Source organism: Arhodomonas sp. KWT (assembly GCF_010993615.1).
Genome location: NZ_WNXE01000001.1, coordinates 56288 through 96857, shown reverse-complemented (window position 1 = coordinate 96857; position 40570 = coordinate 56288). Strand labels below are relative to the sequence as shown.

At 69.7% G+C, this 40570-nt stretch carries 41 protein-coding genes; 16 read left to right on the top strand and 25 right to left on the bottom strand.

The genetic code is table 11. From position 1 onward, the window contains the following. From G7A99_RS00495 to G7A99_RS00460, 8 genes are all read right to left on the bottom strand, one after another. The coding region (locus tag G7A99_RS00495; protein ID WP_205599684.1) for a hypothetical protein at nt 1-222 on the bottom strand (222 nt) is incomplete at its 3' end. Next, nucleotides 219-710, bottom strand: a complete 492-nt coding sequence (locus G7A99_RS00490; protein WP_163138612.1) for a cytochrome c — start codon at nt 708-710, stop codon at nt 219-221. The genes G7A99_RS00495 and G7A99_RS00490, both read right to left, overlap by 4 nt. Continuing rightward, complete coding sequence (locus tag G7A99_RS00485; RefSeq protein WP_163138611.1) at nt 703-1227, bottom strand: methylamine dehydrogenase light chain; 525 nt, start codon at nt 1225-1227, stop codon at nt 703-705. The genes G7A99_RS00490 and G7A99_RS00485 overlap by 8 nt, the downstream gene beginning before the upstream one ends. Nucleotides 1228-1241: 14 nt before the next feature. After that, nucleotides 1242-1889 (bottom strand): methylamine dehydrogenase accessory protein MauD, encoded by a 648-nt coding sequence (mauD, locus tag G7A99_RS00480; RefSeq protein WP_163138610.1) that lies wholly within the window; start codon nt 1887-1889, stop codon nt 1242-1244. Next, the gene (locus tag G7A99_RS00475; RefSeq protein WP_163138609.1) at nt 1882-2427 is read right to left on the bottom strand and encodes a MauE/DoxX family redox-associated membrane protein; all 546 of its coding nucleotides are present in this window, start codon (nt 2425-2427) and stop codon (nt 1882-1884) included. The genes mauD and G7A99_RS00475 overlap by 8 nt, the downstream gene beginning before the upstream one ends. 6 nt (nt 2428-2433) lie before the next feature. After that, nucleotides 2434-3582 (bottom strand): amine dehydrogenase large subunit, encoded by a 1149-nt coding sequence (locus tag G7A99_RS00470; protein ID WP_163138608.1) that lies wholly within the window; start codon nt 3580-3582, stop codon nt 2434-2436. A 65-nt stretch (nt 3583-3647) separates the two neighbouring features. Further along, nucleotides 3648-5162, bottom strand: a complete 1515-nt coding sequence (locus G7A99_RS00465; RefSeq protein WP_163138607.1) for an aldehyde dehydrogenase — start codon at nt 5160-5162, stop codon at nt 3648-3650. A gap of 22 nt (nt 5163-5184) precedes the next feature. Continuing rightward, on the bottom strand, nt 5185-6540 hold the full coding sequence (locus G7A99_RS00460) for an alginate export family protein (protein ID WP_163138606.1): 1356 nt from the start codon (nt 6538-6540) through the stop codon (nt 5185-5187). A 242-nt stretch (nt 6541-6782) separates the two neighbouring features. On the opposite strand from G7A99_RS00460, the gene G7A99_RS00455 reads away from it, so the two are divergent. Both G7A99_RS00455 and G7A99_RS00450 read left to right on the top strand, forming a co-directional pair. After that, nucleotides 6783-7961: an FIST N-terminal domain-containing protein gene (locus G7A99_RS00455; protein ID WP_163138605.1), complete on the top strand. Its 1179-nt coding sequence runs from the start codon at nt 6783-6785 to the stop codon at nt 7959-7961. Next, nucleotides 7954-9315 (top strand): hybrid sensor histidine kinase/response regulator, encoded by a 1362-nt coding sequence (locus G7A99_RS00450; RefSeq protein ID WP_163138604.1) that lies wholly within the window; start codon nt 7954-7956, stop codon nt 9313-9315. Before G7A99_RS00455 ends, G7A99_RS00450 begins: the two co-directional genes overlap by 8 nt. A 14-nt stretch (nt 9316-9329) precedes the next feature. Here G7A99_RS00450 and G7A99_RS00445 read toward each other — a convergent pair whose 3' ends face one another. After that, on the bottom strand, nt 9330-9950 hold the full coding sequence (locus G7A99_RS00445; RefSeq protein ID WP_163138603.1) for a LuxR C-terminal-related transcriptional regulator: 621 nt from the start codon (nt 9948-9950) through the stop codon (nt 9330-9332). Nucleotides 9951-10037: 87 nt separating this feature from the next. Beyond that, complete coding sequence (locus G7A99_RS00440; RefSeq protein ID WP_163138602.1) at nt 10038-10304, bottom strand: hypothetical protein; 267 nt, start codon at nt 10302-10304, stop codon at nt 10038-10040. Between the two features lie 105 nt (nt 10305-10409). Between G7A99_RS00440 and G7A99_RS00435 the strand changes: the two genes are divergently transcribed. The 4 genes from G7A99_RS00435 (at nt 10410) to G7A99_RS00420 (ending at nt 13903) form a co-directional block, all read left to right on the top strand. Continuing rightward, the gene (locus tag G7A99_RS00435; RefSeq protein ID WP_205599683.1) at nt 10410-10946 is read left to right on the top strand and encodes a MarR family winged helix-turn-helix transcriptional regulator; all 537 of its coding nucleotides are present in this window, start codon (nt 10410-10412) and stop codon (nt 10944-10946) included. 81 nt (nt 10947-11027) lie between these two features. Continuing rightward, entirely contained in the window at nt 11028-12074 is a 1047-nt protein-coding gene (locus G7A99_RS00430) for a TRAP transporter substrate-binding protein (protein WP_163138601.1), read from the top strand. After that, on the top strand, nt 12058-12582 hold the full coding sequence (locus tag G7A99_RS00425) for a TRAP transporter small permease (protein WP_163138600.1): 525 nt from the start codon (nt 12058-12060) through the stop codon (nt 12580-12582). The genes G7A99_RS00430 and G7A99_RS00425 overlap by 17 nt, the downstream gene beginning before the upstream one ends. Nucleotides 12583-12595: 13 nt before the next feature. Beyond that, nucleotides 12596-13903 carry a TRAP transporter large permease gene (locus tag G7A99_RS00420; protein ID WP_163138599.1) on the top strand — a complete coding sequence of 436 codons (1308 nt, stop codon included), beginning with the start codon at nt 12596-12598 and terminating at the stop codon, nt 13901-13903. 1104 nt (nt 13904-15007) lie between these two features. Here G7A99_RS00420 and G7A99_RS00415 read toward each other — a convergent pair. Then, nucleotides 15008-15526, bottom strand: a complete 519-nt coding sequence (locus tag G7A99_RS00415) for a class I SAM-dependent methyltransferase (protein ID WP_018717410.1) — start codon at nt 15524-15526, stop codon at nt 15008-15010. A 376-nt stretch (nt 15527-15902) separates the two neighbouring features. Between G7A99_RS00415 and G7A99_RS00410 the strand changes: the two genes are divergently transcribed. Further along, nucleotides 15903-16373, top strand: coding sequence for a potassium channel family protein (locus G7A99_RS00410; protein WP_018717409.1), 471 nt, complete (start codon nt 15903-15905; stop codon nt 16371-16373). A 42-nt stretch (nt 16374-16415) separates the two neighbouring features. On the opposite strand, the gene leuA is transcribed toward G7A99_RS00410, so the two are convergent. From leuA to G7A99_RS00390, 4 genes are all read right to left on the bottom strand, one after another. After that, nucleotides 16416-18125, bottom strand: coding sequence for a 2-isopropylmalate synthase (gene leuA / locus G7A99_RS00405; protein WP_018717408.1), 1710 nt, complete (start codon nt 18123-18125; stop codon nt 16416-16418). Between the two features lie 385 nt (nt 18126-18510). After that, on the bottom strand, nt 18511-20538 hold the full coding sequence (locus tag G7A99_RS00400) for an ATP-dependent helicase (protein WP_163138598.1): 2028 nt from the start codon (nt 20536-20538) through the stop codon (nt 18511-18513). A 70-nt stretch (nt 20539-20608) separates the two neighbouring features. Next, nucleotides 20609-21244, bottom strand: coding sequence for a maleylacetoacetate isomerase (gene maiA, locus G7A99_RS00395; RefSeq protein ID WP_018717407.1), 636 nt, complete (start codon nt 21242-21244; stop codon nt 20609-20611). After that, complete coding sequence (locus tag G7A99_RS00390; RefSeq protein WP_163138597.1) at nt 21244-22227, bottom strand: fumarylacetoacetate hydrolase family protein; 984 nt, start codon at nt 22225-22227, stop codon at nt 21244-21246. The genes maiA and G7A99_RS00390 overlap by 1 nt, the downstream gene beginning before the upstream one ends. 134 nt (nt 22228-22361) lie before the next feature. On the opposite strand from G7A99_RS00390, the gene G7A99_RS00385 reads away from it, so the two are divergent. From G7A99_RS00385 to G7A99_RS00355, 7 genes are all read left to right on the top strand, one after another. Next, nucleotides 22362-22814 (top strand): MarR family winged helix-turn-helix transcriptional regulator, encoded by a 453-nt coding sequence (locus tag G7A99_RS00385; protein WP_163138596.1) that lies wholly within the window; start codon nt 22362-22364, stop codon nt 22812-22814. Nucleotides 22815-22893: 79 nt separating this feature from the next. Further along, on the top strand, nt 22894-24192 hold the full coding sequence (gene hmgA, locus G7A99_RS00380) for a homogentisate 1,2-dioxygenase (protein WP_163138595.1): 1299 nt from the start codon (nt 22894-22896) through the stop codon (nt 24190-24192). A 136-nt stretch (nt 24193-24328) separates the two neighbouring features. Next, nucleotides 24329-25306 (top strand): ABC transporter substrate-binding protein, encoded by a 978-nt coding sequence (locus tag G7A99_RS00375; protein WP_163138594.1) that lies wholly within the window; start codon nt 24329-24331, stop codon nt 25304-25306. Further along, complete coding sequence (locus G7A99_RS00370; protein ID WP_163138593.1) at nt 25303-27348, top strand: diguanylate cyclase; 2046 nt, start codon at nt 25303-25305, stop codon at nt 27346-27348. Before G7A99_RS00375 ends, G7A99_RS00370 begins: the two co-directional genes overlap by 4 nt. Before the next feature lie 147 nt (nt 27349-27495). Beyond that, entirely contained in the window at nt 27496-28317 is an 822-nt protein-coding gene (locus tag G7A99_RS00365) for a metallophosphoesterase (RefSeq protein ID WP_163138592.1), read from the top strand. A gap of 157 nt (nt 28318-28474) precedes the next feature. Then, nucleotides 28475-28756 (top strand): hypothetical protein, encoded by a 282-nt coding sequence (locus G7A99_RS00360; RefSeq protein WP_163138591.1) that lies wholly within the window; start codon nt 28475-28477, stop codon nt 28754-28756. 71 nt (nt 28757-28827) lie between these two features. Then, the gene (locus tag G7A99_RS00355) at nt 28828-29823 is read left to right on the top strand and encodes a L,D-transpeptidase family protein (protein ID WP_163138590.1); all 996 of its coding nucleotides are present in this window, start codon (nt 28828-28830) and stop codon (nt 29821-29823) included. 181 nt (nt 29824-30004) lie between these two features. Here the strand turns inward: G7A99_RS00355 and G7A99_RS00350 are convergent, their stop codons facing one another. The 7 genes from G7A99_RS00350 to G7A99_RS00320 form a co-directional block, all read right to left on the bottom strand. Then, a complete protein-coding gene (locus tag G7A99_RS00350) occupies nt 30005-30856 on the bottom strand; it encodes a fumarylacetoacetate hydrolase family protein (RefSeq protein WP_163138589.1) in 852 nt (283 codons plus the stop codon). Nucleotides 30857-31318: 462 nt separating this feature from the next. Continuing rightward, a complete protein-coding gene (locus G7A99_RS00345; RefSeq protein WP_163138588.1) occupies nt 31319-32935 on the bottom strand; it encodes a glycosyltransferase family 39 protein in 1617 nt (538 codons plus the stop codon). Next, nucleotides 32932-33222: a lipid-A-disaccharide synthase N-terminal domain-containing protein gene (locus tag G7A99_RS00340; protein WP_163138587.1), complete on the bottom strand. Its 291-nt coding sequence runs from the start codon at nt 33220-33222 to the stop codon at nt 32932-32934. Before G7A99_RS00340 ends, G7A99_RS00345 begins: the two co-directional genes overlap by 4 nt. Beyond that, the gene (locus tag G7A99_RS00335) at nt 33219-33932 is read right to left on the bottom strand and encodes a glycosyltransferase family 2 protein (RefSeq protein ID WP_205599682.1); all 714 of its coding nucleotides are present in this window, start codon (nt 33930-33932) and stop codon (nt 33219-33221) included. The genes G7A99_RS00340 and G7A99_RS00335 overlap by 4 nt, the downstream gene beginning before the upstream one ends. Nucleotides 33933-34121: 189 nt before the next feature. After that, on the bottom strand, nt 34122-35429 hold the full coding sequence (locus G7A99_RS00330) for a HAMP domain-containing sensor histidine kinase (RefSeq protein WP_163138585.1): 1308 nt from the start codon (nt 35427-35429) through the stop codon (nt 34122-34124). Next, nucleotides 35416-36105 (bottom strand): response regulator transcription factor, encoded by a 690-nt coding sequence (locus G7A99_RS00325; RefSeq protein WP_163138584.1) that lies wholly within the window; start codon nt 36103-36105, stop codon nt 35416-35418. Before G7A99_RS00325 ends, G7A99_RS00330 begins: the two co-directional genes overlap by 14 nt. A 112-nt stretch (nt 36106-36217) precedes the next feature. Next, nucleotides 36218-37147, bottom strand: a complete 930-nt coding sequence (locus tag G7A99_RS00320) for a GGDEF domain-containing protein (RefSeq protein ID WP_163138583.1) — start codon at nt 37145-37147, stop codon at nt 36218-36220. A gap of 160 nt (nt 37148-37307) precedes the next feature. Between G7A99_RS00320 and G7A99_RS00315 the strand changes: the two genes are divergently transcribed. Further along, nucleotides 37308-38420, top strand: coding sequence for a flagellar hook-length control protein FliK (locus G7A99_RS00315; RefSeq protein ID WP_163138582.1), 1113 nt, complete (start codon nt 37308-37310; stop codon nt 38418-38420). Then, nucleotides 38407-38721: an EscU/YscU/HrcU family type III secretion system export apparatus switch protein gene (locus G7A99_RS00310; protein WP_163138581.1), complete on the top strand. Its 315-nt coding sequence runs from the start codon at nt 38407-38409 to the stop codon at nt 38719-38721. The genes G7A99_RS00315 and G7A99_RS00310 overlap by 14 nt, the downstream gene beginning before the upstream one ends. A gap of 77 nt (nt 38722-38798) precedes the next feature. Here G7A99_RS00310 and G7A99_RS00305 read toward each other — a convergent pair whose 3' ends face one another. The 3 genes from G7A99_RS00305 to G7A99_RS00295 are packed head-to-tail and all read right to left on the bottom strand — an operon-like array spanning nt 38799 to nt 40463. Further along, entirely contained in the window at nt 38799-39194 is a 396-nt protein-coding gene (locus G7A99_RS00305) for a DUF2802 domain-containing protein (RefSeq protein WP_240466045.1), read from the bottom strand. Between the two features lie 31 nt (nt 39195-39225). Further along, on the bottom strand, nt 39226-39711 hold the full coding sequence (locus G7A99_RS00300; RefSeq protein WP_163138579.1) for a chemotaxis protein CheW: 486 nt from the start codon (nt 39709-39711) through the stop codon (nt 39226-39228). A gap of 2 nt (nt 39712-39713) precedes the next feature. After that, nucleotides 39714-40463 (bottom strand): chemotaxis protein CheW, encoded by a 750-nt coding sequence (locus tag G7A99_RS00295; protein ID WP_163138578.1) that lies wholly within the window; start codon nt 40461-40463, stop codon nt 39714-39716. Nucleotides 40464-40570 lie beyond the last annotated feature (107 nt).

Sequence of the window (40570 nt, the reverse complement as noted above, 5' to 3'; positions counted from 1 at the left end):
CGCCGCGCCCGGCACCCGGCCCAGGTAGGCCCGTCCCTCGGGAAGCTGCACCATCCGGCCGATGATGCCGCGCATGTCCGGCACCTTCGGCGCCATGCCGGAGCCATCCTGGAGGTGGCAGCCGGCACACTCCAGCATGTAGTCGCCACGCGGCCCGGCATGGCCGGCCGTGGCGGCAAGGGTAAGCGCCAGCGCGGCACCGGCGAGCGCAGAGCCCTTCATCGCTTCAGTCCCTCCTCCCCGAGCCGCCCGATGAGCTCGCCTCGCCGGGCGTGCATGTCATTGGCGGTGAGGTCCTCGTCCGCGAGTGCGGCGACCCGTTCGGCGGTCAGCGTGCGGTACTCCTCCGGCAGGCTGTCGGCGTTGAAGTGGCGCAGCACGTAGTCGAGCACCGCAGCGATCTCCCCGTGGGAAAGCTGGCCCGCGAACGATGGCATGTTGCTGTCGTAGGTTCCGCCGCTGACACTGATCCGGCCCACCAGGCCGTTGGTGAGCACATTCGCCAGGTAATACTCCCCGCCGGACACATGGAGGTAATTACCCAGGGTATCCGCCAGCGGCGGGATGAATCCGGGGGCGCCCCGGGCGTTCGCCTGGTGACAGACAACGCAGTTGTCCTGGAACACCGCCTGACCGTCCGCCGCCGGGGCGGGCGCGGAAGCGCCCACCCCGATGGCTGCGACGGCGGCCGCAAGCCAGCCTCTACTCATCGGCCAGCCCCACGACCACGGCGGTGGAGCAGTGGTAGGACATGCTCTTCGCCGCCAGGCACCAGTTGGTGTCGTTGTCCCGACGGATGTCGTAGGTCGGGGTCTCGCGCTCGTTGCGGGTACACGCACAGCGGTTGCAGCTGCCCTGCCCGCAGCAGTCGTTGTAGGAGATGATGTAGCTGCGCCCGTCCGACGGGTTCCGGCAAGTGCCGACCCAGGTAATCGGCGACGGCTCCGAGCCCGGCGGGCAGGTGCTCGCCGAGCCGCCGCAGCAGGCGCACAGGAAGCCGTCCACGCCACAGTAGCGCCAGTAGTCGCAGGACGTCGGGTCCCCGGGATCACCGGTCTTGCCGTCGCCGTCGCCGCCGGTCGCCGCGGCCACCCGGTCCACCGGCAGCAGCGGCAGGGCCGAGGCACCGACGACGACCGTGCCCATGCGGCGCAGGAAGCTGCGGCGCGAGCCCCGGTTCACGGAGCTTCGGGCGTACTTCTCGATGAAACTGTCCATCCACTTCATGCTGTTTCCCCTCCTCAGGCCTTGTGCAGACGCACGCCGCCGTTGTCCTGATTGTCCGCCTCCGCCTGCTTCTGGCGCTCGAGCCAGGCCTGGATCGAGGGCAGGCGCAGCTCGCTGGCGTGGAACAGGCTCTCGATGTGCTCGCGGGAGTTCACCAGGCCCTTGGCGCTGATGCGCCCCTCGCTGTCGAGGATCACCGCGTAGGGCAGCTTGCCGATCTGGTAGCTCATGCCAAGCTCCGTCGAGACCAGGTACGGAAAGCCGCCCAGCCCCTGGGCCTCGGCGAATGCCCGGTGATCCGACTCGTCGCCGTCACTGGCGAAGACCAGGCGCAGCCAGTCCGCCTCCTGCTCGGCCACGGACTTGAGCATCGGCAGCAGACTCTTGCAGACCGGACAGTTCGGCGCCAGGAAAAACACCAGCGTGCTGCGCTGGTCCGCCTGGATGCCACCGATCTTGACCGGCTCGCCGGCCAGGTCGCGGGACTCGTGGATCGGTGCGGCCTCGCCGACCTTCGGCCCCTTGTCGATCATCAGCGCCCCGGCCGGGCCGAGCCGCTCGTGGAGCACCCCGATCTGGCGCACCAGCGCCATGAGGAGCACGCCCAGGGCCAGAACCGCCAGCCAGAGCGCCACGTTGGATACGATGAGCGCGTTAGTCATGTTTCCTCCTGAGGGCGGCCGCCTGCGGGGCCAGCCCGATCACCACGTTCGAGACGATGAACACCAGCACGAAGGCGACGACGCCCGCGGCGAGAGTGAAGTAATCCAGCCCGCCGAGGGCGCGGCCGGTCGGCGGCAGGGCCGCCACGCCGGCGAGCGCCACCAGCACCACGTTGCGCGGTAGCAGCCACCCGCTGAGCTGCTGGCCCTGGGAGGGGCCGAAGCAGCCGCAGTCGATGTCGCGCCGGCCCCGCGCGAGGTTCACGCCGATCGCCAGGGTGAACACCGCGAACAGCACCGCCGCCAGCGTCGCCCCGGCGACCCGGGTGGGCTCGAAGACCACCGCCGCGGCGGCGGCCACCTCCGCGAGGGGAATGACCCACGCGAGCGGCCGGACCAGGGCCTCATTGACCAGGGCATAGTCCCGGATCGAGCGCCGGAAGCCGGCGGTGTCCCGCAGCTTGTAGACCGCGGCGGCGAGCAGCAGCACGGCGACCACGCCCCTGGCGATCCCGCTGATTACCGGATCGATCATCATGGCCTCCTACGGCCGCCGCATAAGGAACGGCGTGTCCGCAAAGCCGTCATAGCCGTGCAGGTACTCCCCCGACTGAGCGTCGTAGACGTCCATGCCCGAGAAGTCGGCACGCAGGGCGAACAGCAGCGGCTCGTCGTCGGCGGTGGTCTGGATCGACACGGCGGCGTTCTTGAGCTCGATACGCTGGCTGCGGTCGCCGGAGCCGGTGTCGTATACCCACACCTCGGTACCCGGATCCTTGTGGGTGTTCTCGCCGCCCTTGTGCATGAGCACGTAAAGACTGTCACTGCCGGAGTGCCCGGCCTCCATCTGCCAGCCGCCGGGCAGCCAGCCGGCCTTGCGCTCGCTGTCGCTCGCGAGCTGCCAGGTATCGCCGAACTCGGGCATCTTGCCACTCCAGTTCACCGGGTGGACGGTGCCCTCGTGGGAGACGAAGTACAGCGTGTCGTCGACGTACACCGGCTTCTCGAAGAGATGGCTGGTGCCCGCGTCGAAGAGCTGCATGCGGTTGCGGTCGGTCTCCTTGCCGTCGCCGTCGTAGTCCACCACCACGAATGAGCCGTCGGCGCAGAGGCTGCCGAAGCGCCGGCCCTCGGGCGCCGGGTACATGAACGCGCAGCCCGGCAGCGGGATCTCGTTGAGGTACTTACGGTCCTCCAGGCTGACCACGCTCACGCTGGTCGCGGGGGTGACGTTGAACACCAGCAGGTCGCTGCCGCCGTTGGCCGTGACCAGGCCATAGGGCTGGAGCAGCGAGAAATGGCGTTTCTCCGGGATGTCGATCTCGCCGACGGGCTTGAGCGTGTGCGTGTCGAAGATCGTGACGATGTCCTCACGATCGCCGCGGGTGCCCCGGGAATAGTAGGTCTCCGCGGAATAGAGCTCGGAGCCGTCCGGCGCCACCTCGATGGCCGGGTTGTAGCCCGTGGACATCATCCCGAGGTACGCCTCGTTGGTCGTCTCGGCGTCGCCGTTCAGGAGCACGACCTTGGAATCGGGCATGTGGAAGAAGCTGACGTCCCCCACGAATACCCAGTGGGGACTGGCATCGGGCAGCTCCTCGACGGAGAGCTGCTCGGGCTCGAGCTGCGCGTTCGCCAGGCCGGCGGTCAGCACGCCGGCCATGAGCAGCGCCAGGCGGGTTCGCGATTTCATGGATCTTCTCCCCCTTCGCTTCGCGACGTTGTGGCGGCGGCACCGGCCGCCGCCGGAATCACGGTCTAGATACTCATCATTACCGTCTTGGTCTCGGTGTACAGGTCCACCACCTCGCGTCCGAGCTCCCGGCCGATGCCGGACTGCTTGAACCCGCCCAGCGGCAGCGCCGGGTCCAGCACGTTGTGGCAGTTCACCCACACGGTGCCGGCGCGGATCTTCGGGATCAGGCGGTGCACCCGGGAGAGGTCATTCGACCAGATGCTCGCGCCGAGCCCGTACGGGGTATCGTTGGCCAGACGCGCGACTTCGTCCAGGTCGTCATAGGGCATGACGGTGAGCACCGGGCCGAAGATCTCCTCACGCACCACCCGCATATCGTGGTTGGTATCCGCGAGGATGGTGGGCTCGACGAAGTAACCGCCCTCGCGGGTGTGACCGCCGGCGGCCACCCGCGCGCCCTGCTCGCGGCCGCTGTCGATGTAGCCGCTCACCCGCTGCTGCTGCTCGCGGGAGACCAGCGGCCCCATCTGGGCCTCGGGGTCACGTCCGGACCCCAGGCGCATGCCGCCGGCAATATCGGCGAGACCGTCGACCACCGCATCGTACTGGCGACTGTGGACGTATAGCCGCGAGCCGGCGGTGCAGACCTGGCCGTGGTTGAGGAAGATCGACTGTGCCGCGCCCTGGGCGGCGGCGGCCGGGTCCATGTCGTCGAGCACGACCACCGGCGACTTGCCCCCGAGCTCCAGGGACACGCGGGTCATGTTGTCCATGGCGGCCTTGCCGATGAGCTTGCCGACCTCGGTGGAGCCGGTGAACGCGACCTTGTCGATCCCCGGATGGCCGGATAGCGCCGCACCCGCGGTATGCCCCTCGCCGGTGACCACGTTGATCACCCCGGCCGGCACCCCTACGGACTCGGCCAGCTCGGCGAGGCGCAGCGCGGACAGCGGCGTCTCCTCGGCGGGCTTGAGCACCGCGGTGCAGCCGGTGGCGACCGCCGGGGCGAGCTTCCACACGGCCATCAGGATCGGGAAGTTCCAGGGCACGATCGCCCCCACCACGCCCACCGGCTCCTTGCGGGTCCAGCCGGTGAAGCGCTGATCCGGGAGGTAGGGCACCGAGGGCTCGACACTTCGTCCGTCGATCTTGGTGGCCCAGCCCGCCATGTAGCGCACGAAGTCCACGGCCATGGTCAGGTCCAGGTTACGGGCCATCCCCACGGCCTTGCCCTGGTCCAGGCTCTCGATCTCCGCGAGCTCGTCGGCGTGCACCTCGATGGCGTCCGCCAGCCGGAACAGGAGGCGTTCCCGGTCCACCGGCCGCATACGCGACCATTCGGCGTCCTCGAAGGCGCGCCGCGCCGCGTTGACGGCGCGGTCAACATCGGCTCCCTGGCCGCCGGCGACGTGGGTCATGACGGCCCCCGTCGCCGGGTCGTGCACCGGCAGGCGCTCGCCGCCGGAGGCGCCGACCCATTCGCCGCCGATGTAGTGTCCGTGCTCGCGCTCGACGAACGCCCGGGCCGCCGCGGAGACCCCGGCGAATACGGATTGCTGCTCTGCCGCTTGCGTCATTGCCTGCCTCTCGTCCTCTGGCTCAGAAGTTCCAGATCGCGATGACCTGGAAGTAATTGTTGGTCTCGTCGGGGCCGGAGAAGCCATCCCCCGGGTTGAAGCGCGAGTACACCGGCGAGATGAACAGCCGCTCTGTGGCCGCGTACTCCATGAACACGTCCAGCTCCTGGGCGTAGTCGTCGCTCATCCCCGGCGCGGTCTCGCGGGTGTTGAAGTCGAAATACAGCGCACCGAGGCGCACACGCTCGTGCGGGTGGAGATACAGCCCCACATGCTGCACGTCGGTGTTGGAGTTGAACGGCCCCGTGTAGTTGCCCGCGACCTCACCCTGGAACCACGTCCCGTAACCGCGGCTGAAGCCGTAGAACAGCGGGTCGAAGGCCTCGTTGTCGGCGGTGTCCGGGTCGTCGCCGGAGAAGCTGCTGAAGCGGTAGGTCAGCTTGGGGGCGAGCCACACGTCCGCGAACTGGTAGCTGCCCTCGACATACCATGCGTGGGCCTTCACGTCGGCCGCGTTCGCGGGGCTGCCCCGCTGCAGGGTGGCCTCGAAGCGGAAGTCCGCGTTCTCGATGCCGAGGCTGCTGTTGCCGCGCAGGCTGACGGTATTCAGTCCGTCGCGGGAGGCGTAGGCGCCGCCGAGGTCGTCCTCGTCGACGTCAAGCACATGCAGATAGGTGGCCCCGAGCGTGCCCCAGCCCTCGTCGTTGTATTCGACATTGAGGCCGGCGAGCTCGGTGTCGCCCTGGGCGTCGTTGTCCGAGCCCAGATAGAAGGCATCGCCGCGCCAGGGCGTGCCCGTCTCGAAGCGGGCGATGGCGGTGCGGCGGAAGGCATGGCGCGGTGCGAGCCAGTAGGCGCCGCCGCGGCTCAGGGAGTCGCCGAAGCCCTCGCCGAAATTGAGCGCATCGCCATTGATCAGCCAGCCGTCGCCGACCGTGAACGACTGGCTGCCGACGGACAGGTCCACCGCATCGTCCACGCCGCCGATGAGCGAGCCGGAACGCCAGCCGACGTAGGCGTCCTCGACGTCGAACTCGCTCTCGTCACCGGTGCTGAAGCCGCCGGCGTCGCCGTCGCCGTCGGTGGTCGAGGCAAGCCCGTTGAGCGCACCGTAGACGCTCGCCCCGTTACCGAGCACCCGCTCGCCGGATACGCCCGCCTTGAAATAGCCCTCGGTCCAGTTGACCTCATCCCGGCCCTGTCCCGAGTAGTCCTGCTGGCTGGAGAAATAGCCGACGCCGAGCTCGGCGTCGAGGCTCAGGCTGGACCCGTCCTCACCGCTGTAGACCTCGTAGGCGGCGGCGTTCGCCGACGCCAGCGCAAGCGCGGCAGCCGTGCACAGGGCAAACGGCGCCTGGGGGGTAATTCGACGCGGCATGACCTCCCTCCTCGGTATTTCGTTGATCGTTGTCATTGCGCGTTAACAAATCCTAGGAGGGTACCGGGAGCTTCTGTATTGCCCCCTCGCAGCATTTTTCACCCCGCCCCATAGCCCGAAAGTGTTAGGAACCGCCGGAATACGGCGGGCGTCGCGTCATCCCCCGGGCGAGCACGGTGCGCCGGTGTATGCTGCTACGATCCCCGGGTAAGGGACCCGGATGGCGGCGGGGAGGAGAGCAGATGCAGCAACCACGCCGGTTGTCAGCGACACCGGGCCGGCACGGCGCCGCGATTCGCCGCGTGGACAGCACCCTCGACGATCCCGGACGCGCTGCCGCGGAGATCGACCGCGGCCTCGGCGCCGAGACGCGTTCGCTGATCCTGCTCTGGTGCTCCGGCGACTACCCGCTGGAGGCGGTGAGCGAGCGGCTGGCGGGCCACCGCCCGGGGGCACGGGTGCTGGGGACCGTGGGCTCCGCGGTGCTTGGACCGTCGGGCTATCGGCGCCACGGCATCAGCGCCGCGGCATTCCCTTCGGAAACCGAGGTAGTCACGGCAACGCTGGAGGACGTCGACCGGATGGACTTCTCCCGCGGCTTCCAGGCGGCGAACTGGCTGAAGAGCGAGATGCACCGCCTCACCGGCGAACCGCCGGGCCCGGAGGACACCTTTGCGCTGCTGCTGGTGGACGGGATGGCCCAGTGCGAGGAACGCCTGGTGGCGTCCATCGCACAGGGGCTGGGCAATCTGCGGCTGGTCGGGGGGTCCGCCGGAGACCACTTCCGCGAGCGCTCCGGGCGCATCTGGCACGAGGGCCGTGGCCGCGACAACGCCGCGGTGCTCGTCCTCCTGCGCCCCCGCCGGGCTTTCCGCGCGTTCTCCACGCACCACTTCACCCCCGGTCCGCAGCGGCTGCTGGTCACCCGTGCCGACCCGGACCGGCGGGTGGTGCTGGAGCTCAACGGTCGTCCCGCAGCGCACGAATACGCCCGCGCCATCGGCACCGCGCCGGAGCTGCTCACCCCCGCCGTGCTCGCCAACAGCCCACCGGCGGTGAAGGTCGGCGATTCCTACTACATCCGTTCGGTACGTCTCGTCTCCACCGATCCCGGCGAAGGACTGGCGTTCACCTGCGCCGTCGATCAGGGGATCGTGCTGCGCGTCGCAATGGCGGGGGACCTCGCCGCCGACCTGCAGCATCGCTTCGAGACGATGGCGGACGACCTCGGCGGCATCGCCTCTACCCTCGCCTTCGACTGCGCCCTGCGCCACCGGGAGATCGAGCACAAGGGACTGGAAACCGCCATGAACGGACTGCTCGCGCGCTTCGGCGTCTGCGGCATGGCCACGTACGGCGAGCAGTTCGAGCGCATGCACCTCAACCAGACGTTCACGGGGATCGCCCTGGGTCATGACTGACACGCAACACGCCGGGACCGCGGAGATCGAGCAGCTACGCAGCGAGAACGAGCGCCTGCAGCGCATGGTGGACGTGCTCATGGAACGCGCCGAGCAGGACCAGGGCAGCCGCGGCGGCGACTACGCCCTGTTCGAGACCGCGGCGGTGCTGGAGGAAACGGTCAAGGCCCGCACCGCCGAGCTCGTCGAGGCCAACCGGCGACTCATGGACGAGATCGCCCGGCGGCGCTCCGCCGAGGACGAGCTCCAGCGCGCCAAGGCCCGTGCCGAACGCGCCAGCGCCAACAAGTCGAACTTCCTGACCGCGGTGAGCCACGACCTGCAGCAGCCCCTGACCGCGGCACGGCTGCTGCTGCAGGCCATCGCCGACAGCGCCGACGACGACGAGGTCCTCGACCTCGCCGCCAGCGGCCAGGCGACACTGGAGACCATGGAGAGCCTCCTCGGCAGCCTCATCGACATCGCCAAGCTCGACTCCGGCGTGGTTCAGCCCCAGCCGACGCATTTCCGGCTCGACACCCTGCTGCACCGTCTGGGCGGGGAGTACCGCCTGCACGCCGAGAGCACGGACCTGACCTGCCGCGTGCGCTGCCCCCCGGCGACCGTGTACAGCGACCCAGTGCTGGTGGAGCGCGCCGTGCGCAACCTCCTCGGCAACGCCGTACGCTACACCCGCAACGGCGGCATCCTGCTGACCGCGCGCCGACGGCGAGGTGCCTGGCGGGTGGGGGTCTACGACACCGGTCCGGGCATCCCCGAACGGGAGCGGCAGCGTATCTTCCGAAGCTTCTACCAGCTACCCAACGGCCGTGATGGCGAGGCCCAGGGACTCGGCCTCGGGTTGACCATCGTTCGAATGATCGCCGAGCTCATCGGCGCCGGTATCGTGCTGCGCTCCCGCCCCGGCCACGGCTCGGGCTTCGGACTCACCCTCCCCGCCGGCGATCCGGCACGGGCGCGGGAATCCGGCCAGCGCGCGGACACCCGCACCCATGCCCGGGATCTCGCCGGCGAGGAGGTGCTGGTGGTGGAGAACGACCAGGCGGTGATGCTCGGCATAGCGACGCTGCTGCGCCAGTGGGGAGCCCGGGTGCACACCTGCTACGCCCCACCCGAGCGGGCCCCGGAAGCCACGACAACGGCCCTGATCGACTACCACCTCGGCGGCGCCGGCGAGAACGGCCTCGAGCTCGCCGCCCGGCTGCGCGCCGGGCAGCCGGGACTGCACACGATCATCATCACCAGCGAACGCGGGGAATGGCTGACGCACCAGTGCCGGGAGCTGGGGGTGGGACTGCTCCACAAGCCCGTGGACACGGCACGGCTGCGCGGACTGCTCCAGGCGGGCGGGTAACGCCCCCGCGCGGATCAGGCCAGCTCGCGCCCGATCAGCGCGGCCTCGACCCGGGTGCTGACACCCAGCTTGCGCAGCACCGCACTCACGTGGGCCTTCACCGTCCACTCGCTGAGGTGGAGCTGTTCGGCGATCTGGCGGTTGGACTGCCCCTCGCCGAGCAACCGGAGCACGGTTCGCTGGCGCCGGGTCAGCGCACTGAGGTCACGCTCACCGGCCACCGGGGCCGCCTCACGCTCGGTGAACGCCCAGCTCGGGAAGTACTGCCCGCCGTCGATCACGAGCTGCAACGCGCTGCGTATGAGCGTGGTGTTCAGGGACTTGGGGATGAAGCCCGCGGCACCGGCGGCGATGCTCTGACGCACCACCGTGGCGTCCTCGCGGTGGGAGACCACCACCACCGGCGCGGCGGCGGCACGCTCGCGTGCGGCCATCAGCGCCGCGGCATCGCCGCCACCGGGCATGCACAGGTCGAAGAGGATAAGGTCGAACGACTCCGCATCCAGCGCGGAGAGGCTCGCCTCCACGCTGTCCGCGTCGCGAATCGTTACATCACTACCGAAAAGATCCCGCAGCACGGGACGCAACGCATCCCGCATGAGCGGGTGGTCGTCGGCGATCAGCACCCGTGCCATGCCGCCTGCCTCACAGTGAACCTGGCAGGCAAACTAGCACGGCACACCGGCGCGGGACAGTCCACGCGCCGGCACGACGACAGGCAATCAGGCCGCCTGTCGGGTCTCCGACTCGCCGAGGCCGTAGTCTGCGGGGCTGATCTCCGGGGCGATCTGGAAGACCAGCTGAAAGCCGTAGCCGTAGCGTCCGATCCGGGAGACGGCGGCCTCGTCGAGGATGGTCGCGGCGTCGTCGAACTCGAGCCGCTCGGCGAGCTGCTCGGCCTGGATGCGGTCCTCGAGACGCGCCTTGTATACCCGGCGCTCGCCGTCTGCATTGAGACCGAGCATGAGGAACCACTGTCGGTTGTGCATTGTTGATACTCCCTGAGCCGAAATATTGAGCGCATTATAACGCCTTGTGCTGCAACGCAGCATCACAAGTGATTCATCCGTCAGTCATAGGTGGGCAGCCAGGTCATGCCGCCGCGGTTGCCGATCGGGACGGCGTACTGCAACATCCCCGGCATGGACGAACAGCCAGCACGAGATCATCAGCCCCCGGCCGAGGAGCTGGAAATCGAGCGATTCATCCCCTACCGCATGGCGGTGCTGGCGGATTGGATGAGCCGTTCTCTGGCCGGCACCTATCAGTCCCGCTTCGGGATATCGATCCCCGAGTGGCGGGTGCTCGCCCACCTTGCCCGTGAGCAGCCGCTTTCGGCGGGGGTGCTCAGCGAGCGCACCAACATGGACAAGCCCCGGGTGAGCCGCGCGCTGCAACGCATGACCCGCAACGGGCTCATCGAGCGCGAGAGCGACGCCCACGATCAGCGCGTCGCCGTGATCCGAATGAGCGCCGGCGGACGCGCGACCTACGAGCGTATCGCCCCCCTCGCCCAGGCGTGGGAGCGCGAGCTGCTCGCCGGCCTCGACGAGAACGACCGCATAGAGCTCGAGCGCCTGCTCGACCGGCTACAGGAGCAGGTGGCACGGATGCGCGAGTCGTCGTCGTGAATGGATATTTTCCATCGAAACGAAACCGCGTAGGATTTCCGGCATAAGTACTCGAATAACCCCGCACGCAGGAGGAGAGTCATGCTCAGGGGAATCCTCGCACGCGCCCTGATCACGGGCGTCGCCACGGCGGGTCTGCTCACGGCCTCCGCCGCCGCAGCGCAGCAGACCATCGAGCTCAAGCTGAGCCACTATCTGCCGCCGTCCCACGGCATTCACACCGATTTCATCGAGCCGTGGGCACGGGCGCTGGAGGAGCGTACCGACGGCCGGGTGAAGGTCACCATCTATCCCGGCAACACCGCCTTCGGCGACATCACCCGCCAGCTCGACCAGGTGCGCGCCGGCGTGGTGGACATCGCCCACGGCCTGAGCGGCCTGCCGCGGGGGCGTTTCCCGGCCACCTCGGTGATCGAGATGCCGTTCCTCGTCGAGGACGCCGGCACCGCCTCGCGGGTCCTCTGGCAGCTCTACCAGGAGGGTCGTTTCGGCGACGAGTACGACGGGCTCAAGGTCCTCGCGCTGCATGCCCACAACGCCGGGCTGATCCATACCACGGACACGCCGGTGCGCAAGCTCGAGGACCTGAAGGGCCTGCGTCTGCGCACGCCGAGCCCTGCGGTCTCGGCGATGCTGGAATACCTCGGTGCCAGCCCGGTGGGCATGCCCCCGAGCCAGGTCTACGAGAACCTGCAGAAGGGCACGCTCGACGGCACCCTGTTCACCTGGGACGCGGTGGGCGCCTTCCGGCTGAATGAGGTCCTCCAGTACCACACGGACGCGCGGGCCTACACGGTGTCGTTCTACTTCGTGATGAGCCAGCGGCGCTTCGACAGCCTGCCCGAGTCGGTCCAGAACGCCATCGACGAGCTCTCCGGCGAGACCCTGGAGGCCCGGTTCGGCGACTGGTGGGACAAATGGGACCGCGCCGGGCGCAAGGACGCGGTGGCCCGCGGCCACGAGATCATCCCGGTGAGCGACGCCGAGCGCGCGCGCTGGCGCAAGCAGCTCCAGCCCATGATCCAGGACCGCCTGGAGACGCTGCAGGACAACGGCGTGGAGAACGCGCCGGCGATCTACCAACGCGCCCGGGAGCTGGTGCGGGAGTACAGTGACTCGTCCTCGTAGCGCCCGGTTTGCCGCGGGCCTGCACGCCGCCGTCGAGCGGGTGCTGGCCTGGGCGGCGACCGCCGGGGTGGCGGTGCTTGGGCTCGCGATCGTCATGGTGGTGGGCGACATCCTCGCCCGCGCGCTGCTCAACCATTCGCTGACCGGCCTGGTGGACATCACCCAGCTGTGCGTGATGACGATGGCGTTTCTCGCCATCCCCTACACGTTTATCCGTAACGCCCATGTCGGCATCACCGCGGCGACGGACTGGCTGCCGGAGCGCGCCCGCGCCGGCCTCGACGCGATGGCCGCACTCGCCGGCGCGGCGCTCGTGGCCCTGCTCGGGCGCTACGGCCTCGACCAGGCCGTGCTCGCCCTGCGCTACGGGGATTCCTCCCAGACCATCGGCATACCGATGATCTGGTACTGGAGCGCCCTGCTGGTGGGTTGTCTGCTCTCGCTCGTCGCCACACTCGCCGAGGCACTGCGCCGGCTCGTGCACGCCGCGGCCGGCGTGGCGCCGTGACCGGAGCCCGCCCATGCCCGCAGAGCTAGCCGGCATCGCCGGTTTCGCCGCCGCCCTCGTGCTCATCGCCCTGCGCGTGCCCGTCGCCGTGGCCATGGGCCTGGTCGGCGTGGTCGGTGCTATCCCGCTGGCCGGCTGGCCGGCGGTACGATTCATGCTCGGCACGCTGCCGTTCGGCGCGGTCCATCCCTACGGCCTGTCGGTGGTGCCGCTGTTCATCTTCATGGGGGTGTTCGCCGCCCACGCCGGGCTCTCGCGCAACCTATACGACGGTATCTATGCCTTCGTCGGCCACGTGCGCGGCGGCCTGGCCCTTGCGACTATCGGCGCCTGCGCCGGCTTCGGGGCGATCTGCGGCTCCAGCCTCGCGACCGCGGCGACGATGTCCCGCGTCGCCCTGCCGGAGATGCGGCGCAAGGGCTATGCGGACTCCCTGGCCGCCGCCTCCGTGGCCGCTGGCGGCACGCTGGGCGTACTGATCCCGCCGAGTATCATCCTGGTGATCTACGCCCTGCTCACCCGCGAGTCCATCGGCGCGCTGTTCGCCGCCGCCCTGTTCCCCGGGCTGCTCGGCACTGCGCTCTACATGCTCGCGGTGCGCGTGCGCACCCGCATGAACCCGGGGCTCGGCCCCGCGGGGGAGCGCCGGGACACCGCCGGCCGGCTGCGGGCACTGGGGCGCACCTGGGACGTCGTGCTGCTGTTCGTGGTGGTGATCGGCGGGATCTATGCAGGCCTGTTCTCGCCGACCGAGGCGGCAGCGGTGGGCGCGGCAGGTGCGTTCGTGTTTGCCGCCCTGCGCGGGCGCCTCACGCGGGAAGTGCTGCTCGGCGGGATTCGCGAGGCCGCGGTCACCAGCGGGATGATCTTCTTTATCCTCATCGGCGCCGCGCTCTTCAACTTCTTCATCGAGTCCAGCAACCTGCCGCAGTTCCTGGTGAGCACGGTGGCCGCACTGGACTGGCCCGCCTGGGGGGTCATGGTGGTCCTGCTGCTGTTCTACCTGCTGCTGGGCTGCTTCATGGACAGCCTGTCGATGATGCTGCTGACCGTGCCCTTCGTCTTCCCGGTGGTGACCCACCTCGGCTACGACCCGGTGTGGTTCGGCGTGGTGCTGGTCACGGTCATCGAACTCGGCCTGATCACCCCGCCCATCGGCATGAACCTGTTCGTGATCCAGGCCGCGGACGAGCGGCTCTCACTGCCGCGGATCATGACCGGGATCATCCCGTTCATCCTCGCCGATGTCCTGCGTTTGGCGCTGTTGCTGGCCTTTCCCGTGATCGCGCTGGGACTGCCCCGGGCGCTGGGACTGGGCTGAGACGTCGCACGCCTTCGGCGCACGACCTACCCGAGATCGCCGGTGGTTTGCCGGGGCGCCGTTTCCCGTAAGGTCGGCCGCGCTCGGCAGCCGACATCCCGCCCGCCCGGCGGGCGCGCGCCGTCGATGTTGGCCGCCAGGCTCGGCCAACCCGAGGGAAGCAGCGCGGCGGCATGCCCGATCCGCGGCCGAACCAGTCATCGCATGCGCTGGGTACACGGCCAGCCTCCGGTAGGTCGTGCACGGCCCCGGGCCGTGTGCGACATCCCCGCGAAACCATCCAGGCGTCGCACACCTGACGGTGCACGACCTATCTGGGGCGCGCTTCGACGGTAAAGCGATTGCCCGGAGGCAGCCGACAAACACCGGGGCCGGCACGGCAGTCGTAGGGCTACAGCGCCTGGGGAGCGGGCGCATGTAGGGATCGCACGCCGCCGGGGTGCGCCACCCTCACCTTGGCGACAGGCACCGCGGACACAGCCGCCACCCCGTGATGGTCATGCCAGCCGGCCCAGGCGCGGCTTCCGTGGTGCCGGGCGCAAACGACCGGGCCGGGATGAAAGTACCGGACAAAAAAAAGCCGACCCAAGTGGTCGGCCAAGGAGGAGGAGAGATTGAAAATTCTAGCTGAGACCGAGTATACAGCATTGCGCCGCAACATGAACAGACAGTCAGTCACAAGGGGTTTGACCGCAGTTCACAGATAACCCAACCCGGTGCACTCATTGTGGACGGACAAAAAAAAAGCCGACCTGAATGAGGTCGGCCAAGAGGAGGAGAGATCAAAACCGCTGTTGCATTGCAGTATACACAAAACCGGGCAGATGTGAACACCCATTCACGATCAATTCAGCTGATTTCCCCACGAAAATGGTGCATCGCGTCACAACTCATGCTTGCGTCACCTGCCACGTCCGGTAATATCAACGTCAACCTTGAAGGCGAAGCCCGGCGAAAGACCGGGCCGTCGGCCAAGGGGGGGAGAGGCTACCAAAGCAAAAATAGAATTGGGCCCGCGGCAAGCGGGCTTTTTTGTGTCCGTTTCCAGCGTGCGGGGAATCGTGACGGGCCGCTGGGCGCACGGCCCGTCCGGTATCGGCAGGGTTACTCCGCGGCCACGCGGCAGCGGTAGCAGTGCGCCGGCGGGATGTTGCGCACCTCGAACTCCTTGTCCACCCGCGGGAAGGTATCCTTGAGGAACGGGAAGACCGCGTTCGAGAACTGGAAGACCAGGAACTCGCCGGTCTCGGCGAGCCCGTTACGGGTCGTCTCCAGGATCTCGTCACGGGTGTCCGCGGGCATGGTGCTGAACGGGATACCGGAGACGATATAGTCCACCCCGTCCCATCCGAGCTGCTCGGTCCACTCATCGAGACTCGCCGCAGAGGCATGGGCGATGGTGAGCCGCGGATCCTGAACGCGCTCCCTCACGTAATCGGCAAAGTCACGGTTGAGCTCCATGACCAGCAGCTCGCCGTCCTCGGGCATACGCTCGAGCAGGGCGCGGGTGAACGTCGCGACGCCGGGCCCGTACTCCACGACGCGCTTCGCGCGGGACCACTCCACGGGCGCGAGCAGCTTGTCGATGAGGTGACGGGAGCTCGGGATGATGGATCCGAGCATCGCGGGGTGCTTGAAGAAGTTACTCGCGAAAAGCCAGAATCCCGACCCACTGGCCGAGGCGTTCGCTGATTCGTTAGCGGCAGACACTCTAACGTTCTCCATTGCTTGAGTTCGTTGGCAGGCCCTGACCGCGGAGGCACACTGAGGTGCCGCACGCACTGAGCGCATAACTTTGGCAGGGCCCGGGGTGCGGACGCAAGTTTACGCGATCCGCCCCACACAGGCGCGGGCGGGATCCCCCGGGAGACGCGCCCGCGGCCGCCGCCCGGACGCGCACCGGAACCATACCGCCGCGGCCGGTGACAGCCGGGCCCGGCGGCAACGATACTAACGGCCGGACAACGAACGCCCGGATCGACGCGGACCCGATACGCACGTGGAACACCCGACCTCCCCCTTCATCGACGCCCTGACCAGCCCGACCCACTGGTTCATGGCCGTGGTAACGGCGCTCCTGGTGGGCATCTGCGTGGTCATCCACTACCAGTGCCTGCAGGTGGGCTGGCGCTTCCTCGTCGGCCAGAGCCTGGCCCGCCACGGCCACCGGCGCATGGTGGTGATCATCCTCGGCCTGCTCGGCGCCCACGTGATCGAGATCTGGATCTTCGGCGCCGGCTATTCGCTGCTACTCGAGCTCGACGGCACGGGCAAACTGGTGGGACTGCCCCTGCAGGGGCTGCTCGACCATGTCTATTTCTCGGCCGTCACCTACACCACCCTGGGCTTCGGCGACATCACCCCGCAGGGCCCGATCCGGCTGCTCGTGGGCACGGAGGCGATCACCGGGCTGGCGCTGGTGACGTGGTCCGCCTCGCTGACCTTTCTCGCGATGCAGCGCAACTGGTAGCGGCCGCCCACGGGCGGCCGCCGATGCCCCGGCGTCACCGGCTCAGGCGAAGCGCTGGCTGCCGTCGCCCCGGCCGATCAGGCCGTTCCGCCGGTCCTCGGGCAACCGCGCCCAGACCCGGTTGATACCGCTGATCACGGCCTTGATCGAGGCGCTGACGATGTTGCCGTCGATACCGACACCGAAGACATCCCCCGCCACCCCCTCGCAGGAGAGCTCCACGAAGCACACCGCCCGGGCGTCCGACCCCCGGCCCATAGAGTGCTCCTCGTAGTGCTGGACACGCACGTCCGCGTCCAGCGCGGCGAGCAGGGCGTCGATGGGCCCGTTGCCGACACCGGTAAGCACCTCCTCGCGGCCGTTCTCGCGGACCTTGAGCCGCACGCCCTGGCGGCCGTCCACGTCGAACAGGCTCTGGCTGACGTAGTCGATGGGGTGATCGAGTTCGAGGTATTCCCGGCGGAAGATCTCCCACATCTCGTCGGCACGGATCTCGGCACCGGTACTGTCGGTGACGCGCTGGATCGCGTTGCTGAACTCGACCTGCATGCGCCGCGGCATGGTGAGGTCATAGTCGCGCTCGAGCAGGTAGGCCACCCCGCCCTTGCCGGACTGGCTGTTGACGCGGATGACCGACTCGTACGTCCGGCCCAGGTCCCGGGGGTCGATGGGCAGGTACGGCACCCGCCAGGGCGCCTCCGGCTCCTGGGCGGCGAACCCCTTCTTGATCGCGTCCTGGTGCGAGCCCGAGAACGCCGTGAACACCAGGTCGCCGACGTAAGGATGGCGCGGATGGATGGGGAGCTGGGTGCACTGCTCCACCGTCCGTGCGACGTCGTTGATGCGCGAGAAGTCGAGCCCGGGATGCACACCCTGGGTGTAGAGGTTGAGCGCGAGGGTGACGAGGTCGACGTTGCCGGTGCGCTCGCCGTTGCCGAACAGGCAGCCCTCGACGCGGTCCGCCCCGGCCATGACGGCGAACTCCGCCGCGGCGATGGCGGTGCCCCGGTCGTTATGCGGATGGACGCTGAGCACGATGCCCTCGCGCCGGGCGAGGTTGCGATGCATCCACTCGATCTGGTCGGCGAAGACGTTGGGCATGGACATCTCCACCGTCGCCGGCAGATTGACGATCACCGGCCGGTCCGCCGACGCCTCCCAAACCTCGGTGACCGCGTCCACCACCTCGTGGGCGAAGTCCAGCTCCGTCGCGGAGAACGTCTCCGGGCTGTACTGGAACATCCACTCGGTCTCCGGGTTCTCCTCGGCGAGCTTGCGGATCAGCCGCGCCCCATTGACCGCGACCTCGCGGCTGCCGTCGCGGTCGAGGTGGAAGACCAGCTCGCGGAAGGCCGGAGAGGTGGCGTTGTAGAGGTGCACGATGGCGCGTTTGGCACCACGCAGCGACTCGAAGGTCTTCTCGATGAGGTGGTCGCGCGCCTGGGTGAGCACCTCGATGCGCACGTCATCGGGGATCATGTCCTCCTCGATGAGCCGGCGCACGACGGTGTAGTCGGTCTCCGAGGCCGAGGGGAAGCCCACCTCGATCTCCTTGATGCCCACGGAGACCAGCATATGGAACATCTCCAGCTTGGTCTCCACGCCCATCGGCTCGAACAGCGCCTGGTTGCCGTCGCGCAGGTCGGTGCTCATCCACACAGGCGGCACATCGATGGTCGCATCCGGCCAGGTACGGTCGGTGAGCTGGATGGGACGGTAGGGACGGTATTTCTTCGACGGATCGGACAACATCGCTCAATTCTCCATGTTCTATCGGCGCAATCGCGGGCCTGTGGCGATGTCACGGCCGGCGGGCTGCCACGTTTCCATGGCCCGCCGACCGCTGATCAGTCGTCGGTTGATCGGTTGCTCGCTGCGCGGCATGGATGCTCGCTCCTCGCAACTATCCGCTGTTACCCCGCCTCGCCCGGCGGGTGGCTGTTGAACGGTGAACTGGGTGTTGTGTGGGGTCTGATTAGCTGCGCGCAAGGCGCAGCGGGAGCAGCCCGGGCAGGAGCCGGGACGGCAGGCGGGAGGTCAGAAGGTGCCGGGGCTGATCCATAAACATGTCCGATAGTTAACGAAGGATCGCCCGGCATGTCAAGTTACGGGCGAGATACCGGCCCCTCACCACACCCTACCCGAGCGCCCGGCGCATCTCCGCGAGCCAGTCCCGGGCCTGGCCGGCGTCCGCCTCGCCGCCACCGGCCGCTCCGCGCCGGCGGTCCACCAGGGTAACCGGCTGGCCCGCACGCACCTCCTCCAGGAACCGCGAGACCGCCAGCCGCCGCGGACCCTCGCCGCCGCCCATGTCCACGCGGTCGGCGTGGTGGAGGATCAACCGGTCCTGGGCCCGGGTGATCGCCACGTAGCCCAGGCGCCGCTCCTCGGGGAGGTTCTCGACCACGCCCTCGCGCTCCATGGGCATGAGCCCCTCGGAGAAACCGAACAGGTGCACCTCGGGCCACTCCAGCCCCTTGGCGGCGTGAACGGTGCACAGGGTCACGCGCCCGCCCTCCTCGGCCTCGTCGGTACCGGCACTGACCACCTCCAGCGCGCTGGCCCACTGGGCGGCACGGTCCGCACCGGCCGGCAGGGCATCCAGGCGCCGGCGCACGGCCCCCTGTATCGCCCGCAGGCGCCCGAGGATGGGCCGCAGGGCGCGCTCGGGATCGCCCTCACCACCCTCGCCGCGGCCACCGCGCCGGGCCCGGCGGAGGAGCCAGTCGTTGATCATGGGGGTCTGGCGACACCACTCGAACAGCCCGCCCGGGCCGCGGGCGTGGAGGTCGTCCAGCGCCCGGCGCAGGGCGTCGAGCCCTTCCGAGGCCCGGGGCGAGAGCGCGCCGGCTGCGGCGAAGGGATCGCCCCCGCCGGAGAGCAGCCGGCTCACGCCCCGGGCCCCGAGCCCGGGCACCAGCTCGGCGAGCCGCGAGAGCGCACGGATGTCCCGGCGGTTGGCCGCGAGCCGGCCCGCCGCGAGCATCATGCGCACATCGGCGTAGCCGAGCAGATCGGTGCCCGCCTTCACCCGGTAGGGCACCGCACGGCGCAGCAGCGCGGTCTCCAGGATCCGGGCCATGCGGTTCTTGCGGTAGAGCACGGCGAGTCGGTCCGCGGCGGTACCGTCGCGGATCGCCCGCTCCAGGCGCTCGGCGACGCCTTCGGCCATGGCCTCCGCCGCGTCGTAGTGCACGAGCTGAACGCCGTCCCCCTCGGGGGCCGCGCGCACCGCGTACGGGGACTTGTCCAGGCGCGCGGTGTTGTGGCGCACCAGCGAGGCCCCGCCGCCGACAATCGCCGGCGTGGAGCGGTAGTTGCGCTCCAGGCGGTAGACCGTGGCGGACCACGCCTCGATGAAGGTGCGCAGGTTCTCCGGACGGGCGTGGCGCCACTCGTAGATCGCCTGATCGTCGTCACCGACCAGCATGACCGTTCGGCTCGGCGGCGCCAGCAGCTCCAGCAGCCGGAACTGCGCGGCGTCGGTATCCTGCGCCTCATCGACGGTGACGTCGCACAGCGCCCCGGTCACCTGCTCGCGCACCTCCGGGTGCCGGCGCAGCAGCCGCGCCGGCAGCGCGATGAGATCGGCGAAATCGATGACGGCGGCGTCGCGCTTCTCGCGCTCGAAACGGCGCAGGCGCTCGAGCATCCGCGCGCTCGCCACCGGCCCGAAGCCGTACTCGCCGCAGGCCGAGACGATGCCCTCCAGGTCCGCCTCCTCGGTGACATCCAGGCCCCGGGCGTTGATCGCCTCCACCGCCTGAAGCGCCTCCTGGCGGCGCTGGCGGTCGGAGAACGGGCCGGCGAGCAGCGCGTCGAGCATGCGCCGGGAGTCGTCCGCGTCCATGAGGGTGGCGTTGCCGGGCACGCCGATGTGACGCCCCCAGCGGCGCAGCAGCGCATTACCGTAGCTGTGGAAGGTGCCGATCCAGGGCAGCGCGATGCCGTCGGGCAGGCGCTCGCGGATACGCTCGCGCATCTCGCCCGCCGCCTTGTTGGTGAAGGTCAGCAGCACCATGGACTCGCCGTCCACGCCGCTCTCGCAGAGCCGGCGCACGGCGCGCTCGGTGGTGCAGCGGGTCTTGCCGGAGCCGGCGCCGGCGAGCACCGCCGCCGGGCCGTCCTCGTGGGCGACTACGCGGGACTGATCATCGTCGAGCATGGGGCGGGATGGTACCGCGTTTCACCGCGCTGCGGGAGCCGGCACCGGCCGGACCGGTGCCGGCCCGCGCTCAGATGGCATCGGGCTGATTCTCCGGGCGCGCCCGTTCGAAGGCGGGCAGGGCCAGGCACGCCTCGTTGATCGCGCGGATGCGCGGATAGGCGGCGAGGTCCATCTCGAAGCGGTTGGCGTTGAACACCTGCGGCACCAGGCAGACGTCCGCCAGGCTGACCGCGTCGCCGTGACAGTATGGTCCGGCCGGACCGTCGGCGAGCATGCGCTCCAGCGCGGTGAAGCCCTCGTGGACCCAGTGGCGGTACCAGCCGAGCTTGTCGCCGTCGCTCACGCCGAGCTCGCCGGTGAGGTACTTCAGCACCCGCAGGTTGTTCACCGGGTGGATGTCGCAGGCGACGACCTGGGCGATCGCCCGCACCCGCGCGCGCCCGGCGGCATCATCGGGAAGCAGCGCCGGCTCAGGAGCGATCTCCCCGAGGTACTCGCAGATCGCCAGCGACTGGGTCAGCCGCCGGCCGTCGTGCTCGAGGGTCGGCACCAGGTGCTGGGCGTTGACCGCATCGTATGACCCACCCCGCTGCTCGCCGTCACGCAGGTTCACCGCCACCGACTCGTAGGCCAGGCCCTTGAGGTTGAGCGCAATGCGCACCCGGTAGGCGGCAGTGGAGCGGAAATAGTCGTAGAGGCGCATCAGCCGCGGAACTCCTCGACCTGCTGGTCGATGGCGCCGAAGATGCTCTCGCCCGCCGCGTCGAACATCTCGATGCGCACGCGGTCGCCGAAGGACATGAACGGCGTGCTCGGCTCGCCGGCGTCCAGCTTCTCGAGCATGCGCCGCTCCGCCAGGCAGCACGAGCCCTGGCTGCGATCGTAGTTGGAGATCGTGCCTGAGCCGACGATGCTGCCTGCCTCCATCTCCCGGGTCTTGGTGACGTGGGAGACCAGGCGCGCGAAATCGAAGGTCATGTCCACGCCGGTGTTGGGCCGGCCGAAGAGCTCGCCGTTGAGGTGAACGACCATGGGCAGGTGCGCCCTGGTGCCGTCCCAGGCATCGCCGAGCTCGTCCGGGGTCACCGCCACCGGGGAGAACGCGCTCGCCGGCTTGGACTGGAAGAAGCCGAAGCCCTTGGCAAGCTCACCGGGAATGAGATTGCGCAGGGAGACGTCGTTGACGAGCATCAGCAGCTTGATATGCGACGCCGCCGCCTCCGGCGTGGTGCCCATGGGCACGTCGTCGGTGACCACCGCCATCTCCGCCTCGAAATCGATGCCCCACTCTTCGCTGCCGGCAATGATCGGGTCCCGCGGGCCGACGAAGGAGTCGGAGCCGCCCTGGTACATGAGCGGATCCTCCCAGAAGCTCTCCGGCATCTCCGCACCGCGGGCCTTGCGCACGAGCTCCACGTGGTTCACGTACGCGCTGCCGTCGGCCCACTGGTAGGCCCGGGGCAGCGGCGAGGCCAGCGCAGCCATGTCGAGGTCGAACGCGCCCTCCGCGCTGCCCGCGTTCAGCCGCTCGTAGAGGGCCTGGAGTGCCGGTGCCGCGGCCGTCCAGTCGTCCAGCGCGGCCTGCAGCGTGGGCGCCACGTCGGCCGCCTCGACGGCGCGGGAGAGGTCGCGGGAGACCACGACCAGGGCGCCGTCGCGCCCACGCTTGAGCGAAGCCAGCTTCATGTTGCCTCCTCATCCCCTGGCGGGGTGTTCGTCGGGCATTTGATATCGATCATAGCCGACCACGGGGACGGCCGATTAGCGTTCGGCAAAGTAGTTTCAGTCAAAATTAAAGTCAAGCAACCCCAGGTGCCGCCATGTCCCTCGTGACCCCTTCCGCGCCAGCCTCCAACGCCCTCCCCGGCCCCCTGTGCACCCTCGCCGACGGTATCCAGCAGGCGCTGGACCGCGCATGCCGCCAGACCGCCGGCATCCGCCTCGCCGACTGGCGGGTGCTCGCCGCCCTCGATGTCCACGGCCCTGTGTCCGCCGGCACCGTGGCCGAACGCGCCGGCCTGGAGCGCCCGCGTGTCACGCGGGCGGTTGCCCGGCTGCGCGAGCGCGGGCTGGTCACCCGCCAGCCGCATCCGGACGACCGCAGGGTCGTACACCTGGCCCTGACAGAGGCCGGGACCGCGTGCCTGAAGCGCCTCGGCGAGATCGAGAACGCCCGTCCGGACCGCCTGCTCGCCCACCTCTCGCACACGGAACGCGAGACCATCGGCCTCCTCCTGGATGGGCTGAGGGATAAGACGGTCCCTGCAAGGTAGTTTCGCTCAAAACTAAATGGCGTTACGATGCCGGCACGAGCCGTCACGGCTCCCGTTCATACAGGAGGAGATGACGATCATGCCGCAGGACGAACGCCAGTACCTCAGTGGCTTCCGAAACTACTTCGAAACGGAAGCCGAGCCGGGCGCGCTGCCGGTGGGCCGCAACTCACCGCAGCGCTGCCCTTACGACCTCTACGCCGAGCAGTTCAGCGGCACGGCGTTCACGGCCCCGCGCCACAGCAACCTGCGCAGCTGGCTCTACCGGATTCAGCCGTCAGTGGTCCAGGGCGCTTTCGAGCCCGTGACCCTCGGCCGGCTGGAAGCACCGGCTCAGACCCCGGTGGACCCGAACCAGATGCGCTGGAGCGCCATGCCCTTCCCCGAGACGCCCACGGACTTCATCGAGGGGCTGTTCGCGGTGGCCGGCAACGGCGATCTCAAGGCCCAGGCGGGCTGCGGGGTATATTTCTACGCCGCCAACCGCTCGATGGACGGGCGCTTCTTCTACTCGGCCGACGGCGAGTGGCTCATCGTTCCCCAGCAAGGCGGCCTCGAGATCGCCACGGAGATGGGTGTAGTCACCGTCGAGCCGGGCGAGATCGCGCTCATCCCGCGGGGCCTCAAGTACCAGGTGCGCCTGCTGGCGGCCCAGGCCCGCGGCTACATCTGCGAGAACTACGGCGCGTTCTTCCGGATCCCGGACCTCGGCCCCATCGGCGCCAACGGCCTGGCCAACCAGCGTGACTTCCTGACACCGGTGGCGGCCTACGAGCAGCGCCGCGGTGATTTCGAGCTGGTGGCGAAGTTCTGCGGCAACCTCTGGGCGGCCCCTCTCGACCACTCCCCGCTGGATGTGGTCGCCTGGCACGGCAACTATCATCCGTGCAAGTACGACCTCGCGCGATTCAACGTCATCAACACGGTGAGCTTCGACCACCCGGACCCCTCGATCTTCACCGTGCTCACCGCGCCCACGGACACCCCCGGGACGGCCAACGTGGACTTCGTGATCTTCCCGCCGCGGTGGATGGTCGCCGAGGACACGTTCCGGCCACCGTACTTCCACCGCAACGTGATGAGCGAGTTCATGGGCCTGGTCCACGGGGTCTACGACGCCAAGGCCGAGGGCTTCGAGCCGGGCGGCGCGAGCCTGCACAACTGCATGACCCCCCACGGCCCGGACGCCGAGACCTTCGAGACCGCCTCCAAGGCGGCGCTCGAACCGGTCTACCAGGGCGACACCCTGGCGTTCATGTTCGAGTCCCGCTACCTGTTCCTGCCCACCGAGCAGGCGATGGCGGCCTCGTTCCGCCAGCGCGACTACACCAACGTATGGCAGGGGCTCGACGCCCGGTTCGACCGCAACCGCCCCTAGCCCGCCACGGACCGGCCGGCGCCCGCCGGTCGGTCGCGTCCGCCCGTGCCCACACGCGCCCTCGGCAAACGCACCGTTTCCGGTCCAGAATGCCCCAACGGGGAGCTGACAACGAAACAGACGGAGCCGGGGAGCCATGCCGCACGGCACTCTGCGGCGGGGGCTGGTCATACTGATCGCCCTCGCCGTCAGCGCTTGCGCGCGCAACGACACGCCCACCCTGCGCCTGGCTGCGAACGCATGGCCGGGATACGGGTACTTCTACATCGCCCAGAAGAAAGGCTTCACCGCGGATGCCGGCATCCACCTCGAGATCGTGGATACGCTGTCGCTGCGCGACTCCCGGCGGGCCTTCGAACGCGGCCAGGTGGACCTGCTCGGCGGCACGCCTCTGGAACTCGTGCAGATCGAACGGCGCTCGGACCGCAAGGCCCGGGCCGTGCTGATGCTCGACCGCTCGGTAGGGGCGGACGTGATCCTGGCAAGACCACCGGTTACCGGCGTCGCCGGCCTGCGCGGGCGGCATGTGGCAGTAGAACCGGGATCGGCGAACCTGCTGGTGCTCGCCGGCGCACTGGCGCACGCGGGGGTACCGGCGACCGGGGTCCGTCTCGCCCCAATGCCGCAATCCTCCATGGCGGAGGCGCTGGCCGAGGGCGAGGTATCCGCGGCAGTGACGTATCCGCCGTTCTCCAAACGCATGGAGCACCTCGACGGTGTCCGGCGGATCTTCGACACCGCGGCGGCGCCGAACGCCGTCATCGACATCCTCATCGCTTCCAGGGAGGTTACCCGTGAACGGACCGGGGCCCTGAGCCGGCTGATCCGGGCCCACCAGCGAGCCCTGGACTGGGCGGCCGATCATCCGCAGGAGGCGGCTGAACTGCTCGCCCACCGGGGCGGTCAGAGCAGTGAGGAAATACGCGAACCCCTGGAGCAGATCCATATGATCGGGCTCCGGGCACAACGCGACTGCTGGGGCGAGGACGCCTGTCTGATCCGCGCGGTACGTCGGTCCATCACCGCCCTGGAGGCCTTCGACCGCCGTGCCATCACGATCGATCCCCGGCGCCTGCTGGACAGCCGGGCACTGGAGAGGGTGGCGTCCCCGTGAAACGATTGATCCCCATGCGCCGGCGCATCGAGTTCCGGCTTGCGGCGGCACTGATGGCACTGGCAACGGTGTTCGCGCTCGCTGCGGGCTGGATGAGCTACCGTCATCACCTGCCCGACGCCCGCGACGCCGCGGTCGGCCAGGCGCTGGAGATCGCCCGCACGATGAACTACGCGGTGGAGACCGTCGCCTCCGGTACCGCCCTGGAGCGCTTCGTCCTCACTGTCGCCGCGAATCCACGCATCCGTGCCATCGCCCTGACCAGCGCCGACGGCGACCGCGTCGTGGCGAGCTCCCGCCTGGCATGGCAGGGCCGCTCCGCCGACGACCTGGGGACGACGTCGATCGGCCGCTGGCTGAGCCACCCCCTGTCCGGGGATAGCGAGACCCGCTGGCGGCCGGGACACGGCGAGGCGGTCGCGATCTCCCGGCTGTGGATCACCGACCCGGTGAGCCCGATCGCCGAGACCCTCGCGGACGGCCGGGTGGTGGTCGTGATGGACGCCTCCGAGCTGATCGGACGCGCCCGGAAGGACGCACTGATCAATGCAGGCTGGCTCACTGCGACGGTACTGGCATTCACACTGCTCGTCTTCCTGCTTGTGCGCCGCGAGCTGATGGCCCCCATAAACCGGGTCTACCAGGCACTCAAGGCACAGCAGGCCGGCGAGAGCGGCCGTGCCGCCCCGGAAACCGGCAGCCCCGAGATCCGCACGCTGGCACAGACGGTGAACGAGTTCTTCAAACTCCACCAGCGCATTGACCGCTACCGACAGGTGTTCGAGGACCTGCCGGTGGCGGTCGCGCGGATCCGTATCGGTAACGACGGCCTGCACATCGATGCCAATCCTGCCTCACGGGAGCGCCTGGGCATCGACGTCGCCCGCATCACCGATCTGCGCACCCTGCAGGCACTGTTCGTGGACGCCGGGCAACGCCGGGCGCTGACCCGCGACCTGCGCGAGCACGGCATGGTACGCGACCGCGAGGTCCTGATCGCACCGGGCGGCGACGCACCACAGCGCTGGATCGCCATGGCGGCCCACCTCGCCCACCGCGGCGGCGACGTGGTGATCGACGTCGTCGCCGAGGACATCACTGCCCACAAGGAGGCGATGCAGGGACTTAATGCCGAGCGCGACCGTCTGCGGGACATCGCCGACAGCATCCCCGGCGCGGTCTACGAGTACCGCCTCATGCCCGACGGCAGCGAGCGCTTCCCGTTCGTGAGCGACGGGCTGCGCACACTCCTCGGACTTTCACCGGAAGAGCGCACGGACGACCCCCGCATCCTGTGGTCACGCGTCCTTCCGGAAGACATGGAGCAGATGCGTACAGCCACCCGCCAGGCGAACATCGGCCCCCCATCCGACTGGCACGCGGAGTTCCGCGTACGCACCGGCGAAGGCATTCACTGGCTGTTCGGCCACGCGGTACCGGCGGACGACCCCGGTCCCGGCCAGCTGTTCCGCGGCGTACTCATCGATATCACGGAACGCAAGCAGCTGGAGGCACGCCTGGAACGTGCCGCACGCCACGACACCCTGACCGGCGCACTCAACCGGGCCGGCTTTGAACCGCTGCTCGAACGCGCCATGGCAACGGCGCGCCGTTACGACCGCCCGCTATCGCTGCTCCTCGCCGACCTTGACCATTTCAAGGCCATTAACGACCGCTTCGGCCACGAAATGGGCGACCGCGTGCTGGCCCATTTCGCCGAGGTCATGGGCGGACGCCTGCGGGACAGCGACACCTTCGTGCGCTGGGGCGGCGAGGAATTCATCATCCTGCTGCCGGAAACCGGGGCCGACGGGGCATGGCGGATCGCCGAGACGCTGCGGCAGACCGTGGCGGAGAGCGCCTTCCCCACCGGGGAACGTCTCACCGTGAGTCTGGGCGTTGCCACGCTCCGTCCCGGGGATACCGTCAAGGCGCTGATCCGCCGGGCCGACGCCGGCGCCTACCGGGCCAAGCGCGCGGGACGTAACCGGGTCGGCGCCCCGCCCTCCGGGATCGCGGCCACGGGGACCAGCGCGCACTGACGTCGGCACCGGGCATTCCCGCCGGCGAACAGGGTGTCCGCAGGCGTCACCCGTGAGCCATAATGCGCTTACCGTCGGGAAGGCCAAGGAGAAAAGGATGAGGGACGTCACCGGGCATCGCCGACCGCGACACACGGGGCCGTGAGCATGCGTATCCAGCCCGTCAGCGACCTTCATCTGGAGACCCGGGACGGTGCCACCCTGGAAGACATGGTGCCCCCGGCGGACGTGGACCTGATCGTGCTTGCCGGCGATATCGCCACCGGTACCCACGGCGTCGAGGCCGCCGCGCGATTGTCCGCCGACCGCAACACGCCGGTGGTATACGTGCTCGGAAACCACGAGTACTACGGCTGGCACTTCCCCGAGCTCGCTTGCGACTGCCGGGAAACCGCACGGGCCCTGCGCGAGCGCGGCACGGGCGAGGTCCATGTCCTCGAGCGCGAGGTGCTGCATCTCGGCAGTGTGCGCGTCGTCGGCGCCACCCTCTGGACGGACTACCGCCTGCACACCCACGGCGATGTCCAGCAGGTGGGGCGCAACCGGCGGATCGCTGCACGCCAGCTCGCCGACCATCACTTCATCCACACCCGCGACGGGCATTTCCGCCCCGAGGACGCCCAGGCCGCCCATCAGCACACCCGCGAATGGCTGGAGGCCGTGCTCGCCGAGACCTGGGACGGCCCGACGGTGGTGGTCACCCACCACGCCCCGGTACCTCAGCTGAGCCATCCCGGCTACCCCGGCGACGGCCTCGCCGCGGCCTTCGCATCGGACCTCAGCGGCCTGATCCACATGCACCCGCCGGCACTGTGGATCTCCGGACACACCCACGCCAACGCGGACCTCACGATCCGCGGCACCCGCTTCGTCGCCAACCAGCCGGGTTACCCCCATGAGGAGACGGCCAGCATCGGCCGGGCGGCGTTCACGCCGGACAAGGTCGTGGTCGTCGAACCGGAGGACTGACCGTACGGACGCTTCGCCGTCCGCCGGCATGGGCGGCGACGTGGACCTTACCCACGTGTCACGCAATCGACGCGGCCGTGTCACCGGGGCGTAACGCCGCGACCGCTACCCTGCCGCCATGACTATGCCAACACACGAGGCAGCCGGGACAGCGACCATGGAGAGCCCACACCACCTGCGCCCCCGCGGTCACGGACAACCCCTGCGCACCCCCGCCGGGGCGCCCTATCACGCGGCCGCCGGCGACGTCGTTCAGCTTCATACCGGCGGAGAGTGGCTGGACGTACGCATCACCGCCGCCGGCCGCAGCGAGCTGGCCGGGGTCGTTCTGGCCGCCTACTCCACCCGCGAGCCGGCCCGTCCCCATACGGAGGGCGGACGCCACAGTCTGCGCTTCAGCGAGGACCACATCTGGCGGTGCGTCGAGCTGCGCCGCTGATGGCGCGGCGAGGGTGCACCAGCGCCTGCGAGGTGGCAGGATAGCGGCTCCGTCACCAAGGGGCCGTCGAGATGCCGCACACGCCGCCAGACGCGGAGCGCCGCCGAATCCTGCAGGCCATGGCCGGCCTGCTGCTCGCCGGACCGGCCCTCGCCCGGGGCGCCGGGGAGGAGTCCGGGGACCGCCGCCAGCACCTCTACGAATGGACGTTGCCGTCCGGCGACAGCGCCCTCGTCGGCCGCGCCCACGTTACCCAGGTCCGCGACGGCGAGACCCTGCACGACGTGGCCCGGCGCTTCGACGTGGGCTACTGGGACATCATCCTGGCGAACCCGGACGTGGACTTCTGGCTCCCCGGCACCGGCCAGCCCGTGATCATCCCGCGGCGCTTCATACTCCCGGACACGCCGCGCGAGGGCATCGTGATCAACGCCCCGGAGCTGCGGCTGTACTTCTACCCGCCCGTCGGGGACGACAGCCGGCAGCGTGTGATCACCCACCCCATCGGCATCGGGCGCCAGGACTGGAGCACGCCGCTGGGGAGCACGAGTGTCTCGGGCAAGATCGACGGACCGGCCTGGTACCCACCGGCCTCCATCCGGGCGGAGGCCAGGGCCAAGGGCGAGTCGCTGCCGCGCCGGGTGCCTCCGGGCCCGGACAACCCCCTGGGCGCCTACGCCCTGCGCCTGGCGATGCCCGGCTACCTCATCCACGGCACCAACCGCCCGGCGGGCGTAGGCATGCGCGTCTCCCACGGCTGTGTCCGGCTCTACCCGGAAGACATCGCCTCGATGTTCCCGCAGGTGCCCCGGGACACCCCGGTACGCATCGTCCATCAGCCGCTCAAGCATACCTGGGCCCGGGGACGGCTGTGGGTGGAGGCCCACCCGCTGCCGATGACCGACGACTTCACCGCCAGCGATCTGCAGTTCACCGCCGATGAACGTCGCCGATTCGAAGAACGGATCACCGCCACGGCCCTTGCCCGCGGCCAGCTGCCCGACCGCGGGCGGCTCGCGGACGTGCTGGAGCGCCCGACCGGCATCCCCACCCCCGTAACCGGCTGACGGCGGCGCCGGGACGACGTGCTGCCGCCACGCCGGGCCCTGCCCGGCGGTCTCGCGCAGGCGACCCGGAATGCGGCCAGCCGGGGCGCAGGGAAAACGGTTGGAGACCCGATGAGCGGCGGGCAACGCCGGGCGCACAGTGGCCTGCGGCACGGCGTCCCGGGTGATTGCTGACGCCCCCCTAGTCGCGGGTATCCGCCACCACGCGATGGGTCTGCTCACCGAGGCCCTCGACGCCGAGTCGCAGGCTCTCCCCCGGGCGGAGGTAGCGCGGCGGCTGCCGGCCCATGCCCACGCCGGCGGGCGTGCCGGTGGCGATCACATCCCCCGGCTCCAGGGTCATGTAGCGGCTGAGATGGCTGATCAGCGCCGCCACCGGGAAGATCATATCCGCGGTCGTGCCGTCCTGTACGCGCTCGCCGCCGAGCTCGGTCCACAGCGCCAGTGCCTGCGGATCCGGGACGGCATCCGCGGTCACCAGCCAGGGACCCAGCGGACAGAAGGTATCGTGGCTCTTGCCCTTGACGAACTGCCCACCGTGGTCCTTCTGCCAGGCACGCTCGGAGACGTCGTCGAGCACGCAATAGCCGGCGACATATCCCAGGGCCCCGGACTCGTCCACACGCCGCGCGGTCTCGCCGATTACCACTGCGAGTTCCACCTCCCAGTCGAGGCACACGGCCCCCGGCGGGCAGAGCAGATCGTCGTCCGGCCCGCACACGGAGGAGACGGCCTTCGAGAAGACGATGGGCTGCGTCGGCGCCTGCGCCCCGGTCTCCCGGGCGTGGTCCCGGTAGTTCAGTCCGATACCGAGGATCTTGCCGGGCCGCGCCACGCAGGGACCGAGACGCGGCTCACCGGGGACGGCGGGCAGGGAGGCCGGATCCAGGGCCGCCAGACGGCGGCGGGCATCCGCCGCCAGGGTCGGGCCCGCGATATCATCGACATGGCCGGACAGATCACGCAGCGTATCCGTCCCGTCGAGCAGTCCCGGCCTCTCGGCGCCGGGGGAGCCGAATCGCACCAATCGCATGGGGTCTCCTTGTCCGCACCCTGGCACCCCGCGGGGCGCCGCATCCGGCGATAATGCCGCCGCATCGCCGGGGGGACAAGCCGGCGGCACCGGAACGTCGACCGAGCATAAGGCCGCAGACCGTGTACGGCATCCCCGCTACGGGGTGTCCTGTCCCCGGCGGGTACCGCGCAAACGCGCATTACCCAATTGTCGGTTGCCCTAGGGCAACCGATCCACGGCCGGTTGGCAGGAATGTCGGCCGCCGGGAGCGGCCGACCTACGGCACCACGACACGGCCCCTTCACAGGCATGCCGCAAGGGTGCCCCCCGGCCTCTCCCGTAGGTCGGCTGCTCGGAGGCTGCCGACAGCCGCGTCGACCGGGCGGGGATGTCGCACGTCTCCGGCGCAAGACCGGCGCGACGGGAACGTGGTGGCCCGAGGGCCGTGAACCACGCGTTGATACCGCCGCGTCACCGGAATCAGGCCGTGGGCCGGCCACCGGGACATGCCCGGAACCCGGGCATGTCCCGGGCGCGGGTGACCACCAGCCAGTCGCTGCGGAACGGTCGCTCCATGAGCACCGGCTCGTCGGGTATCCCCGCCGGACGGTCGTAGTAGCGCAACACGACCCCGGTCGGATGATGGCAGATCCAGGCACCCACCTGATCATCGTCGATCACCGCCACGGGCCGCTTCAGGCGCCCCGTGAAGCGCAGGCGATTGTGGTACTTGCCGACATGGGCGACGGGATGGCCGGTGGCCTGCAGGCCCGCCACCAGGCGCCCGACCGGCGCGAGGTCGTACCACGGTGCCGCGACACTGCCGATACCGAGGATGATCGTCGCCAGGGCGACCACGTTGAGGCTGGACAGTGCCACCGCCCGACCGGCCGGACGCGCGGCCGGTGCCAGCATGACGAGTGCGATCAGCACCAGCACGGCCGGCAGCCACAACGGCACGTTCATGACCCAGCCCGGCGCGTTGTCGGGCACGTTGCCCAGATGGGGCCAGAGGCTTATACCGGCCACCAGGACCATCCCCGCCGCCGCGGGCGACGCGTCCCACCAGCGGCTCGCCGCCTCGCCGGCGTCGTCGAGCCCGCGGACCAGAAGCAGCGCCAGCCCGGGCAGCAGCGGCAGCAGGTAGTGCGCCTGCTTGCCACTGATGAGCATGAACGCCACGAATGCGGTGACCAGCCAGCTCAGCAGCAGCCCGGTCCCTTCGTCCCGGCGCGGCCGCAGCCGACCGAGCGCCCGCCAGCCCGAGAGCCAGCCGATCCAGGGGAAGACGAGCAGCGGCAGGATCGCCAGGTACCACCACCACGGACGGGCGTGGGCGAAGGAATCGACCATGCGCCCCGCGCTCTGCCCCCAGAAGATCGCCTCGGCGTAGGCCGGTCCGCCACGGATGGCCGCCGGCACCGCCCAGGCCAGGGCGATCGCCGCCCCGCCGAGCACGGCGAGCCCGATGCGGGCATACCAGCCCCGCCAGCTGACGGTGCCCCGCCTGTGCCACAACGGGGCCAGAACCGCCGCCGGCAACACGTGCAGGAGCACTACCGGCCCCTTGGCGAGGATGCCGAGCCCCAGGCCGAGGGCGATCAGCAGCGGACCGCGCCGGCCGTGCCCGACAGCGAGCTCCGCCACCCCCACCAGTGCGATGAGCACACAGACCGTGAGCAGCACGTCGAACATCACCGCCGGCGCCCATACGGCCCAGAGACCCGTACCCACGAGGACCACCGGTGCGACCCGGCGCACGTTCACCCGCTCCGGCCACAGCAGCACCGCGAGGCGCACGGTGAGCCCGGCCGCGGCCAGGGCACACAGGGCCACCGCCACGCGGGGCCACCAGTCGCTGACCCCGAACACGGCCCACCCCGCGTGCATCAGCCAGAACAGCAGCGGCGGCTTGTGGGCGTAGAACGCCCCGTTGATGCGGGGCACGAGGAAATCACCGCCCTGCCACATCTCCAGCGCCACGCCTGCGTAGCGGGTCTCGTCGATGGGAATCAGCGGCAGCGCACCCAGGTATACCGTCGTGAGCAGCGCGAGCGCGCCGACGACCCACGCCGCGATCAGCCAGTCCCGCCTCATGCGCCCTCCGTGCCGACGCTCTCCCCGCGATCGCGGTAGATGAAGTAGAGGTTGCGCAGATAGATGAACAGCCCCGACGCCTGGCCGATGATGAACACCGGGTCCTCGCGGTGGATGGCATAGGCCAGCAGGGTCATTCCGCCTGCAATACTGAAGTACCAGAACGCCACCGGAATGACGCTGCGCCGGGCGCGCTCGCTCTGGAACCACTGCACCAGGAAGCGCAGCGAGAACAGCGCCTGGCCGAACAGTCCGACGCCCAGCCAGATGAAGGTCGGCTCAATCATGGACGCACCTCGTGATGACCCACGCTCAGGCGCCGGTGCCGTAGCCACAGCACGCCGAAGAGGTCCACGATGCCCACCCACAGCCGGTTACCCAGGCCGTACTTGGACCGGCCGGCCCGGCGGGCGCGGTGATTAACCGGCACGGTCGCCACCCCGGCCCCCGCCTGACGGAACAGCGCGGGCAGGAAGCGGTGCATATGGTCGAAGTGCGGCAACGCAAGGAAGATCGACCGGCGGAAGAGCTTGAGCCCGCAGCCGGTATCCGGGCAGTCGTCACCGAGCACGCGGCGGCGTACGCCGTTGGCCACCCGGGAGGACACCCGCTTGAGCCAGGTGTCGTGACGTCGCCGGCGCCAGCCGGCAACCAGATCCGCCGCGGAGCGCTCACGCTCGGCGATCAGCCGGGGGATGTCCGCAGGATCGTTCTGGCCGTCGCCGTCCAGCGTGACCACCCAGCCACCCCGCGCCGCGGCCACACCGGTGGCAAGCGCCGCGCTCTGGCCGGCATTGCGTTCATGAGCGATCACGCGAATGCGGGGATCAGCGTCCCGCAACCGCAGGAGCCGACGCATGCTATCGTCGGTGCTACCGTCGTCGACGAACACGATTTCATAGTTATCGACGCCGTCGAGGGCGGTCCGCACCTCGTCAGCGAGAGGGCGGACGTTCTCCGCCTCGTTGAATACCGGGATGACAACCGAATACTCCACCAACTGCCTCACCATCCATGAGTTTGGTCGCGAGTCTAATGAAACGGTTGTTAACAGAATGTCTACACAAGACCTGCCCGGCCGCGCCCCGCTCCGACGAGGCGCCATCCGACGGGCAACGTTACAACGAGTTTGGATGCCGGCAGGGGGGCGCGCCAACGCCGGCCGGCGGACGCGCGCTTTCGGCGGTCAGGCGAAATGCCAGACGGCCCGCGTCCCTTCGCCGACGGTGCTGTCGATCTCGATGCGCCAGCCGAAACGCCGGCACAGCCGGTCGGCGATGGACAGCCCCAGGCCACTGCCGTTGCTGAGGCTGTTGCTGCCGCGGACACCGCGCTGACGGATACGCTCGATCTCCTCGACCGGGATCCCCACGCCGCTGTCCACCACGCTCAGGCGATCGTCGTAGAGGGTGATCCGGACACGACCCTCGCGGGTATGCTGTACCGCGTTCCTGATCAGATTCTCCGCCACGGCTCGGATGGCGACCTCGGGCGCGGCGAGCACCGGTTCCGCCGCCGTCTCCCAGTCCACCGGCACGCCCGCCCCCGCGGCCAGGCGCTCCACCAGCGATGCAACAAGCGGCGCCACCCCGACCGGCGCGTGGGGCACCTCGCCCGGCCCCTCGCGGGCGAGCACCAGCAGCGCCCCCACGGTGTCGGTGATCTCCCGCGTCGCCGACGTCGCACGGGCCAGCGCCCGGCGGGTCGGCTCCGACAGGCCGGGGTCCCGCTCGGCGATCTCCAGCGAGCTGCCGATTACCGCCAGGGGATTGCGCAGCTCGTGGCTCGCGTCCGCGGAGAACGCCCGTTCACGTTCCAGGGCGTCCACCATCCGCTGCTGATAGCCCGCAAACGCCGTCGCCAGCTCGCCAACCTCGTCGCCGGGGTAGTCTTCAGGCGCGACGGTGACGCCGTCGGTGGCACGTTCGCCGATGCCCACGGACAGCGCCAGCCGCCGCAACGGTTCTATCAGGCGACGGGACAGGAAATAGCCAAGCCACAGGGCGATGTAGAGGGCGAGAACCGTACCGCCGGCGACCAGCCAGATCGTGAGGGACTCCCGGTACTCAAGGGTCGTGAGGTCCTCGGCGACGACGAAGGTCTGGCCGTCACGGTGGGCCACCGCCAGGGCCCAGCTCCGCCGCTCGGGGAGGCGGGCGATGGCGTCGGCCTCCAGCGGACCCTCGTACTCCGCGGGCCCGTCGTGCTCGATCTCGTAGAGGCCCGGCCGCCAGCCGCCGATCGCCTCCGGAAGCGTCGCCGGGGCAACACGGCCATAGACCCGGACATCAGGACGATTCGGCGCACTCGTGAGATTGAACCGGTCCGGCGCGACCATGATCTCTTCCAGCCGGCCGGTGAGGATGCGCGCGACGGCCCGTTCCTCGAGGTGGTAGGCGGCGATGAGCAGCGTGCCGACCAGCAGCGGTCCGAGGACGATACCAGCGATCACGAAGGCCGCCAGGATGCGGAAGCGCAGGCTATGCCGGGGCATCGTCCGGAGCGACCAGGCGGTAGCCGACACCATGCACGGTGCGCAGCATGGGGTGGGTGAAGGGGTGGTCGATGGCGCGGCGCAGGCGGTGGATGTGAGCGCGCAGGGTATCGGTCGCCGGGGGCTCATCACCCCAGACCGCCTCTTCCAGGACCCCGCGCGTGACCACATCCGGTGCGTCGCGCATGAGCCGGCGCAGCAGCAGGAAGTCCGCCCGCGCGAGGTTCACCCGCCGGCCGGCACGAACGACCTCGTGGGTCCGCTCGTCGAGCTCGAGCTCGCCCACCCGCAACCGCGTCCGGGTAAACTCCCCACGGGCCCGGCGTACCTGCGCACGCACCCGGGCCTCGAGTTCAGCGAGCGCGACGGGCTTGACGAGGTAGTCGTCTGCGCCGTGCTCGATACCGGCGAGCTTCTCCTCGAGCTCCCCCCGGGCGGTAAGCATGATCACCGGGGTGCCGTCACCCGCCTCGCGGAGACGACGGCACACCGTCAGCCCGTCGACGCCGGGCAGGGCGAGATCCAGGACGATGGCGTCATAGCGGTGGCGCCCGGTGAGTCGCAGCGCCTCGCGACCGTCCGCCGCGGCATCGGCCTCATGGCCGCAGCTCTCCATGTAGTCAAGGATATTGGCCGCTAGGTCGAGGTTGTCCTCGACTACCAGGATGCTCGTCAACGCCGGGCTCCGGAAAGGATCACTGACCCATCATAGCCCGAGCGCCGCTCCTTACGCATGGCTGCGACACGAAAGCACCGGTCACTGTCTCCGCCGCCGGCGTTCCGCCGGGCTACTGACCGTGAATGCCGTAGGACGGCGGCTCCGCCGCGCGCGCCGGCCCGGCGGCAAGGCGGATGCGGGTCGCGTCCGCCTTGTCCCGGTACATGGCCTGGTCCGCACGCTCAAACAGGGCCTCCGCCGTATCGCCGGCGGCGGCGCAGGCCGCGCCGACACTGACGCTCACCCGGATGATGTGGTCCTCGTGCTGGATCACTGCACGCTCGATGAGATGGCGCAGGCGCCGTGCCGCCTGCTCCGCGCCCGCCTCGTCAGTCTGGCGCAGCGCGACCACGAACTCGTCGCCGGCGTAACGGAACAACAGGTCCCCGGTGCGTGAGTGCGCCTTGAGCCGTTCGCCGATCTGGCGCAGGACGGCATCCCCGGCACGGTGGCCGAAACAGTCGTTGATGGTCTTGAAGTGGTCCACGTCGATGACCAGCAGCGTGAGCGGCGCCTCGTGGCGCACGACCAGGTCCATTTCCGCGGCCAGGGCCTCGGCCATGGCCGTGCGGTTCTGCAGACCCGTGAGCGGGTCCCGCCGGGCACGGCGAACGGCGCACTCATAGGCCAGCGCGCCACGCAGCAGCGGCGCAACCGCACCGAGGACAAGCGACAGTTTATTGACATCCACCGCCCCGTCGTCGCCGATCTGGAACACCCCCGCAGCCTCCGCGCCCGCGATACGCCACCACGAGCAGGCCGCCATCTCCGGGCCGGCGTCTGCGCGCACCTGCCCCGCCTGATCGATGAACCGCAAGGCACTGACACCCGCCTGGGCCGCCAGCCAGTCCGTGAGGACACCGAGGCGTTCATCGACCGTCGTCGCCCGCTGCAGTGTGAGCAGCCAGGCCACGGCCTCGGTCCCGAGGCTCAGAAGCTCGTCGGCCCCAGTCTCCTCGATCACCCAGACGTCGGGCTCGGCTTGGCGTTTTGCGACCACGGTGGCACCCTCGTTCCGAACGGATTGACGGCGGAATTGAGGCGAATTCCGTGCCAGCCCCTTACGCAACCCCCCGAATCAGTGATTTATCTAATTCGGGGGCATCCTGGAAGGGCCCCGATTCATGCGATGGTCGAAAATCTGACGCGGGTGAGAAGTGATGCTGTATACGCCGCCGGCGAATCCGCGTCCCGTCAACGTGCCCACCGAGGCGCGTCCCCTGCTCCAGGTCCTGCCCGCCGGCAGGGTTCTGCACGCCACGGTCCGCCGGGGTGACGAGGGCCAGATGATGGCGGTGGCCGGACGGCTGCGCCTGCCTCTGCCCGCCGGTACCGGCCTTTCCCCCGGCGACACCGTCGCCCTGCGCGTCACCGCCGGCGAGGGCGGGCGCACGGGCATCGAACTCCTGCCCGGCCAGGGCGGCGGCGCGGACGCTCTCACCCGCCTCCAGCGGACCAATGTGCCCCGCCAGCAACCGGTCACCCAAGGGATCCGGCTACTCGCGGGGCTGCAGGCGCAGGACCTCCCGGAACCCGCCGCCAGGGCGCTGCAGCCGCTGCTGGCCTCACTGCCGAGCCCCAGGCAGCTGAGTTCCGCCGAAGGCCTGCACGCGGCGCTGCGCGACTCGGGCACCCTGTTCGAGAGCCGGATCACCGCCCGGCCCGAGCTTGCCGGTTCCATCGCCCGCAACGACCTGCGGGCCAACCTGCTGCGCCTGGCGGCCGCGCTGCGCGGCAACGAGCGCCCGGATGGCGACGGCCTCCCCAACACGGGTACGCCCCCGGGGCGCGCGACGCAGGACGCCGATCAGGCGGTGACCGGCGCCCTGGCGCGGCAGATGCTCCACCAGCTCGCCGCCCATCGCCCGGACGGCCAGGTGACACTGGGCTTCGAGCTGCCGGTGGCCAACGGCGGCGAGATCGACGACCTGCGCCTGTCGATCCGGGAGGAGTCTTCAGGCCGGGGCGATGACAGCGATACACCGAAGGAGGACGCCGGCAAGCGCTGGCGGGTGGACGTCCGCCTGGGGTTCGCCGGTCTCGGCGAACTGGAGGCGCGGCTGTTCTATGACGCCGACGGGCTCAGCATCACCTGGCGGGCGGAGGACGCCGTGCTTCGCGAGGCGCTGGCCACGGAGATGCCCCGTCTGGAGGAGGCCCTGGGAGACGCCGGGCTCGCGATCCAGGGCCTGACGGTGAGTGAACGTCCGCCGGAGCCGGAGATGACGCAGATACCCGGCGGTGGGGAGGGGTTGATCGATGACCGCGCCTGACGAACGCCGGCGGATCGCCGTCGCGCTGGAATATGGGGGCGAGGGCGCACCACGGGTGACCGCCAGCGGCCAGGGTGTCACCGCCGACGAGATCCGCCGGATCGCGGAGGCCCACGGCGTGCCCCTGGACGCCAACGCGGATCTGGCCGAGGTACTGGCCACGCTGCCTCTGGGCCAGGAAATCCCGGAACACCTTTATCGGGCGGTCGCGGAGGTGATCGCCTTCGCCTACTGGGTGCGTGGCCGCGTGCCGGAGGGCTACCGTTCACGCAGCGGCGGCAACAGCGCTCCGGGGCGCTGAACGCAACGCCCTGCGAGGCAATCGCGTCCCCGCGGCCGGCCGCCGATGAACGCGGACGACGCTAAGCCGGCGGCACGTCAGCCGGCATCGCCGTCCTCGCCACGGTGCAGGGTCACCACCAGCTCCGCTTCCATGCGGCTCAGCCCGCAGGTCTCCATGACCTCCTCCACGCCGGCACCGCGACGCGCGAGCCGGATCGCCTGCGCGAAGGCGGGCCCGCCGCCGGTTTCCTGGCTGGCGACGGTATCCAGGCGGTGGCGCAGCCGCCCGAGGTCCTCCTCGAGGCGGTTGAGCCGCTCGCCCTGTCCCAGGGCACCGGCGGTGAGGGCCTTGAGCTGCTCGGCGAGATCCGCCCAGCGCGAATCCATGGTCGCGAGCCAGCGCGTATGGGCGCGCGAGCGCTGCACGAGGTAACCGGCCACGGCAAGCGCTGCGAGCGCGAGCACCGCCGCCCCCGCCGCGATCAGGATCATGGCCACCCCGCCGTCTCCCGCCATCGCGTCATCAGAGCTCGGCGACCTCCTGCCACTCGTCGGCGGTGAGCAGACGGTTGACGTCCACCAGGATCAGGAGGTCGTCGTCCCGGCTGACCACGCCGTAGATGTACTGCGACGAGTCCTCGTTGCCGACGTTGGGTGCGGTATCGATCTCGCCGTCGCGCACGTAGGTCACCTCGGCGACGCTATCGACCAGGATACCGGCGACCTGATTACCCGCCTCCATGACCACGATGCGGTCACTGTCCTCAGGCTCCTTCGGGCGGAGTCCGAAACGCATGCGGGTATCGATAACGGTGACCACGTTGCCGCGCAGGTTGATGATGCCGAGCACGTACGGCGGTGCACCGGGGACCGGCGCGATCTCCGAGAGAGGCAGGACCTCCTGGACCTGCATCACCCCGATGCCGTAGGTCTCATCGTCCAGGGTGAAGGTCACCCACTGGCTGACCGCGCCCTCGGCCTCGGTCTGTGCGTGCAGCTGTTCCGACATGACTATTTGTTCTCCGTGATGCGGACGCGCAGGGCGGCACCTTCCGCCCCCTGACTCAACATATCGGCAAACGCCTCGGTATCCATTAGCGCACACAGCCGCCCGAGGACCGTGCCCGCCAGCCAGGGCCGGCGTCCCTCGCGACTGCGCCAGCGTACCTCGTCCGGGGTCAGTCGCACCACGTCACCGATCCGGCGGCAGGCAAGCCCCCAGCGACCGTCGCCGACGATGAGCATGTGGCCGGGGCGACCCTCGGCGGCATCGGCGTCGGCGTGCCCCGGCGGCAGCACCAGCCGGGCGGTGTCGATCACCAGTACGTTGCGGCCACGGTAACGCATCATGCCGTGCACCCACTCGGGCTGACGGGGGACGGCCGCGATGTGATCGCTGAACGGTACCACGCTGTGCAGCTTCACCAGCGGCACCGCGAGCTTGAGGCTGCCGACCTCGAAGAGCAGCGCCTGGAACTGCGGGGTCGCCCACGGCGGCACCACGGCCCCCTCTGCGGCACCTGTGCCGCCCTCCCCGCCCGCTGCCGCCTGCACCGGGGCCGGCTCCTCATCGCCCTCCGTCGGTGTCAGCGGAGCCGAATCGGACACGACCCGCAGGGGCTGCGGCTCGGGCTCCGGTGCCGCCTCGGCGGTGTCACCACCTTCCGGCGGGAGATCGCGCAGCAGCTCGTCGAGGTAGCCGCGGACGGCGTCCGTCTGCTCGAGCAGCGTCGTCTCGTGCTGTTCAGATCGCCGCGTCATCGCCCAGCACCTTTGCCATATGATCGTCTTCCGCCGTGGCCTCCACGGTGGCCAGCAGCCGGCGATAGGCCTGGCTGCCCCGCGCCCAGGGCCTCAGCACCGTGAGC

What these genes read in the sequence shown, in the direction of transcription:
- G7A99_RS00490 (WP_163138612.1), bottom strand. Translation starts at nt 710, where the DNA reads ATGAGTAGAGGCTGGCTTGCGGCCGCCGTCGCAGCCATCGGGGTGGGC.
- G7A99_RS00485 (WP_163138611.1), bottom strand. Translation starts at nt 1,227, where the DNA reads ATGAAGTGGATGGACAGTTTCATCGAGAAGTACGCCCGAAGCTCCGTG.
- mauD (WP_163138610.1), bottom strand. Translation starts at nt 1,889, where the DNA reads ATGACTAACGCGCTCATCGTATCCAACGTGGCGCTCTGGCTGGCGGTT.
- G7A99_RS00475 (WP_163138609.1), bottom strand. Translation starts at nt 2,427, where the DNA reads ATGATGATCGATCCGGTAATCAGCGGGATCGCCAGGGGCGTGGTCGCC.
- G7A99_RS00470 (WP_163138608.1), bottom strand. Translation starts at nt 3,582, where the DNA reads ATGAAATCGCGAACCCGCCTGGCGCTGCTCATGGCCGGCGTGCTGACC.
- G7A99_RS00465 (WP_163138607.1), bottom strand. Translation starts at nt 5,162, where the DNA reads ATGACGCAAGCGGCAGAGCAGCAATCCGTATTCGCCGGGGTCTCCGCG.
- G7A99_RS00460 (WP_163138606.1), bottom strand. Translation starts at nt 6,540, where the DNA reads ATGCCGCGTCGAATTACCCCCCAGGCGCCGTTTGCCCTGTGCACGGCT.
- G7A99_RS00455 (WP_163138605.1), top strand. Translation starts at nt 6,783, where the DNA reads ATGCAGCAACCACGCCGGTTGTCAGCGACACCGGGCCGGCACGGCGCC.
- G7A99_RS00450 (WP_163138604.1), top strand. Translation starts at nt 7,954, where the DNA reads ATGACTGACACGCAACACGCCGGGACCGCGGAGATCGAGCAGCTACGC.
- G7A99_RS00445 (WP_163138603.1), bottom strand. Translation starts at nt 9,950, where the DNA reads ATGGCACGGGTGCTGATCGCCGACGACCACCCGCTCATGCGGGATGCG.
- G7A99_RS00440 (WP_163138602.1), bottom strand. Translation starts at nt 10,304, where the DNA reads ATGCACAACCGACAGTGGTTCCTCATGCTCGGTCTCAATGCAGACGGC.
- G7A99_RS00435 (WP_205599683.1), top strand. Translation starts at nt 10,410, where the DNA reads ATGCCGCCGCGGTTGCCGATCGGGACGGCGTACTGCAACATCCCCGGC.
- G7A99_RS00430 (WP_163138601.1), top strand. Translation starts at nt 11,028, where the DNA reads ATGCTCAGGGGAATCCTCGCACGCGCCCTGATCACGGGCGTCGCCACG.
- G7A99_RS00420 (WP_163138599.1), top strand. Translation starts at nt 12,596, where the DNA reads ATGCCCGCAGAGCTAGCCGGCATCGCCGGTTTCGCCGCCGCCCTCGTG.
- G7A99_RS00415 (WP_018717410.1), bottom strand. Translation starts at nt 15,526, where the DNA reads ATGCTCGGATCCATCATCCCGAGCTCCCGTCACCTCATCGACAAGCTG.
- leuA (WP_018717408.1), bottom strand. Translation starts at nt 18,125, where the DNA reads ATGTTGTCCGATCCGTCGAAGAAATACCGTCCCTACCGTCCCATCCAG.
- G7A99_RS00400 (WP_163138598.1), bottom strand. Translation starts at nt 20,538, where the DNA reads ATGCTCGACGATGATCAGTCCCGCGTAGTCGCCCACGAGGACGGCCCG.
- maiA (WP_018717407.1), bottom strand. Translation starts at nt 21,244, where the DNA reads ATGCGCCTCTACGACTATTTCCGCTCCACTGCCGCCTACCGGGTGCGC.
- G7A99_RS00390 (WP_163138597.1), bottom strand. Translation starts at nt 22,227, where the DNA reads ATGAAGCTGGCTTCGCTCAAGCGTGGGCGCGACGGCGCCCTGGTCGTG.
- G7A99_RS00385 (WP_163138596.1), top strand. Translation starts at nt 22,362, where the DNA reads ATGTCCCTCGTGACCCCTTCCGCGCCAGCCTCCAACGCCCTCCCCGGC.
- hmgA (WP_163138595.1), top strand. Translation starts at nt 22,894, where the DNA reads ATGCCGCAGGACGAACGCCAGTACCTCAGTGGCTTCCGAAACTACTTC.
- G7A99_RS00375 (WP_163138594.1), top strand. Translation starts at nt 24,329, where the DNA reads ATGCCGCACGGCACTCTGCGGCGGGGGCTGGTCATACTGATCGCCCTC.
- G7A99_RS00365 (WP_163138592.1), top strand. Translation starts at nt 27,496, where the DNA reads ATGCGTATCCAGCCCGTCAGCGACCTTCATCTGGAGACCCGGGACGGT.
- G7A99_RS00360 (WP_163138591.1), top strand. Translation starts at nt 28,475, where the DNA reads ATGGAGAGCCCACACCACCTGCGCCCCCGCGGTCACGGACAACCCCTG.
- G7A99_RS00355 (WP_163138590.1), top strand. Translation starts at nt 28,828, where the DNA reads ATGCCGCACACGCCGCCAGACGCGGAGCGCCGCCGAATCCTGCAGGCC.
- G7A99_RS00350 (WP_163138589.1), bottom strand. Translation starts at nt 30,856, where the DNA reads ATGCGATTGGTGCGATTCGGCTCCCCCGGCGCCGAGAGGCCGGGACTG.
- G7A99_RS00345 (WP_163138588.1), bottom strand. Translation starts at nt 32,935, where the DNA reads ATGAGGCGGGACTGGCTGATCGCGGCGTGGGTCGTCGGCGCGCTCGCG.
- G7A99_RS00340 (WP_163138587.1), bottom strand. Translation starts at nt 33,222, where the DNA reads ATGATTGAGCCGACCTTCATCTGGCTGGGCGTCGGACTGTTCGGCCAG.
- G7A99_RS00330 (WP_163138585.1), bottom strand. Translation starts at nt 35,429, where the DNA reads ATGCCCCGGCATAGCCTGCGCTTCCGCATCCTGGCGGCCTTCGTGATC.
- G7A99_RS00315 (WP_163138582.1), top strand. Translation starts at nt 37,308, where the DNA reads ATGCTGTATACGCCGCCGGCGAATCCGCGTCCCGTCAACGTGCCCACC.
- G7A99_RS00310 (WP_163138581.1), top strand. Translation starts at nt 38,407, where the DNA reads ATGACCGCGCCTGACGAACGCCGGCGGATCGCCGTCGCGCTGGAATAT.
- G7A99_RS00305 (WP_240466045.1), bottom strand. Translation starts at nt 39,194, where the DNA reads ATGATCCTGATCGCGGCGGGGGCGGCGGTGCTCGCGCTCGCAGCGCTT.
- G7A99_RS00300 (WP_163138579.1), bottom strand. Translation starts at nt 39,711, where the DNA reads ATGTCGGAACAGCTGCACGCACAGACCGAGGCCGAGGGCGCGGTCAGC.
- G7A99_RS00295 (WP_163138578.1), bottom strand. Translation starts at nt 40,463, where the DNA reads ATGACGCGGCGATCTGAACAGCACGAGACGACGCTGCTCGAGCAGACG.